General features: G+C 70.5%; 52 protein-coding genes and 4 pseudogenes (1 of these 56 running past the window's edge). 30 read left to right on the top strand and 26 right to left on the bottom strand.

What is annotated here, in order from left to right; genetic code table 11:
* Both htpG and AB5J87_RS00275 read right to left on the bottom strand, forming a co-directional pair.
* Positions 1 to 1190 carry the 5' portion of a molecular chaperone HtpG gene (gene htpG, locus AB5J87_RS00280; protein ID WP_369372554.1) on the bottom strand. Its footprint begins 730 nt before the window's first position, so 1190 of the gene's 1920 nt are visible here — the first part of the coding sequence; its start codon is at positions 1188 to 1190; its stop codon lies off the left edge, out of view.
* Positions 1191 to 1307: 117 nt separating this feature from the next.
* A complete protein-coding gene (locus AB5J87_RS00275) occupies positions 1308 to 1949 on the bottom strand; it encodes a type III effector protein (protein ID WP_369372552.1) in 642 nt (213 codons plus the stop codon).
* 127 nt (positions 1950 to 2076) lie between these two features.
* On the opposite strand from AB5J87_RS00275, the gene AB5J87_RS00270 reads away from it, so the two are divergent.
* The 3 genes from AB5J87_RS00270 (at position 2077) to AB5J87_RS00260 (ending at position 3505) form a co-directional block, all read left to right on the top strand.
* Positions 2077 to 2508: an Hsp20/alpha crystallin family protein gene (locus tag AB5J87_RS00270; protein ID WP_369372550.1), complete on the top strand. Its 432-nt coding sequence runs from the start codon at positions 2077 to 2079 to the stop codon at positions 2506 to 2508.
* 105 nt (positions 2509 to 2613) lie between these two features.
* Positions 2614 to 3006 (top strand): DUF2267 domain-containing protein, encoded by a 393-nt coding sequence (locus tag AB5J87_RS00265; protein WP_369372548.1) that lies wholly within the window; start codon positions 2614 to 2616, stop codon positions 3004 to 3006.
* A gap of 55 nt (positions 3007 to 3061) precedes the next feature.
* On the top strand, positions 3062 to 3505 hold the full coding sequence (locus tag AB5J87_RS00260; RefSeq protein ID WP_369372546.1) for a DUF2267 domain-containing protein: 444 nt from the start codon (positions 3062 to 3064) through the stop codon (positions 3503 to 3505).
* 417 nt (positions 3506 to 3922) lie between these two features.
* Here the strand turns inward: AB5J87_RS00260 and AB5J87_RS00255 are convergent, their stop codons facing one another.
* The 3 genes from AB5J87_RS00255 to AB5J87_RS00245 form a co-directional block, all read right to left on the bottom strand.
* Positions 3923 to 4207 (bottom strand): hypothetical protein, encoded by a 285-nt coding sequence (locus AB5J87_RS00255; RefSeq protein ID WP_369383313.1) that lies wholly within the window; start codon positions 4205 to 4207, stop codon positions 3923 to 3925.
* A 758-nt stretch (positions 4208 to 4965) separates the two neighbouring features.
* Positions 4966 to 6117, bottom strand: a complete 1152-nt coding sequence (locus tag AB5J87_RS00250; RefSeq protein WP_369383312.1) for a homoserine O-acetyltransferase — start codon at positions 6115 to 6117, stop codon at positions 4966 to 4968.
* Entirely contained in the window at positions 6114 to 7475 is a 1362-nt protein-coding gene (locus tag AB5J87_RS00245) for a bifunctional o-acetylhomoserine/o-acetylserine sulfhydrylase (RefSeq protein WP_369372544.1), read from the bottom strand. The genes AB5J87_RS00250 and AB5J87_RS00245 overlap by 4 nt, the downstream gene beginning before the upstream one ends.
* Before the next feature lie 543 nt (positions 7476 to 8018).
* Between AB5J87_RS00245 and AB5J87_RS00240 the strand changes: the two genes are divergently transcribed.
* Positions 8019 to 8297, top strand: coding sequence for a transposase domain-containing protein (locus tag AB5J87_RS00240; protein ID WP_369383311.1), 279 nt, complete (start codon positions 8019 to 8021; stop codon positions 8295 to 8297).
* Between the two features lie 327 nt (positions 8298 to 8624).
* Here the strand turns inward: AB5J87_RS00240 and AB5J87_RS00235 are convergent, their stop codons facing one another.
* Positions 8625 to 9230 (bottom strand): TetR/AcrR family transcriptional regulator, encoded by a 606-nt coding sequence (locus tag AB5J87_RS00235; protein ID WP_369372542.1) that lies wholly within the window; start codon positions 9228 to 9230, stop codon positions 8625 to 8627.
* 150 nt (positions 9231 to 9380) lie between these two features.
* On the opposite strand from AB5J87_RS00235, the gene AB5J87_RS00230 reads away from it, so the two are divergent.
* Both AB5J87_RS00230 and AB5J87_RS00225 read left to right on the top strand, forming a co-directional pair.
* Complete coding sequence (locus tag AB5J87_RS00230) at positions 9381 to 10928, top strand: MDR family MFS transporter (protein ID WP_369372540.1); 1548 nt, start codon at positions 9381 to 9383, stop codon at positions 10926 to 10928.
* Between the two features lie 213 nt (positions 10929 to 11141).
* Positions 11142 to 11387 carry a hypothetical protein gene (locus AB5J87_RS00225; RefSeq protein WP_369372538.1) on the top strand — a complete coding sequence of 82 codons (246 nt, stop codon included), beginning with the start codon at positions 11142 to 11144 and terminating at the stop codon, positions 11385 to 11387.
* Between the two features lie 117 nt (positions 11388 to 11504).
* Here the strand turns inward: AB5J87_RS00225 and AB5J87_RS00220 are convergent, their stop codons facing one another.
* From AB5J87_RS00220 to AB5J87_RS00165, 12 genes are all read right to left on the bottom strand, one after another.
* Positions 11505 to 11819 carry a hypothetical protein gene (locus tag AB5J87_RS00220; protein ID WP_369372536.1) on the bottom strand — a complete coding sequence of 105 codons (315 nt, stop codon included), beginning with the start codon at positions 11817 to 11819 and terminating at the stop codon, positions 11505 to 11507.
* Positions 11820 to 12269: 450 nt separating this feature from the next.
* Complete coding sequence (locus AB5J87_RS00215) at positions 12270 to 13046, bottom strand: hypothetical protein (RefSeq protein ID WP_369372534.1); 777 nt, start codon at positions 13044 to 13046, stop codon at positions 12270 to 12272.
* Positions 13047 to 13634: 588 nt separating this feature from the next.
* Entirely contained in the window at positions 13635 to 15458 is a 1824-nt protein-coding gene (locus AB5J87_RS00210) for a complex I subunit 5 family protein (RefSeq protein WP_369372532.1), read from the bottom strand.
* A 4-nt stretch (positions 15459 to 15462) separates the two neighbouring features.
* Positions 15463 to 15810 (bottom strand): sodium:proton antiporter, encoded by a 348-nt coding sequence (locus AB5J87_RS00205; protein ID WP_369372530.1) that lies wholly within the window; start codon positions 15808 to 15810, stop codon positions 15463 to 15465.
* Positions 15810 to 16565: an MnhB domain-containing protein gene (locus AB5J87_RS00200; protein ID WP_369372528.1), complete on the bottom strand. Its 756-nt coding sequence runs from the start codon at positions 16563 to 16565 to the stop codon at positions 15810 to 15812. Before AB5J87_RS00200 ends, AB5J87_RS00205 begins: the two co-directional genes overlap by 1 nt.
* Positions 16562 to 16852, bottom strand: a complete 291-nt coding sequence (locus AB5J87_RS00195; protein WP_369372526.1) for a Na(+)/H(+) antiporter subunit B — start codon at positions 16850 to 16852, stop codon at positions 16562 to 16564. The genes AB5J87_RS00200 and AB5J87_RS00195 overlap by 4 nt, the downstream gene beginning before the upstream one ends.
* Positions 16849 to 17151, bottom strand: a complete 303-nt coding sequence (locus AB5J87_RS00190) for a monovalent cation/H(+) antiporter subunit G (RefSeq protein WP_369372524.1) — start codon at positions 17149 to 17151, stop codon at positions 16849 to 16851. The genes AB5J87_RS00195 and AB5J87_RS00190 overlap by 4 nt, the downstream gene beginning before the upstream one ends.
* Positions 17148 to 17417: a monovalent cation/H+ antiporter complex subunit F gene (locus tag AB5J87_RS00185; RefSeq protein WP_369372522.1), complete on the bottom strand. Its 270-nt coding sequence runs from the start codon at positions 17415 to 17417 to the stop codon at positions 17148 to 17150. The genes AB5J87_RS00190 and AB5J87_RS00185 overlap by 4 nt, the downstream gene beginning before the upstream one ends.
* Complete coding sequence (locus AB5J87_RS00180) at positions 17414 to 17866, bottom strand: hypothetical protein (RefSeq protein WP_369372520.1); 453 nt, start codon at positions 17864 to 17866, stop codon at positions 17414 to 17416. Before AB5J87_RS00180 ends, AB5J87_RS00185 begins: the two co-directional genes overlap by 4 nt.
* Positions 17867 to 18148: 282 nt before the next feature.
* Positions 18149 to 18472 (bottom strand): plasmid stabilization protein, encoded by a 324-nt coding sequence (locus tag AB5J87_RS00175; protein WP_369372518.1) that lies wholly within the window; start codon positions 18470 to 18472, stop codon positions 18149 to 18151.
* Between the two features lie 2 nt (positions 18473 to 18474).
* On the bottom strand, positions 18475 to 19545 hold the full coding sequence (locus AB5J87_RS00170) for an SDR family oxidoreductase (RefSeq protein WP_369372516.1): 1071 nt from the start codon (positions 19543 to 19545) through the stop codon (positions 18475 to 18477).
* A 159-nt stretch (positions 19546 to 19704) separates the two neighbouring features.
* The gene (locus tag AB5J87_RS00165) at positions 19705 to 19944 is read right to left on the bottom strand and encodes a hypothetical protein (protein WP_369372514.1); all 240 of its coding nucleotides are present in this window, start codon (positions 19942 to 19944) and stop codon (positions 19705 to 19707) included.
* Positions 19945 to 20059: 115 nt separating this feature from the next.
* Between AB5J87_RS00165 and AB5J87_RS00160 the strand changes: the two genes are divergently transcribed.
* Positions 20060 to 20353, top strand: a complete 294-nt coding sequence (locus tag AB5J87_RS00160) for an HAD family hydrolase (protein ID WP_369372512.1) — start codon at positions 20060 to 20062, stop codon at positions 20351 to 20353.
* Entirely contained in the window at positions 20350 to 21078 is a 729-nt protein-coding gene (locus AB5J87_RS00155; RefSeq protein WP_369372510.1) for a class I SAM-dependent methyltransferase, read from the top strand. Before AB5J87_RS00160 ends, AB5J87_RS00155 begins: the two co-directional genes overlap by 4 nt.
* A gap of 387 nt (positions 21079 to 21465) precedes the next feature.
* On the opposite strand, the gene AB5J87_RS00150 is transcribed toward AB5J87_RS00155, so the two are convergent.
* The 4 genes from AB5J87_RS00150 to AB5J87_RS00135 form a co-directional block, all read right to left on the bottom strand.
* Complete coding sequence (locus AB5J87_RS00150; protein ID WP_369372508.1) at positions 21466 to 22575, bottom strand: enolase C-terminal domain-like protein; 1110 nt, start codon at positions 22573 to 22575, stop codon at positions 21466 to 21468.
* 331 nt (positions 22576 to 22906) lie between these two features.
* Positions 22907 to 25975, bottom strand: coding sequence for an FAD-binding and (Fe-S)-binding domain-containing protein (locus tag AB5J87_RS00145; protein WP_369372506.1), 3069 nt, complete (start codon positions 25973 to 25975; stop codon positions 22907 to 22909).
* A 2-nt stretch (positions 25976 to 25977) separates the two neighbouring features.
* Positions 25978 to 27765 (bottom strand): thiamine pyrophosphate-requiring protein, encoded by a 1788-nt coding sequence (locus AB5J87_RS00140; RefSeq protein WP_369372504.1) that lies wholly within the window; start codon positions 27763 to 27765, stop codon positions 25978 to 25980.
* 328 nt (positions 27766 to 28093) lie between these two features.
* Positions 28094 to 29797 (bottom strand): PP2C family protein-serine/threonine phosphatase, encoded by a 1704-nt coding sequence (locus tag AB5J87_RS00135; RefSeq protein ID WP_369372502.1) that lies wholly within the window; start codon positions 29795 to 29797, stop codon positions 28094 to 28096.
* A gap of 488 nt (positions 29798 to 30285) precedes the next feature.
* Here AB5J87_RS00135 and AB5J87_RS00130 point away from each other — a divergent pair, with 488 nt between their 5' ends.
* Entirely contained in the window at positions 30286 to 30696 is a 411-nt protein-coding gene (locus AB5J87_RS00130) for a RidA family protein (RefSeq protein WP_369372500.1), read from the top strand.
* 39 nt (positions 30697 to 30735) lie between these two features.
* On the opposite strand, the pseudogene AB5J87_RS00125 reads toward AB5J87_RS00130, so the two are convergent.
* Positions 30736 to 30846: pseudogene (locus tag AB5J87_RS00125) on the bottom strand (IS5/IS1182 family transposase); the annotation flags it as partial.
* Positions 30847 to 31411: 565 nt separating this feature from the next.
* Here AB5J87_RS00125 and AB5J87_RS00120 point away from each other — a divergent pair.
* The 6 genes from AB5J87_RS00120 to AB5J87_RS00095 all read left to right on the top strand — a co-directional run bounded on the left by AB5J87_RS00120 (position 31412) and on the right by AB5J87_RS00095 (position 38971).
* Entirely contained in the window at positions 31412 to 32590 is a 1179-nt protein-coding gene (locus AB5J87_RS00120) for a glutamate--cysteine ligase (protein WP_369372498.1), read from the top strand.
* A gap of 71 nt (positions 32591 to 32661) precedes the next feature.
* The gene (locus AB5J87_RS00115; protein ID WP_369372496.1) at positions 32662 to 34947 is read left to right on the top strand and encodes a catalase; all 2286 of its coding nucleotides are present in this window, start codon (positions 32662 to 32664) and stop codon (positions 34945 to 34947) included.
* Positions 34948 to 35123: 176 nt separating this feature from the next.
* On the top strand, positions 35124 to 36137 hold the full coding sequence (locus tag AB5J87_RS00110) for an iron-containing redox enzyme family protein (protein WP_369372494.1): 1014 nt from the start codon (positions 35124 to 35126) through the stop codon (positions 36135 to 36137).
* Positions 36138 to 36209: 72 nt separating this feature from the next.
* Positions 36210 to 36839 (top strand): HemK2/MTQ2 family protein methyltransferase, encoded by a 630-nt coding sequence (locus AB5J87_RS00105; RefSeq protein WP_369372492.1) that lies wholly within the window; start codon positions 36210 to 36212, stop codon positions 36837 to 36839.
* Complete coding sequence (locus AB5J87_RS00100; protein WP_369372490.1) at positions 36820 to 37023, top strand: CDGSH iron-sulfur domain-containing protein; 204 nt, start codon at positions 36820 to 36822, stop codon at positions 37021 to 37023. Before AB5J87_RS00105 ends, AB5J87_RS00100 begins: the two co-directional genes overlap by 20 nt.
* Positions 37024 to 38014: 991 nt before the next feature.
* Positions 38015 to 38971, top strand: a complete 957-nt coding sequence (locus AB5J87_RS00095) for an LLM class F420-dependent oxidoreductase (RefSeq protein ID WP_369372488.1) — start codon at positions 38015 to 38017, stop codon at positions 38969 to 38971.
* A gap of 34 nt (positions 38972 to 39005) precedes the next feature.
* Here AB5J87_RS00095 and AB5J87_RS00090 read toward each other — a convergent pair whose 3' ends face one another.
* The gene (locus AB5J87_RS00090) at positions 39006 to 39680 is read right to left on the bottom strand and encodes an HAD family hydrolase (RefSeq protein WP_369372486.1); all 675 of its coding nucleotides are present in this window, start codon (positions 39678 to 39680) and stop codon (positions 39006 to 39008) included.
* Between the two features lie 326 nt (positions 39681 to 40006).
* Here AB5J87_RS00090 and AB5J87_RS00085 point away from each other — a divergent pair, with 326 nt between their 5' ends.
* From AB5J87_RS00085 to AB5J87_RS00020, 14 genes and pseudogenes are all read left to right on the top strand, one after another.
* Positions 40007 to 40312, top strand: a complete 306-nt coding sequence (locus tag AB5J87_RS00085; protein ID WP_369372484.1) for a transposase — start codon at positions 40007 to 40009, stop codon at positions 40310 to 40312.
* 32 nt (positions 40313 to 40344) lie between these two features.
* Entirely contained in the window at positions 40345 to 40698 is a 354-nt protein-coding gene (locus tag AB5J87_RS00080) for a hypothetical protein (RefSeq protein ID WP_369372482.1), read from the top strand.
* Between the two features lie 660 nt (positions 40699 to 41358).
* Complete coding sequence (locus tag AB5J87_RS00075) at positions 41359 to 41661, top strand: transposase (protein WP_369383310.1); 303 nt, start codon at positions 41359 to 41361, stop codon at positions 41659 to 41661.
* Positions 41662 to 42235: 574 nt separating this feature from the next.
* On the top strand, positions 42236 to 47764 hold the full coding sequence (locus AB5J87_RS00070) for a PA14 domain-containing protein (protein ID WP_369372480.1): 5529 nt from the start codon (positions 42236 to 42238) through the stop codon (positions 47762 to 47764).
* Positions 47765 to 47804: 40 nt separating this feature from the next.
* Complete coding sequence (locus AB5J87_RS00065; RefSeq protein ID WP_369372478.1) at positions 47805 to 48323, top strand: hypothetical protein; 519 nt, start codon at positions 47805 to 47807, stop codon at positions 48321 to 48323.
* Between the two features lie 142 nt (positions 48324 to 48465).
* Positions 48466 to 49476 carry a ricin-type beta-trefoil lectin domain protein gene (locus AB5J87_RS00060; RefSeq protein WP_369372476.1) on the top strand — a complete coding sequence of 337 codons (1011 nt, stop codon included), beginning with the start codon at positions 48466 to 48468 and terminating at the stop codon, positions 49474 to 49476.
* Positions 49477 to 49972: 496 nt separating this feature from the next.
* Positions 49973 to 50193 (top strand): annotated as a pseudogene (locus AB5J87_RS00055) (transposase); the annotation flags it as partial.
* A gap of 685 nt (positions 50194 to 50878) precedes the next feature.
* Complete coding sequence (locus AB5J87_RS00050) at positions 50879 to 51145, top strand: GlsB/YeaQ/YmgE family stress response membrane protein (RefSeq protein ID WP_369372474.1); 267 nt, start codon at positions 50879 to 50881, stop codon at positions 51143 to 51145.
* Between the two features lie 140 nt (positions 51146 to 51285).
* Complete coding sequence (locus AB5J87_RS00045) at positions 51286 to 51948, top strand: hypothetical protein (RefSeq protein ID WP_369383309.1); 663 nt, start codon at positions 51286 to 51288, stop codon at positions 51946 to 51948.
* 30 nt (positions 51949 to 51978) lie between these two features.
* Positions 51979 to 52560 (top strand): hypothetical protein, encoded by a 582-nt coding sequence (locus tag AB5J87_RS00040; RefSeq protein WP_369372472.1) that lies wholly within the window; start codon positions 51979 to 51981, stop codon positions 52558 to 52560.
* Between the two features lie 77 nt (positions 52561 to 52637).
* Positions 52638 to 53159, top strand: coding sequence for a hypothetical protein (locus AB5J87_RS00035; protein WP_369372470.1), 522 nt, complete (start codon positions 52638 to 52640; stop codon positions 53157 to 53159).
* A 151-nt stretch (positions 53160 to 53310) separates the two neighbouring features.
* Positions 53311 to 53448 (top strand): annotated as a pseudogene (locus AB5J87_RS00030) (FAD-dependent monooxygenase); the annotation flags it as partial.
* A 169-nt stretch (positions 53449 to 53617) separates the two neighbouring features.
* Positions 53618 to 53932 (top strand): annotated as a pseudogene (locus tag AB5J87_RS00025) (NUDIX domain-containing protein); the annotation flags it as partial.
* 181 nt (positions 53933 to 54113) lie between these two features.
* Entirely contained in the window at positions 54114 to 54287 is a 174-nt protein-coding gene (locus tag AB5J87_RS00020) for a hypothetical protein (RefSeq protein ID WP_369372468.1), read from the top strand.
* A gap of 236 nt (positions 54288 to 54523) precedes the next feature.
* Here the strand turns inward: AB5J87_RS00020 and AB5J87_RS00015 are convergent, their stop codons facing one another.
* Positions 54524 to 55114 (bottom strand): hypothetical protein, encoded by a 591-nt coding sequence (locus AB5J87_RS00015; RefSeq protein ID WP_369372466.1) that lies wholly within the window; start codon positions 55112 to 55114, stop codon positions 54524 to 54526.
* Between the two features lie 465 nt (positions 55115 to 55579).
* On the opposite strand from AB5J87_RS00015, the gene AB5J87_RS00010 reads away from it, so the two are divergent.
* Positions 55580 to 56260, top strand: coding sequence for a hypothetical protein (locus AB5J87_RS00010; RefSeq protein ID WP_369372464.1), 681 nt, complete (start codon positions 55580 to 55582; stop codon positions 56258 to 56260).
* A gap of 541 nt (positions 56261 to 56801) precedes the next feature.
* Here the strand turns inward: AB5J87_RS00010 and AB5J87_RS00005 are convergent.
* Positions 56802 to 57023, bottom strand: coding sequence for a hypothetical protein (locus AB5J87_RS00005; RefSeq protein WP_369372462.1), 222 nt, complete (start codon positions 57021 to 57023; stop codon positions 56802 to 56804).
* Between the last annotated feature and the right edge of the window lie 648 nt (positions 57024 to 57671).

The raw sequence follows: 57671 nt of genomic DNA, 5'->3' as shown, positions 1-57671 counted from the left end.
TCCTCGATCAGGCCCTCCTTCAGCGCGCGGCCGAACTGCGCCCACACCTTCTCGTAGTGCTCGACGTCGTTGGACTGCATGTCCTTGAGGGCGCCGAGGACCTTCTTCACCAGGCGCCGGCGCACGCCGCGGATCTGGCGGTCGTGCTGGAGGATCTCGCGGGAGACGTTCAGTGACAGGTCGTGGGCGTCGACGACGCCCTTGACGAAGCGCAGGTAGTTGGGCATGAGCGCTTCGCAGTCGTCCATGATGAACACTCGCTTGACGTACAGCTGCACGCCGGGCTTGGTCTCGCGGGAGAACAGGTCGAAGGGTGCCTGTGAGGGGATGAACAGCAGCGCCTCGTACTCGAAGGTGCCTTCGGCGCGCATGTGGATCGTCTGGGCCGGGGGCATCCAGTCGTGGCTGATCTGCTGGTAGAACTCGTGGTATTCGTCCTCGGTCACCTCGCTGCGTGGCCGGGCCCACAGTGCCTTCATCGAGTTGAGGGTGTCGGTGTGGCGCGTGGTCTCGCCGTCAGTGCTGGTGCGTTCGGTGGCCATCCGGATCGGCCAGCGGACGAAGTCGGAGTACTGCTTGACGATCTGGCGGATCTTCGACTCGGACAGGTAGTCGGCGAGGCCGTCCTCGCTGTCGGCGGGCTTGAGATGCAGGATGACCGAGGTGCCCACGGGCAGGCCGTCGATTTCCTTGATGGTGTAGGCGCCCTCGCCGTCGGACTCCCACTGCGTGCCGGAGGAGGTTCCGGCCCGCCGGGTGCGCAGGGTGACCTTGTCGGCGACCATGAACGCCGAGTAGAAGCCGACGCCGAACTGCCCGATCAGGCTCTCGGCGGTGGCGGTGTCCCTGGACTCCTTGATCTTCTGCAGCAGCTCGGCAGTACCGGACTTGGCGATGGTGCCGATCAGCTGCACGACGTCGTCCCGGCTCATGCCGATCCCGTTGTCACGGACGGTCAGGGTGCGGGCTTCCTTGTCGGCTTCCAGCCAGATGTGGAGGTCGCTGGTGTCGGTCTCGCCGATGCTGGAGTCGGTGAGTGATTCCAGCCGCAGCTTGTCCAGTGCGTCGGAGGCGTTCGAGATCAGCTCGCGCAGGAAGATGTCCTTGTTCGAGTAGATCGAGTGAATCACCAGGCGGAGCAACTGGCGGGTCTCGGCCTGGAACTCCAGCGTCTCGACACTGCTGCTCATGTGGATCTCTTTCTGTGGATAGGGAACGGATCTGTATTCGGGCCGGGGACGAACCGCTGCCCGTCGGCGGGGTGTGCCGGAGCGCACCCGTGGAGTGTGACCCCTGCGGGAGGGGAGTCAGCCATCGTCGGCTGTCGGCGTGTGCCGGTCTTCGAGGGCCTCCAGGGACTGGACGAGGCCGGTGTGGCGGGCATCGAGGTAGGAACGCATGCCGGTCAGGGGCGCGATGAGCTCGGCGGCGTCGGCGGCGCCGAGAGCGGCATGCAGGGCCGCCTGGGCTGAGCGTGCTTCGGGCGCGAGGTGGGCGAGTGCGGTCATCTGTGCGGCGAGGCGGCGCAGGTCGGCGGCGTTGGCGCGGGCCCAGCTGGCGGTGGCGCGTTCGGCGGCCCGGGCCTGGCGGGTGGCCGTCACGCGCTGCTCGCCGGTGGTGCCCGAAGCGCCGGGGCGGCCGCGCAGGTAGCGGCGTTCGGCTGCCTGGCGGCTGGCGACGCCGAGGGGGTGGGCGAGGTCGGCCCAGCTGGCGCCCGCGTCGCGGGCGGTCTCGATCAGGCCGGTCTCCCATCCGGCGAGCTGCTCGCGGACCTGCCGCAGCAGCATCAGGGAGGCCAGTGCCTGCTCGGGACCGGGACCAGCGGCGTCGGGGCTCTCGTGCTGGGCATCGCGCAGGGCGTCGTCGATGGCGCCCAGGGCCGCTGTGGCGGCGAGAAAGGACGCGGGGCTGTGGGCGTCGGCCGTGGACGGCCGGTCGGCTGCAGTCACGGGAACCTCCCTCGAATCGTCATCGCGTCGACGACATCATGTTTGTCATCCATTGGATGACATGTTACAACGGTGTCAGTGAAGCGCATTGGCAGCAACTGCCTGAACCGCTGGAGGTGTTTCCCACATGTTGATGCGCACTGATCCCTTCCGTGAGCTGGACCGGCTGGCACAGCAGCTGATGGGCCCGGGGACCTGGTCGAAGCCGTCGGCTATGCCGATGGATGCCTACCGCGAGGGCGACGACTACGTGGTGGCCTTCGACCTTCCCGGCGTCACCGCCGACGCCATCGACATCGATGTCGAACGGAACATGCTCACCGTCAGGGCCGAGCGGCGGCCGGTGGCGAAGGCCGACGACGTGCAGATGGAACTGTCCGAGCGGCCGCTGGGCGTCTTCTCCCGCCAGATCGTCCTCGCCGACACCCTCGACACCGAGCACATCAAGGCCGACTACGACGGGGGCGTTCTCACCCTGCGCATCCCGATCGCCGAGCGCGCCAAGCCCCGCAAGATCTCCATCCGTGACGGCTCCGGCCGCAAGGAGATCTCCGGCTGACACCCGTGTGGACCGGTGCGGGGGACGGACACCGGGCCTCCCCCCTCCACTCCGCCCTCCGCACCACCGCAGGCAGCCCGACGATGCAAAGGGGTGGCGGCCGAGATGACACTTCGACGCGAAGCGTTCCTCGACCACGTCAAGGAACGCGGAGAATACGGCACCGCGCAGGAGGCCGAGCGCGCGGCCCGCGTGGTCCTGGCCCTGCTCGGCGCGCACCTGGTCGGCGACGTCCGCGCCCAGCTGGCGGCACGCCTGCCGGAGGCATTCGCCCTGATCCTGCTCAACCCGCTGCAGAGTGCCGAACCGCTGCCACCCGAGCGGTTCGTGAGGGCGGCCGCAGCCTGGATCGAGGGCGCCACCGAGCAGACCGCGACCTGGGACGTCAGCGCCGTACTGTCCACCGTCGCCGACACCGCCGACGACCTCCTGGGGGACATCCTGCTCCAGCTCCCCGCCGGCTACGACCTCCTCTTCGGCCGCCCCCAGCCCACCTGACCAACCCCCGGGTGCCCCACACGGCCCCACGACTTCGCGAAAGGCATGCACCGCAGTGATCACCGACGTGCGCGTACCCCTTCAGCACCCGCAGCCGTACTCCACGAGGTACGAGCAGATGCTGGAGAAGGTCCGCTACGAAGGCGCCTACCCCGACCGCGAGCGGGCAGACGAAGCCGTCCGCCTGGTCCTGGCAGGACTGGGACGCCAGCTGACCGGCGACGAACGCGTCGACCTGGCCGCCTGCCTGCCCCTGGAGGCCGCACGCTGCCTGACCGCCCAGATCCCCGACCCCAAGCCCCTGGGGGGCTGGGACTTCGTCAAGGACCTCGCCGCACGCTCCGGCGCCTCCCTGGCCACCACCCGCTGGGACACCGGCTCCGTCCTCGCCGCCGTCAACGCCCACGCCGGCCGCCACCTCATCACCCGCATCCTCCACCAGCTCCCCGCCGGCTGGGCGCTGCTCTTCGGCCAGGCCGAACTCACCCCCGCCGCATAGACGGCGCAACGGACGCCCGGGGCAGACACGGTGCCTCCTCCCGCGTGGCGTGGCTGACCGGGGCGCAGGAGTTGAGGACTGGCGGACTCCCGCGCTGGGGGAGGAGGGCGCCCTGGCCGGGCAGCTGCGGATGCGGCGCCCGGCCCGCCCTGGCGTACGGACGCGGACCGTGCGGCGTGTCCGTCATTGTCTGGTGATCGACCGGTGGGGGAGCGGCTCCACGCCCCGGTTGGCCCTGAAAGGGCGGTCGACAAGCCCGTGCGCCGCTGCCTTGCGGGCGGAGGCGGTGCGGCCCCGGCGGCTCGCTGTTCGGGAGATTGTGGCGACCGCCGGGGCTCGCCGTGTGCCGGGATGGCTGGATCGCTCAGCAGGAACCGGGCCCCGCGCGCATGCGGATTGCGCCCGCGCCAGATCTCCTCAGCGGGTGGCGGTGTTACGGGATACCTGGCGTGCCCGGAGCACCAGGGGAATCTGGAGCGGCACCCTGGCCTGGGCGGCACGCCTGAACGGCGTGGGCTTGTCGCGCCAGTCGAGGGCCATCTGCGCGTTGGCGGGTACGACCGCGACGAAGAACGCGGCGGCCGCAGAGGCTGTACGCGCCCGTGTGCGCGGCAATGCGATGCCGGCGGCGAGGGCGGGTTCCATCGCGCCGCTGACGTAGGTCCAGGCGCGCGCTGATCCTGGCAGGACCCGCGGCACCATCGCGTCGAAACCTCCACCCACAGGCGCTTCCTCAAGGCTGCGGACGGCCCACAACCATGAGGCCATGCCGCACACGACCGTCGTTGATCAGCCGTCCGCTAACTGACCAGACCGGCGCGCTGGCGCCCGGTCCGCCTCTCTCCGCGCCGTCGCGGCTGGTCGCCGCATGGCGTGGCGGGGGGACCTCACTGGAGTGCCGGCGCGCTGGTGGCGCTCACCCTCTCCTCGCTCGTCCCTTACCTCAGCTTTCCAGCGCTTTCCTGCTCCGCGCCGCAGCTACGGCAGCGTCAGCGGACGTCCTGGTCCGCGCCGCCCGATCCGCAGTCTCTCCAGCACCCGGCGGAGCATGGGGTTGTCACCCCGCTGGCCGGGCGAGGTGAGCCAGACCAGCGGGCGGGCCCGATCGTCCGCCAGCAGATCGACTTTGCAAGTCAGTTCACCCCGTGAGCGGCCCAACGCCTCCCGCCCATCGGCATCCACACGCGTCCCGCCCCTTCTCGCGGGAAATCGCGAGGTGGCCGGTGCCGGGCTCCGGGCGCGTGCTGATGCCCCCGACACGCAGTGGAGTCGGTGTTCACCGCCCACTCCGCCTGCTGGTCCCCGGACCGGGCTCGGGCCCCGTCCGGGTCGATTGCGTCGGCCTCGACCTGGAGCCCGGACCGGATCCATTGCCAGGTTGTCTCCGCCGACCAGCGGCGATGCCCCTCGTAGACGGTCTGCGCGGGCCCGTAGCGCTCAGGCAGGTCCTTCCGAACGGCCTAGCCGACGAGTTCGCTCACGAGTGCGGCGACTTGTTCCACCTCGATGAGGAAGCCGTCGTGACCGTACGGGGATTCGACCACCCGGACGCGATCCGCTGCAGGGATTCCGGCTGCCAACTCCGCTTGCTGGGACAGTGGATAGAGGCGGTCCGAGTCGACGCCCGCGACGAGGGTTCTGGCTGTCACACGGCTCAGGGCGGCGCGCGTACCGCCTCGGCCGCGACCGATGTCGTGACTGTTCATGGCCTCTGCGAGCGTGACGTAGCTGCCCGCGTCGAAGCGGCGCACGAGCTTGGCGGCGTGGTGGTCGAGATAGGACTCCACCTGGTACCGGCCGCTCGTCCACGGGTCCTCCGCCCCCTGCGGCGCGCGGCCGAAACGCACCTGGAGTTCCGGTTCGCTGCGGTAGGTGACGTGGGCGAGGCGACGGGCCAGGCCGAGCCCCGCGTGCGGGCCGAGCCCGGGGCCGGCGTCGTGGTAGTCGCCGCCGCGCCAGTGAGGGTCGCTGCGGATGGCATGGAGCTGGATGTGCGCCCAGGCGATCTGCTCCGCGCTCGCCGCGGCCGTTGTGGCAAGCAGCAGCAGCGCCCGCGTCCGTTCCGGATGCGACACGGCCCATTCCAGCGCCCGCATTCCGCCCATCGACCCGCCGACGACCAGTGCCCAGCGGTCGATGCCCAGCGTGTCGGTCAGGTTAGCCTCTGCCGCCACCTGGTCACGCTGTGTCAGGAAAGGAAAGCCGCCACCCCAGTGGCGTCCGTCCGGTGTGAAGGACGCCGGTCCAGTGCTGCCCTGGCAGCCGCCCAGCACATTGGGAGCGACGACGAACCAGCGGTCGGTATCCAGTGCCAGACCGGCCCCGATGAGCCCGTCCCACCAGCCGGGGGTGGGGTGTCCGGGTTCGGCCGGTCCCGCGACATGGCTGTCACCGGTGAGCGCGTGGAGCACCAGGACGGCATTGGAGCGGTCCGGAGCCAGTCGCCCCCAGGTCTCGAACGCGAGCCGCACACCGGGCAGTTCACCGCCGGCCTCCAGTGGCAGCGGTTTCTCCTGTACGTGCCATTGGCGGCGCCCCGGGGGGTCCCCCTCCCGCCAGGCCCCGGAGGCCGGGGGGAGGGGGGCCTCGGAGGTCGCCAGTACGGTGTTCAGGACGCGCTCTTCGCCGCGCGGAAGCCTGCCTCCAGGTCCGCCTTGAGGTCGGCGAGGTTTTCGATGCCGACCGACAGGCGGACCAGGCCGGGTGAGGCGCCGGTCGCCGCCAGCTGGGCCGCGTCAAGCTGGCTGTGGGTGGTGGACGCCGGATGGATGATGAGACTGCGCACGTCGCCGATGTTGGCAAGGTGGCTGAACAACTCGACAGCGTCGACGAACCGCTTGCCCGCTTCGGCGCCGTCCCTCAGCTCGAAGGCCAGGACCGCGCCGGCGCCGCGCGGCAGGTAGCGCTGCCCTGCCTCGTACCACCGGTTGGATTCCAGGCCGGGGTAGTGGACGGCGGCGACCTCGTCACGCTGTTCCAGCCATTCGGCCAGAGCCTGGGCGTTCGCGGAGTGCCGTTCGAGGCGCAGACTGAGCGTCTCCACGCCCTGCAGCAGCAGGAAGGCCGAGTGCGGAGAGAGGGCCGGCCCGATGTCGCGGAGCAGCTGCACGCGCAGTTTGACGGCGAAGGCACCCGGGCCGAGCGCGGGCCAGTACCGCAGGCCGTGGTAGCTGGGGTCAGGTTCGCTGAAGCCGGGGAACCGGTCGGTGTGGGCGCCGAAGTCGAAGGTCCCGCCGTCGACGACGATGCCGGCGATGGTGGTGCCGTGGCCGCCGAGGAACTTGGTCGCGGAGTGCACGACGATGTCGGCGCCGTGCTCGACGGGCCGAAGCAGGTACGGGGTGGGCACGGTGTTGTCCACGATCAGCGGGACGCCCGCCGCGTGCGCGACGTCGGCCACCGCCTGTACGTCGAGCACATTGCCGCGCGGATTGCCGAGTGTCTCGGCGAACAGGGCCTTCGTGTCCGGCCGGATCGCCGCTCGCCAGGCTTCGAGGTCGTCCGGGTCGTCGACGAAGGACACCTCGATGCCGAACCTGGGCAGGGTGTGGCGGAACAGGTTGTAGGTGCCGCCGTACAGGGACGTGCTGGAGACGATGTGGTCGCCCGCGCTCGCCAGTGTCAGGATGGCGAGGGTCTCCGCGGCCTGCCCGGAGGCCAGTGCCACCGCGGCAACCCCGCCTTCGAGGGCGGCGATCCGCTGTTCGAAGACGTCCTGGGTGGGGTTGTGGATACGGGTGTAGATGTTGCCCGGCTCGGCGAGTGAGAACAGGTCGGCGGCGTGCTGGGTGTCGCGGAAGACAAACGAGCTGGTCTGGTAGATCGGCACCGCCCGCGCCCCAGTCGTGGGATCCGGCGCGGCGCCGGCGTGGATCTGCTTGGTCTCGAACGACCAGGCCGAGGCGTCGGGGCCGGCTGGTTCGTCCTTGGGGATGTGGCCGGCGGTGACGGAGTCGATCGGCTGGCTCATGGTTCTCCCTTGTGCGATGCGTGCGGGGTGCCTGAAGAGACCGTGCGGCTGCCGTCCGGGCCTGAAGAGGGCAGGCCCGGAGGAAGGTGCGGCACGATGGTGCAGAGAGCGCGCGAGGTGGAGAGGCGCGAGGTGAAGAAAAGGGGGATCAGATGCCGGAGCGCGCGGCGTCAGCTCACGGCGGAACAACCCGTGGTGGTGACACGCACGTAGTCAACGTGGCGGCGGGTCACGAGCACGGTCATGGGCTCAGGTAACCACAGATGGTGACGGCGCACCAGCACGACTTGGAAAACGGAGCGATGCCTCGTCGATGAGCCCCGTTCGTACCGTCTGCGACGCAGGACAGAAGAGGGAACTGACCGGCGAACTGGTCCATTCCGAGGGGGCGGCCCCGCAGAGGACGCCGCTGTCAACCGCGTGGTTGACGGGCTCGGCGCGTCCACCATTCAGTCTCCCGTGCAGCTCTGTCAGCGCCGGGTGGTGTTTCCCTCTGTTCGTCGTGCACGTGCTCGCCCCCTTACCTTCTTGATCAGCCCCGTAATGGGGCCCCCGGCCTCCGGGACGGCACGTCTGCTCTCCCTGTTGATCATGACAATGGCGTTGCTTTTGGGGCGCCAGGGCAATGGGTCGTTCGTGTTGGTGTCGCGTCTGGAGCGGCTGGGGTTGGGGATCTTGACCCGTTCGTGTCCGCCTGATCTGGTGGACCGGGTCGTAGGTGAGGCGGGATCCGGGGAGAAGCGCCGGCGCTTGCTGTCGGCTCGCTTTACGGTGTACTTCGTCCTGGGGCTGTGTCTGTTCCCGCGGGTCGACTATCCTTAAGTTCTGCGGCTGTTGAAGGCGGCGAACTGGGCTTGCGGCCGTGGTCGGGAGTGAATAAATCCTCCCTGACGAGGGCCGGGCAGAGAAGCGGCTGGACGGTGATGCGAGACCTGTTCCACGCGATGACGCGCCCTCTGGGACAGGGCCCCGGAATCCTTCTACGGCCTGCGCGTCCTGGCCGTTGACGGAATTCTGTTGGCGGCGTCCGACTCGGAGGGCAACCGGGAGGTTTTCGGCAAATGCGGTTCTCGGCGCAGCCCCACGGGCTATCCGATGGCACGGATGGTCGCCGTGGCGGAAAAGCCTGCGACATGCGGCGGCGGGAGGTCATCCGGCGGGGGCGAGGGCCTGCCAGCCGTTCTCAAGGAGATCGAAGGCGAGGGTGATCGCTTGGCGGGGGTCCTCGTGTCCGCGGGCCGCGCGGGGTGCTTCGAGGGCGAAGTGGGCCAGGGCGGTGCACCGGGGGTCGTCGGCAGGTCGGCCGCTTTCCTCGGCGATGGCCTGGGCCAGGGCGGCGGTGTGGCGCAGCCACATGGCCTGTGAGTAGTCGCGCAGGGCCGGTGTGCTGTTCACGAGGTCGAGGTAGGCGGTGAACGGGGCGTCGCTGCCTGTTGTGGCCATGCGAGAGCGCAGCGCGTGCTCGCGCAGTGCCGCGGGGATCGACTGGCCTTTGGGGCGTTCACGCACGGTGGCGAGCAGGTGCGCCTCCCGGTCCGCGTCCTCGTCGAAGACGAGAGCTTCCTTGACCGGGAAGTGTTTGAACAGCGTGGTGGTGGAGACATCGGCGGCTTCGGCGATCTCGCGGATGCCGACGTCGTCGTAGCCGCGCTCCAGGAACAGCCGTAGCGCGGCGTCGGCGATGGCCTGGCGGGTGGCGGCCTTCTTGCGCTCGCGGCGCCCCACCGGTGCGGAGCCGCTGTCGGTGTCGCTCATGCCCAGACTCTACCTCGTCGGGTTGACCGGATGCAAAAGTTGAGCCGTTGCACTTATTGAACCGTTGTGCTCTTCTGGAGTGGTCGCCGTGGGGCCTCAGCCCGCGGGCCTCTCCCTTGCATTCCTCGTCTCCGAAAGGAGTGATCAGGCATGTCCACGTCCGATTCCCTCCCCGTTTCCGGCCCCTCGGCCGTCCCCAAGAACGTGCGCTGGGTGCTGCTCGGCGTCATGCTCGCGATGCTCCTGTCCATGCTCGACAACATGGTGGTGAGCACCGCGATGCCGACGATCGTCGCCGACCTGGGCGGGCTGGAGCGCATCTCCTGGGTGGTCACCGCGTACACGCTGGTGACCGCCGCCACGACGCCGATCTGGGGAAAGTTCGGCGACCTGTTCGGCCGCAAGCCCGTGTTTCTGGCGTCGATCGCCGTGTTCATCGTCGGATCCGCGCTCTGCGGAGCCGCCCACTCAATGACCGGGCTGATCGCCTTCCGCGTCGTACAGGGCATCGGCGCCGGCGGGATCGGCGCGGGCGCCTTCGCTCTGATCGGTGCGCTCGTACCACCGCGCGAGAGGGGCAAGTACCAGGGCATGACCGCCTCGGTGATGGCGATCGGTACCATCGGCGGCCCGCTCCTCGGCGGATTCGTCACCGGCCGCTTCGACTGGCGCTGGGCCTTCTTCGTCAACCTGCCCCTCGGCCTGATCGCCCTGGTGTGGCTGTGGCTGAAGCTGCACATGCCGGCCCAGCGCATCAAGGCGAAGATCGACTGGGCGGGCATCGGCCTGCTGACCGGCTCGATCACCGCGATCGTGCTGGCCGCGACCTGGGCGGGCACCACTTACGCCTGGGACTCCTGGCAGATCCTCGCCCTCGGTGCGGCTGCCGTGATCGCACTGGCCGCGTTCCTCGCCGTGGAGAACCGGGCCAGTGAGCCATTGCTGCCGCTGAGCGTGTTCACCAACCACCGCAACTACCCGCTCGCGATGGTGATGATCCTCGCCGCCGGTGTGGTCATGTTCGGCGTCGGCCTGTACCTTCCGCTGTTCCAGCAGTCCGTGCAGGGCGCCTCTGCCACCAACTCGGGACTGCTGATGCTGCCCATGATGATCCCCGTCGTGATCGCCTCGACCGTCGCGGGCAAGGTCATGTCAGCCACCGGCAAGTACAAGATCTTCCCCGTCCTCGGCACCCTGTTCCTCGCGGCCGGCCTCGGGCTCCTGGCCACCATGAGCACCGACACCTCACAGCTGCTGACCGGCCTGTACATGGCCCTCGTCGGCATCGGCCTGGGATTTACCATGCAGATGTCGGGCACCATCGCGCAGAACAGCGTGCCCCTGCGCGACATGGGCGCCGCGATGAGCTCCGTCAACCTCTTCCGGACCCTGGGCGGCTCCCTCGGCGTCGCGGTCTTCGGTTCGCTGTTCACCCGCGCAGTCCAGCCCTCGCTGCCCGCCGGCGCCGCAACAGACCCGGCCGCCCTGCACCACTTGCCCGCCGGCGCCAACGACGCCTACCTCCAGGCGGTCACCACCGGCACCAGCCACATCTTCCTGACCGCCGCAATCCTCTGCCTCCTCGGCTTCTTCGCCGCGTCCTTCGTCATCGAAGTCCCTCTGAAGAAGGCCGGCCCGCCCGCACCCTCGGCCGACCGGGCCCAGACCACCCCCGCCCCCGCCCCCGCCGCCAACTGACACGCCATACGCCAACACAGCACAGGCAACACGAACAAGGCACCGCCATTGAGCTCCACCCCGTCCCACGTTTTCGACCAGCACGCGGACAACCGCCGGACCGCCCGCGGGAAGCGGGACTACTGGACGACTTCCACCGCATCTCGCGCCGAGATGGCAGCGGAGGGCAGTGCCTTCCTGAACCGTCTTCCACCACGTCCCGGAAGAAGACGGATGCTTCAAACGAAGATCGACCGCGTACTGCGCGACGTCCCTCTGAAGTCGCTCGACGCCGGCACCTTGAGCTGGGGCCACATACGGTGCTCCGTCGGCGAGCCCACGACGGAGCACCGTCAACTCCACTTCGCCGACGGCTCCGTCATCGAGGCCGGCCTCGATGACGGAGTTGGCGTACGACACCTGCACCGGCCCGCCGGCACAGCTGACGGCAGGCGCGTCGGCCGGATCCGCCCAGCATGATCTTCCACACTCGGGTGACCACCTGGAGGTTGAGCCTCTATTCGACGTTCGCCTCGTGCAGCGCGCGAGCACGCGGCCTGTCGTCAGCGACCAGGACTACGTGCTCGGAGCGTCGGGTCAGCAGCGAACGCATGCCGGTGGCGGAGGCCGCCCGGCCCACGGTCTGGGCGAACGAGTCGTCCGCGGGCCGGTTCGACCACTCCAGACGACGACGTGATGGCTGCGGTGGAGGTCGTGTCCCACTGCCTCGGACCGGGCGTAGGCGTTCGCGGGGTCCGTCGCTGTCAGGAGGTCGTCGACCAGCTCGCGGCGCAGCCGCAGCTCCACTTCGGCCACGCCGCGCAGGTGCGCCAGCTCCAGGGCGAGCGACGTGGCGGCGTGTTCGAGCGCGAACACGGTGTGTTCGTCGGCCTCGTCCAAGGCATCGGCCACTGCCAGCACCCCAGGATCTCGCCATGCGGGCGTACCAGAGCGGTCAGCCGGTCCTTCATCCGTACGCGACCCGCCGCGCGGGCGACGGTGTGCAGACTGTCGTTCTGGCGTACGGGGTCCGGTTCCGGGTAGGGGTCGGGTCGGCCGGGGCCTGACCCGGAAATCAGCCGGCCGAAGCGGTCTTCGGCCGGCGCGGGAAGTCCGGTGAGCTCGTGCAGTGCGCGGGTGGCGGTCTCCTCGCCGCTGTCCAGGGCGGCGATGCTGGCAGTGAGCGTGTGACCGGCCGGCTGGTGGCCCAGCTCAGCGACCACGGATCGCCGCATGTGGCCGCGCGTGCTTGCCGCAGGGGATGCCTGTTCCCCGGCCATTGAGTCGTGGGCCGTGGTCGCGAGCTTCCCCTCCTGGTTGCCGGCGCTTTCCTGTGGCCGGACGACGGCCAGGACGGTGGTGTTACGCAAATCCCAATGTGCCTACTGCCCGCATGCGTTGCAGGGCGAGCTCGAACGCGGTGGGCTTGATACTCAGCGGGCCGCTGAACGGGTAGTTGAACTCATAGACGATAAGCAACATGACCCCCACGGTCAGGGTCAGCGCGCAGACCGCGCCGGCCTGGACGCGGAGGCTGCCGACCTCGAAGAGATACACGAACCCCACGGTCATCAGCGCGCCCACCAGCAGTGCGGCCCACAGCAGAGGTGGGACCCCGGCGGTGGCGGCCTCGTTCACGCGCTCGCGCCGCGCGTCACCGAGCTGCCCGACCGCCTCCAGAGCGCCCTGGTAACGGGCTTGATCAGCTCCGCTCTGAGGCTGGCGGGTGTTGACGAAGTCGCGCAGGGCGGTGAAGAGGGTCCACGCAGCCGCGCTGTCCTTCCCCTGGCCCAGCAGCGGCCACTCCTGACCGATGACGGTGGAAGTGTAGGACTCGGTGAGCCGGGTCAACGTCGCGCGGTCCGGCTGCGGCAGGGAGCGGGCGTACCAGGAAATCTGAAGCAGGGCGTTGGTCTCGGTATAGGTGTTTGCGTGCTCGCGGGAGTGTGTGTCCCAGACGCCTACTACGATCATCGCCAGAACGACGGCATAGATGACGCCGATCTCCGCGTACACGAACCCGAGGACGTCGTTGTGTCGTTTGCGCGATGAGACGGGGATGAATCGGGCAGTAAGAAATACGGAAGCGGTGGCTGCCGCAGTGAGGCCGATCAGCAGCACGAATCCGAGCACAGGCATAGCAACTCCGCTTCGCAGTCAGCCAGGTGGCACTGACGTCCACGCCGTCGTTGCCAGACTTCCCGCTGCCTCCCGCACGCGGGCGGGACAGCACGGGCGCACTGTTGGATTCGGCGGGGCGCGGGGAAGCAGAGAGCAGCTTCAAAACGGACGATAAAATAAGGCTTTTTATGTAAGACCCATTGGTGAAGTATCGAGGGCTCGCGCTCCTGGCATGACGCGCACGGTCCGTAGCCAGGGTCCCGGCGCTGCACCGTTCCGACCGGTCAGAGGCACAAGGGAATGGGCGGAGAGGGGGCACTGAATCAGCCGCCGTTCGTCCTGTGAAGACTCTGGCGCACCCCAGGCCAACTGCCGTGTGCCTTTGCTGGGTTGCACCGTAACCGATCTTCGGCCACTTCCCCCGTCGGGCCGTAGGGGTCATCTCTCTGATCCGCTCACACCCTTTGGGAGAGTCATGCGTAAGTTCAGAGTGTGGCACGCCGGGATCACGGGCGCCCTCTTCGACCAAGTCCAGCCATCCTGACTGCCGAGCGCGAGAGCACCAGCACCGACAGCTCGCCACGGCTTCACGGGGAGGGCTGAGGTTCAGGTCTGGGCGGCGAGAGCGATACACAGGGCGGCGACGCCGACGGTGAGCCAGGCGAGGTAGTCGCCCAGGTGCCCGGAGTGCAGGCGGCGCAGGGTCCGCACGGCCCGGGCCGCCGGGTGGTGCGCGGACAGCTCGGGTGTCCGCTGGTGGACGGCGGCAGTGGCCAGGGCGACTGCGAGGGCGGTGGACAGCAGGCCGAGGAGTACGCCGGGCATGGTCCAGTCGGCTGCCGGCGGCGGGTTGCCCTCACCGGCCGGCTGGGGGAGGGCGAGGACGGTGGCGGTGTAGCGGGCGGGGTCGGTGAAGACGGCTGCTCCTTTCGCGAGGGCGGTCGCGGCGGCGGGCAGGACGCCGATGCAGGCGGCCAGCGCGAGCAGGACGGCCGGGACGACGGTCATGGTGGGCGGCGCGGTGCGCTGGGGTGAGCGGATCTCCGGTTCCTCGCCCTGCCCGGTGGTCTCCTCCTGGTCGGGCCGCCTGCGCGGGGCGGGGCCGGCGCCGAAGAAGATGCGCAGTCCCGCGCGCAGTACGGCGGCGCCGGTGAGGGCGGAGGCGGTGACGAACACGGCGGGCAGCCAGGGCTGCCAGCGGGCGGCGTCCTCCTCGGCCAGGGCCTTGCCGAGGCCGGTGCCGAGCGGAGGCAGCCCGGCCAGCGCCAGCGCGCCGGCCACGAACAGCACGCCCACCAGGCGCAGGTTGCGGGCTCTGCCGTGCAGACCGTGTTCGTCGACGGAGCCGTAGCGGTCCAGGAGCACCCCGGCGAGGGCGAACAGGGCGGCCTTCACCAGGCCGTGCGCGGCGACGTAAAGGGCCGTGCCGGCCACGCCGTCGGGGGTGAGCAGGGCGACACCGATCAGGAACAGCCCGACGTGGCTGACGGTGGAGAACGCGAGCAGGCGCTTGAGATGGCGCTGCTGCCAGCACATCAGCGCGCCCAGGAGTGCGGTCAGCACGCCGAGGGCGGTGAAGGTGGTGCGGAACGCCGCGTGGGGGATGCCGCCGGGGCCGGAGAAAACGGTCCAGTAGACGCGGGCGATTCCGTAGACGCCGAGTTCGACCATGACGCCGGACATCAGCATGCACACCGGGGTGGGGGCGACGGCGTGGGCGTCGGGCAGCCAGAAGTGGAACGGCACGGCGGCGGCCTTGACCAGCAGCGCCGTGCAGATGAGGACGAAGGCGACCACGGTGAGCATGTCGGTGTGGTGGCCGGCGAGCTGCTGGCCCAGGCGGGCGAGGTTGAGTTCGCCGGTGCGGGCGTAGAGGAAGCCGATGCCGAGCAGGGAGCAGTAGGCGGCGAAGGAGGTGACGATGCCGAAGGTGAGGGCGCCGTGCAGGGGGCGGGGGTCCTCGATGTGGTAGCCGGTCAGGGCGTAGGCGGCGGCGCCCATGAGTTCGAAGAAGACGAAGGCGTTGAACAGGTCGCCGGTGAGCGCGAAGCCGGCCATCCCGGCCTCGAAGAGCAGGATCAGCGCGGGGAAGGCACCGGCGTGCTCACCGGTCGGTTCGTCGAAGTAGCGCCAGGAATACACGATCACGGCGAGGATCAGGACCGCGACGAGGAGCGCGAGGCCCGCGCCGATCGGGTCGGCGGCGAGCACGATGCCCAGGCGGGCGGGCCATCCGCCCAGGTCGGCGGTGGCGAGGTGGCCGTCGGTGCGGGTCCAGAGCAGGGCGAGGCAGGCCGTTTCGGCGCTGGCGCAGGTGGTGGCCAGGATGTCGCAGCCCAGCCGCGGCAAGGCCCGGCCGGCGACGGCGAGCAGGGCCGCGCCGAGCAGGGGCAGGGCCACCGCGAGCGGCAGCAGCGTGGCTTCGGTCACGGTGTCAGCCCTTGAGGCCGGTGAGGGACTGCGGGTCGACGGTGTGGTGGCGCTTGTGCAGCTGGATGGTCAGGGCGAGCAGCAGCGCGGTGACGGTCGCGCCGACCACCACGTCGGTCAGGGCCAGGGCTTGCACGACGGGGTCGACGACCGGGCGGGTACCGGGGGTGAGGTCGGAGTAGACCGGTGCGGTGGCGCCGCGCCGGTAGCCGACGGCGAGGAGCAGGAGGTAGGTGGAGGACTGGGCGACGGTCAGGCAGCCGATGGCGTGGATGAGGTTGCGGCTGGTGACCAGGCCGAACAGAGCGGTCAGCAGCACCCATCCGGCGGCCAGGAAGACCCACGTCCCCATCACCTGTCTCCTGTCTTCTCGTACTGGTCGGGGCCGGTGAATTCGACGGCCTGGTCGAGAAAGTGCGCGAGCAGGCAGATGAGGCCGCAGGCGACCTCGACGCCGACCGTGGCGTTCAGTACCGGCACCGTCCCCCCGGAGGTGATGGTGTTGAACGTCCCCAGCGGCAGCACGTTCTGCAGGAATGCTCCGCCGGTGATCAGACCGGCGAGTCCCACCAGGGTGTAGGACGCGGCAGCGAGCGAGTCCGCGACGTCCAGGACCACCAGCGGCCGCACCTTCTGCAGGGCCCGGTAGTCGGCGGCGACGTAGGCCAGATGCAGGGCGGTGGCCAGCACGACGCCGCCCTGGAAGCCGCCGCCGGGCGAGAGCTGGCCGTGCGCGACGGTGTACACGCCCACGGCCAGGGTGACCGGCAGCAGCAGCGTGGCGAACAGCCGGGTGGTGGGCATCACGCGCTCGGCCACGGGGCGGCGGTGGCGCTCGTCGCGGGCCCGGCGCAGCAGCAGGGTCGCGCCGAGGACGGTGCCGAAGAGGATGGACTCCTCGCCCAGGGTGTCGAAGGCGCGGATGTCGAAGTTGACGGCGGACACGACGTTCGCGGTACGCCGTTCCAGGGCAGCCGCCACGGCCCGCTCCCCGTACGGATGGTCCGGGGTTGCGAACGGCGGCAGATGGGCGCACGCGGCGCTGAAGAACGCGGCGACCACTGCGGCCGCGAGCAGGAACATGACGAGCCTGGCGCGCGTACTCACCGCTGGTCCCGCTTGCGTGACCGGTCGTGTTCGCCGCCGCTCTCGCGGGTGGGGCGGTGGGTGACCTTGCGGACGGTGAGCAGGATCAGCAGCGGGGTCAGCGCGGTGCCCACGGCCAGCTGGGACAGCGCCACGTCGGGGGCCTGCAGCACCGCGAACATCACCGCAAGGCCCAGGCCCAACACGGCCAGGACGACGGCCTGGCGGGCCGGGTCCCGGGTGAGGACCGCGGTTGTGGCGGCCAGGACGACGAAGACGACCGCGGCACCGATCAGCCAGGCGTTCACCCCTCGTCCCTCCCTTCTGCCTCGCCTTGGCGGGCGGCGCGCCCGACGGCGATCGCGGTGACGGTGCCGCCGAGAGCGAAGAGCAGCCCGATGAACAGGGTTTTGACGGCCGCCCGGCCCAGGCCCTGGCCGACCGCCACGGCCGCGGCGATCAGCGGCACTCCCGCCACCGACGCGGGGGCCAGGGCGTGCAGCCGCATCAGGGTGCCCTGCAGCCGCAGAAGGGCGGCCGCGGACAGGAGCATGCACCCCACACCGGCCCACAGCAGCACCATCACGACCACGTGATGCGGCGTCAACGCGTCCTCCCGTCGTGGCGGGTGGTGACCAGGCGGGTGAAGACGAGGGTTCCGGCCGGAGCCAGCACGCCGAGCATCAGCGCGAGGTCCTGATAGGAGGACCGGTCGTAGGCACGGGGCAGCAGCAGGAAGACCGCACCGGCCACGCTGGACAACAGCGACGCTCCGACGAGGCGGCCCACCGCGGTGCCGCGGGCAGCCACCCACAGGCACGCCGGCGCCGGAAAGGCGAGCAGGACCAGGGCCGCGGCCGTCCACGCGTTCACCGTTCACCGTCCTTGTCCGCCACGGCCATTTCCACCGCTCCGGCCTTTGGACGCAGTGCGTGCACGACGACCTCGTCATCGGCGGGAACGTCGATCACGCAGGTGTCCGGGGAGACGGCGAGCAGCGTGCCGGCCCACCCTGCCCCGGCCCCGGGCCGCAGCCGCACCTGGCGCACGGTCGCGCCCGCCGGGCCGGCGCCCAGGGCGGGGCCCAGCGCGACCAGACCGCGCAGCACCGATCCCGGCAGCGCACGAAGCGCCCCCGGCGCCCCCCGGCCCCCGCGCAGGTGACCGCCCGCGGCCCGGCGCATCCGGTGGGCCGTGAACGCGCCGCCCAGCGCGGAGGCGACGGCCACCAGCAGTTCTACCGGCGACACGGAGCTGATGAGCACCACCGTCAGGCCCGTCAGCACCGCCCACCACACCAGTACCTCCACTAGCACGCGCACCCCGACCTCCCGTCCTCTTGAGCATGGTCCGTGCTGCCGGGCCGGGCGCGGCGGACGGCACGCGCAGGGGCCACCCGCCCGGCCCGGCGCCCGGCGGGCGCCCGGTTCAGTGCGGGGGTAGTGCACGGCGGGGCCGGCCGGTCTCCGGCTCGACCGGCTCCGGCGGGTCCGGTGGTTCGACGGGCCGCAGCGGGCCCGGAGGCCGCGGGGGCCCGTGGGGTGGCAGGGGGGTGGTGTGGGGGGCTGGGCGGCACGGGGACGGTGCCCATGATCGTGGAACTCCTATCGGCCGAGGGCGTGTTCGAGTTCCTTTTTGGTCATCCTCGAACGGCCGCGGATGTGGCGCTTCTTCGCCTCGTTGTACAGCTGTTCCTTGGTCGGGCCCTTGGTGCCGCTGTGGGAGTGCTGCCCGCCCCGCTTGGACGGGGACGTGTCCTTGACCGAGCTGCGGCTGGCCGTCTTCGACTCCCCGTGCTGGGCGCGCTCCTTGTTCACGGTGCGGGCGGCGATCTCCTCGGCCCGCTTCTGGCTCGTCCCCCGCTCCCGTTCGCTGTCCTTGATGTGCTCGTACTGCCGCTCTCGCTTGGGGCTCGATCCGCGAGGCATGGTCACACCTTCCTGTCCGACGGCCGCGGGGCGTGTGTTCTCCGCATCCGTGAGAGGAACCCGCTTTCGGCACCGGGCAAACCCGCCCCTACCCGTCCGGCCGCTCGCTGCGCCCCGGCGGCGAGCGCGCCGAGCATGTGCGCGGCCCGCTGCTGGCGGCTGTGCCGGCGGGCCCGTTCGTCGAAGCGGCCGTGTGCCCCGAAGTCCCGTGTGCTGTCGACCGGTTCGAACAGGTTGTCCGGGTCCCCGGCGCGCCGTCGGCGGTTCTCCTGCTGGGAGCCGTAGCCCGTTCGGGCCAGGTAGCGGTCCAGCAGGCCGGGGGCGACCGCGTTGGCCAGCAGCGTGGCCGCGGTGCTGGCGCCGACCCAGTACTCGCGCCGCCGGGGGTGGGCGGCGGCGAACAGGACGGCGCGGGCTGCCACCTGGGGCTGGTAGATCGGTGCGACGGGCTGAGCCTGGTTGGGCAGGCGGGAGCGCACCCAGTCGAACTGCGGGGTGTTCACGGCCGGCATCTGTACCATCGTCGTGCACACCCGCGTCCCCGAGGCCAGGAGTTCGCAGCGCAGCGCCTCGTTGAAGCCCTGGATGGCATGCTTGGCGCCGCTGTAGGCGCTCTGCAGCGGGATCCCGCGGTAGGCGATCGCGGAGCCGACCTGCACGATCACCCCGGCGTTGCGGGGCAGCATCCGGTCCAGAGCCGCCCGGGTGGCGTACACATAGCCGAGGTAGGTGACCTCGGTGACCCGCCGGAACTCCTGCGGGGTGATCTCGGTGAACGGGGCGAACACGGAGGCGAACGCGTCGTTGACCCACACGTCGATCGGCCCGAGTTCCGCCTCGGCCCGGGCGGCCGCGGCCTCAACCGCGCCGGCGTCGGAGACATCCGCCGCGATGGCGATGACCTGGGCGGCACCCGCCTCTTGGGCCTCACGCACCGCTGCATCGAGGCCGGCCCGGCCACGGGCGATCAGCGCGAGCCGGTCCCCGCAGGCGGCGAATGCCACGGCGCAGGCGCGTCCGATGCCGGCACTGGCCCCGGTGATCACCACGGTACGAGGTTCCTCATCGTCCATGCTGCACCGGCTTTCCCCGATCCGGCACGGCAAACGGCGCGGCGGCCGCGCGTGTCGCGCCGCCGGCCCGTAGCGTCGAACGGGCCGATCCCGAAGGAGGGAGCCCCGGATGCAGGCCGCCGCGCTGTTCGACATCGATGGCACCCTGCTGGGCACCAGCTACTGGCACACGACCGCAGGGTCCGGGGCACGCGCGCAGTTCGGCCCCATTGCGGCGATGGCCCGCATCCACGGGGCGATGGCAAGGGCGGCCACCCGCTCCTGGACCACCGGCTCGGCGGGGAAGGCGACCACGGCGAGGACGCGGCGGTCAGCGCGGCCCGCGAGGCCCTGTTTGCCCGGCTCTGGCCGCGTCGGCGGGCCTTCGGCGGCGCCGCCGGCCTGCTGCGGGAGCTGCATCGGCGCGGCTGGACGGTCACTCTCGCCTCCTCCGCCTCTTCTCGGGTCCTGGCGGCTGTGCGCCGCGTGCTGGACGCGGACGACGCGCTCGACCACTCTCACCCGCGCCGAGGCCGTGGACGCCGGCGTATCCGCCGCCCCTGACCCGGTCCACGCCGCCCTCACCGAATCCGGCGCCGCACCGGCGCAGGCCCTGCTCATCGGCGACGCCCTCTGGGATGTGCAGGCCGCCCAGGCCAAGGTGGCGTGCGTGGCGGTGCTGACGGGCGGGTTCGGCGAGCGGGCCCTGCGCGCGGCAGGTGTCCTCGAGGGCCATGCCGGCGTCGGTGAGCTCCTCGCGCACATCGAGGACAGCGCCTTCGCGGACCCGGTCCGCCGCACCGGCCGGTCCGGCTGGTGCACGCGGTGAGCGACACCGGCGGCTACGCGGTCTCGGCGGAGTTCTACGACCTCCTGCAGGCGGAGACGGACCGCCGTGTGGCCGAGCGGCGCTTCGCCGAGGCCGCTGTGCGCGCCCGCCGGGCGATCCTGGACGTCGGCGCGGGTACCGGCATCGTCACCGAGGTCCTGCTGGAGGCCTCCGGCGTGCCCGTGCACACGGTCGAGCCGGCCCCGGCCATGCGTGCCGCACTGGCCTCGCGCCTGGCCCGTCTGGGCGCCGACCGGCGTGCCCGCGTTGCCCTGCACCCCGAACCCCTCGAAGCCGCGGGCCTGAGTGAGGTCGCGGACCTGGCGGTGGCCTCCAACGTGATCGCCTGCCTGGACCCCGCCGCCCGCCGTGCCGTCTGGAAGGCGGTCGCGGCAGCCCTGGTGCCCGGCGGTCTGCTGCTCTTCGATCCTCCGCCCGATCACCTGCCCGACGGGCCCGGGCCGGCGATCCGGCTCGGGCCGGTCCGGGTCGGCCCCGACCAGTACAGCGCGCACGTGACCCGCCGGCCCCACCAGGGAGCCCTGCGGGCCGTCTTCGCCTACCGCGTGGAACGGGACGGGGAGGTGGTGCGTGAAGAGTTGGAGACGTTCGATCTGTGGCCTGCCCCGGCCGCGCTCCTGTCCCGGGAGCTCCGGTCCGTCGGCCTGCATACCGTCCAGGCTCCCCGCTCCGACCTCATGGCCGCGTACCGGCCTGCCTGCTAGCGCCGGACACCGCTGCCCGTGCAGCCCCGAGCCGCACACAGCGTGGCCGCGCCCGCCGCTCGCAGTGCGCCACGGCATCGAGGGCGCCTCCTGGTGATCGCCGGGCGAACGGTCAGCCGGGCCCAGGCCCGATCGCTGTCTGCTCAGGAATTCCCCCCGCGTGCGCGGCAGTGTCGGTGCCGGCGGTGTCCTTGTGGGCGTGCCGGGTGCGTAGGGTGTCGCCGCGCGGCTCGCCTGGCGCGTCGCGCTCGTCCTCGGCGAGCACCGCGCAGGAGTCCTGCGGGGCGGGTGCGGGCGGTGGCCCCCGCTGGGCGCCCCGGTCGGCTCCTTGCGCCGCCCACCCCGCGGGGCCCGGGTGCTGGGTTGCCTGCCCTGGGCGGGGCGGCTTCAGGGGCGGACGTGGTGCTGCTCCGCCACCTCGGGCCGGATCGTCAGGCCGAGCCCGGGCTCACCGCCCTGCCCCGGGCGCAGGGTGCCGTCGGCGGGGTCGAGGGTGCCGTCGAAGAGGAGGTTCTCGATGCGGACGTGGTCGTGGAACCACTCCAGGTGGCGCAGGTTCGGCACGGTGGCCGCGGCGTGGGCGTGGGCGTGCGGGGCGCAGTGCCCCGACAGCTGCAGGCCGTGGCCGTGGGCGAGGGCCGCCGCGCGCAGCCACACCGTGATGCCGCCGCAGCGGGTGGCATCCGCCTGCAGGCAGTCGACGGCCTGGATCATGCGGGCGAAGTACGGCAGGTCGTAGCCGTACTCGCCGGCGGCGATGTCGGCGGTGAGGGTGTCACGGATGTGGGCGAGGCCGGTGAGGTCGTCGGAGGAGACCGGCTCCTCGAACCACGACACGCCCAGCCCGGCCAGCGTCCGGCCCACTCGCACAGCCTGTTTGCGGGTGTAGGCGCCGTTCGCGTCCACGTACAGCTCCGCGTCATCGCCGATCAGGGCGCGGGCTTGCTCGGCGCGTTCCAGGTCACGGCGCTCGCAGGCGCCCCACCTCTCCCCGATCTTGATCTTGAAGCGGGTGAAGCCCTGCCCGGCCCATCCCTCGACCTGCTCGGCGAGCCGCCGGTGCTCATAGGTGGTGAAGCCGCCACTGCCGTAGAGGGGCACGTCGGCGCGGGCCCGGCCGAGCAGGTCCGTCAGCGGCAGCCCCAGGACGCGGGCCTTCAGGTCCCACAGGGCGATGTCGACGGCGGAGACCGCGCCGGAGACCAAGCCGGGCCGGCCGGCGTTGCGCACCGCACGGCTCATTGCCTCGTTCGCGGCCGGCACGTCGAACACCGAACGGCCGACGACCACATCGTGGAGCAGGCCGGTGACCACCTGGGCGGCTGCCGGGTCGCCGTAGGTGTAGCCGAGACCGGTGGCGCCACCGCCGCAGGCTTGGACCAGGACCATGGTGGTGCGGTCCCAGGCGAGGGTTCCGTCCGCCTCCGGCGCGTCGGTCGGGAACTGCAGGACCTGCACGTCCAGGCGCTCGAGGGCCGGTGCACCGGTGGTGTTCACGGCGCCTCTCCAACAGCGCGGGGGGCTGCTGCACCGACGGATGGCAGGTCGGCCGGGCCCCAGGTGCCCTCAGCGCGGGTGAACGGCGCACGCGGCGGGCCAGTGGCCGGGCCCTTGCGACGCAGGCGGGACAGCCGGTGGGCTGTCGGCGCGGCAAGGACGCCCCCTGGGCCCGGGCGGGGGAGTTCGCGGCGCGGCGCGTCGGCGGCTGCGGTGATGCCGCCCACCGTGTCGGTGCAGGGGGTCATGAGGCCGGTGCAGGCGGACAGCGGCTGGTCGGTGTCGCCCTTGACGGCACGGGCCTCGCGGTGCGGCTGTCGGCACAGGGGCATCATCGTGCCCGATCCTTCCGGGTCTGGTCTCGGACGGCGAGCACAGCGCCCGCCACCATGCTTGCTGCGGTGCCGGCCAGAGCGGCGCTCCGCAGGCGGGTCGGCGCCGGAGCCAGCTGCGGCCTCGCGGCCGCCTTCTTGGGGTGGTCAGCGGGCGCCGGCCCGTCCAGGGCCATCGCGAGGACTTCGGCCAGGTGCAGGGCCCGGCGGCCGGTGCCGGCCTGACTGATCTGAGTGCGGCAGCTGAACCCGTCGGCCAGCACGAAGGTGCTGGGCGCCGCGTCGCGCACGGCGGGCAGCACGCCCCGCTCGGCGATGGTCATCGACAGGTCGTAGTGCCCCTGCTCGAAGCCGAAGTTCCCGGCCAGGCCGCAGCAGCCCTCGTCCAGCACCTGCGCCTGGAGGCCGGCGCGGCGCATCAGCTCCCGGTCGGGATCGGCACCGAGCACGGCGTGCTGGTGGCAGTGCGTCTGCACCGTCGCTGCCCGGCTGATCCGTGGGGGTCGCCAGCCGTCGGGGGAGTGGTTGACGAGCTGCTCGGCGAACGTCCGCGTCTGCGAGGCGAGACGGACGATGTCCTGGTCCCCGGCCAGCAGATCGGGCGCGTCGGCGCGGAACACCGCGGTGCAGGAGGGTTCGAGGCCGATGACCGGTGTGCCGGCCTCCAGCCACGGCCGCAGCACCGTCGTGGTGCGCTTCAGGACGCGGCGGGCGGTGGCGAGCTGCCCGGTGGAGATCCAGGTGAGGCCGCAGCACACCGGCCCGTCCGGCACGGCCACCTGGAACCCGGCGCTCTCCAGCACACGCACGGCCGCGTCGGCGATGCGCGGGTGGAAGTGGTTGGTGAAGGTGTCCGGCCACAGCACCACGGTGCGCGGATCGGCCGGGTCAGGCTGGGGACGCTCCCTGCGGCGCCAGGATTTTTGGAACGACTCGGCGGCGAACAGTGGCGCCGCGCGGCGCGGGTCGATGCCGGCCAGCCGCTTTCCCAGCCGTGCCAGGCCGGGGGCGTGCAGGGCGGCATTGGCCAGGCCCGGTGCGACGCGGGCCATCTGCGTCCACAGCGGGAGCCAGCCCATCGAGTAGTGCGCGGCCGGGCGCAGCCGGCCCTGGTAGTGGTGGGCGAGGAACTCGGCCTTGTAGGTGGCCATGTCGACGCCGACCGGGCAGTCGGACGTGCAGCCCTTGCACGCCAGGCACAGGTCGAGCGCGTCGCGGACCTCGGTGGAGCGCCACCCTGCGGTGACCGGCGAGTCGCCGTGGCCGCCGAGCATCTCGAACAGCAGCCGCGCCCGGCCCCGGGTGGAGTGCTCCTCCTCCAGGGTGGCCCGGTAGGACGGGCACATCACGCCGCCCTGGTGGGTCCGGCAGTTGCCGATCCCCACGCAGCGCAGCACCGCTTGGCCGAAGTCGCCTCCGTCGTCCGCGAAGGCGAAGTGCGTCTGCTGCGGCTCCGGTCGCCAGGTGGCGCCCAGGCGCAGGTTGGCGTCCACGCGGTGGGGATGGATGACCTTGCCCGGGTTCATCCGGTTACCCGGGTCGAACAGCGCCTTGACCTGTTCCATCGCCGCCATCAGCGCGGGGCTGAACATCCGCGGCAGCAGTTCGCCACGTGCCTGCCCGTCACCGTGCTCGCCCGAGAGGGATCCGCCGTAGGAGGCCACCAGGTCGGCAGCGTCGGACAGGAACGCCCGGAACGCCCCGATGCCCTTGCCCTCGCGCAGCTCGAACGGGATCCGGGTGTGCACACAGCCCTGCCCGAAGTGCCCGTACAGCGATGCCTGCTGGTAGCCGTACCGGTCGAACAGCCTCTCCAAGTCCCGCAGGTAGGCGCCCAGTTTCTCCGGCGCCACCGCAGAATCCTCCCAGCCCTCCCACGTCTCGGAGTCATCGGGCGGGCGGGCCGTCACACCCAGACCCGCCTCGCGGGCCTTGAGCATCTCCTTCTCCCGGGGCGGATCATCCGAGAGCGCCACCTGCGGGTCGTCTGCACCGCGGCCCAGTGACCGCAGCAGTTCCAGTGCCTGCGCGTCCGCCTGCTCCTTCGTGTCACCGGTGAACTGCATGAGCAGCCAGCTGTCGCCCTCGGGCAGGGAGTCCAGTGAGTCCAAGTAGGCGTGCTCCTCGCGCATCAGCTGCGCCATGCGCCCGTCGATCGCCTCCAACTGGGTGGGGCGGCTGTGCTGGAGCAGTTCGGGGACGGCGTCGGCGGCGGCGTAGATGTCGTCGAATCCAAGGACCAGGAGCGCCTCGGCCGCCGGTACCGCGACCAGTTCCAGTTCGGCGCGCAGGACGGTCACCAGTGTGCCCTCGCTGCCCACCAGCGCCCGGGCGACGTCGAAGCCGTTCTCCGGCAGCAGGGAATCCAGGTTGTAGCCCGACACCCGGCGCGGGATCGTCGGATAGCCCGTGCGGATCTCCGCCAGGTACCGGCCGACGACGTCCCTCAGTTCCTGGTACAGCCGGGCCCGGCCGCCGCCCTTGGCCATGATCTGCTCGAATTGCGCCTGCTCGGTCGGGCCGGCCCAGAACCGGATGCCGCCGTAGGTGAGGACCTCCAGGCGGCGGACGTTGTCGACGGTCTTGCCGTATGCCTGGGCGGACGCACCGCAGCTGTTGTTGCCGATCATCCCGCCCAGCGCGCAGTGGCTGTGCGTGGACGGCTGCGGACCGAACTTCAGCCTGTGCGGGGCGAGCTGACGGTTGAGTTCGTCCAGGACGATGCCCGGCTCCACCACACAGGTCCGCGCCTGGGGATCCACCGAGAGGAGGCGGTGGCAGTGCTTGGTCCAGTCGATGACCACCGCCTCGTTGGTGCACTGCCCGCCGAGGCTGGTGCCGCCGCCGCGGGACAGCACCGGCGCGTCGAACCGGGCACACACCGCGACCGCCGCCGCACCCGCCTCCACCGTGCGGGGCACCACCACGCCGATCGGTACTTGCCGGTAGTTCGAGCCGTCGGTCGCGTACGCGCTGCGGCTGCCGGCGTCGAAGCGGACCTCACCGTCCACCTCCGCCCGCAGCGCTTCCTCGAGTCCCTCGTGCTCCGTTCCTTGGCCGACGGGCATCGTCAGTTCCCTTTGCTGCCGGGCAGGAACTCCTGGACCTTGGCCTTCAGCCCCTGCCGCACCACCGAGCCCCGGTCGCTGTCGCCCTTCAGCACCGACAGCGCAGCGGACTTGATCTGGTCCCAGCTGGCATGCGGCGGGATCGGCGGCACCGCCGGATCGGTGCGGAAGTCGATGACGAACGGCTGGTCAGCCGCCAGCGCCTGACGCCAGGCCGCCTCCACGTCCTCCGCCCGCTCCACCCGCACCCCGCCCAGCCCGAACGACTGCGCGATGTCGGCGTACCGCACGTCCGGCAGGCTCTGCGACGGCTCGAACTGGGGGGCGCCCTGCATCGCCCGCATCTCCCAGGTCACCTGGTTGAGGTCGTGGTTGTTCAGCACGGCCACGACCAGGCGCGGGTCCGACCACTCCCGGTAGTACTTCGCGGCGGTGATCAGCTCCGCCAAGCCGTTCATCTGCATCGCGCCGTCACCGACGACCGCGATCGCGGGCCGGTCCGGGTGGGCGAACTTCGCACCGATCACGTACGGCACCCCCGGCCCCATCGTCGCCAGCGTGCCCGACAGCGAGCCGCGCATGTCACCGCGCATCCGCAGGTGCCGGGCGTACCAGTTCGCGGACGACCCGGAGTCGGCGGCGAGCATCGCGTCGTCGGGCAGCAGCGCGTCGAGGGCATGGACGACGTACTCGGGGTTGACCGGGTCCGCCGCCACCTCCGCGCGCCGCTGCATCACCTCCCACCAGCGCGCCGCGTTGCCCTCGATGGTCTTGCGCCACGCTCCGTGCGCCTTGCGCTCCAGCAACGGGAGCAGCCGACGCAGCGTCTGGCCGGCGTCGCCGACCAGGTTGACTTCGAAGGGGTAGCGCAGGCCCACCATCGACGGGTCGAGGTCGATCTGCACGGCACGGGCCTGGTCGAACTCGGGCAGGAACTGCGTGTAGGGGAAGCTGGAGCCGACCACGAGGAGGGTGTCGCAGTCCCGCATCATCTCGTAGGACGGACGGGTGCCGAGCAGCCCGATCGAGCCGGTCACGTACGGCAGCGTGTCCGGGAGGGCGTCCTTGCCCAGCAGCGCCTTCGCCACGCCTGCGCCCAGCACATTGGCGACCTGCTCGACCTCGGGCCTGGCGTGCCGGGCGCCCTGCCCGATCAGCATCGCCACCTTCTCGCCCGCGTTGAGGACCTCGGCCGCCCGCGCCAGATCGTCGTCAGCGGGGACGGGGGCGTAGCGGGGGACACCGAGGCTGGAGGGCACCTGCTTGAACGCGTGCGCCGGCGGCTCGTAGTCGAGCTCCTGCACGTCGGCCGGGATGATCACCGTGGTGACGGTGCGCCGGCCGGCGGCGATGCGCAGGGCGCGGTCCAGCACATTCGGCAGCTGGGCGGGGACGGTGACCATCTCGCAGAACTCCGAGGCCACGTCTTTGAAGAGGGAGAGGAGGTCGACCTCCTGCTGGTAGGAGCCGCCCATCGCGCTGCGGTCGGTCTGGCCGACGATCGCCACCACCGGCACGTGGTCGAGTTTCGCGTCGTACAACCCGTTCAGCAGGTGGATCGCGCCCGGCCCGGAGGTCGCCGCGCACACCCCGGTGCGCCCGGAGAACTTCGCATAGCCGACCGCCTCGAAGGCGGCCATCTCCTCGTGCCGCGCCTGCACGAACTGCGGCTTGTTCTCGGCCCGGCCCCACGCGGCCAGCAGGCCGTTGATCCCGCCCCCGGGGAAGGCGAACACATGTTCCACCTCCCACTCGCGCAGCCGCTCCAGCACGTAGTCGGAAACCTTCATCACCGAACTCCTTCACACCGCCGATGGGGCTGTCGGGCACGGGTGAACCCGCGTCTTCGGCTAACCGCTGAGGCCGCAATGAAACGCTTCCGGGTACCGGCCGGCGCTGCCGGCGCTATCGGGTCGCGACGGGCTGACGGCGCGGAGCCGTGCCGGGCCCTCTGCTGGGAGTACCCCGGGCGGGTACGGCAGCCAGGAACTCACATTCCCGAGAAGGCCGACAGCCAGGCCGTCGGCCTGCGCGAAGGCCCACGCGTCGGACGGCCACTGTGTTCGTCCCCGCCAGCTCCGCGTCACCGAGTCGCCCCCGTCGCGTCCTGCGAGGCGATCAGTTGTCCGTGGGGATGCGGACGGCGAAGAGGACGGTGTCGTCCTGGGCCTCCCGCGGGCCGACGGTGTCCAGAAGAGACTGGAGCAGCGCGGGCAGCCGCACCCCGGGCGAGGCGGTGGCGAGCAGGTGGGCGAGCCGGTCGATGCTCGCTTCGATGTCCTGGCCGGGTTCCTCGACGAGTCCGTCGGTGTAGAGCAGCAGGGTGCTGCCCGGAGCCAGGGAGCGGACGGCGCAGGTGCGGGCTCTGGGCGGCAGGGCGTGGTGCAGGAGGATGTCGTGCTGCGTCAGGCTTTCCACGGTGCCGCCTGCGGTGGCCAGCAGCGGGGCGGGGTGTCCGGCGTTGCTCCACTTCAGGTGCCAGTAGCCGTCGGATGCCGGATGGAGGTGGGCGTGGACGGCGGTGCCGCTGGCGGGCAGGTCGAGTCGGCGGCAGGCGTGTTCGAGTGCGGTGAGGGCCTGGTCGGGGCCTTTGCCGGGGTGGTCGTGGTCGGCCTGGCGGAGCATGCTGCGGACCTGCCCCATCAGGGCGGCGGCTTGCATGTCGTGTCCGGTGATGTCGCCGACGGTCAGGGCCAGTCCTCCCGGTGCGCCGTCGTGCGCGCCCGTGGGCAGGGGGTAGGCGTCGTACCAGTCTCCGCCGACCATGTCGTCGCGCAGGGCCGGCCGGTACAGGGCGGCCAGCTCCAGGCCGGGGGTGTCGGGGAGCTCGGTGAGCATGGCCCGCTGGAGCTGGCGGGCGGCCGTGACCCGTTCGTCCAGGTGCAGGGCGCGTTCCACCGCCTGAGCGGTGTAGCCGGCGATCGTGGTCAGCACCGCACGCTCCTCCACCCCGATCGGGTAGAGGGTGTCCCACCCCAGCACCAGGGTCCCCAGGATGCGGTGTGTTCCGCGCAGCGGCAGGCAGACGGCGGTCGCCAGGTCCTGGTCGGCGAAGGCCGGGCTTGCCAGGCCAACGCCCGGATCGGCGGCCTTGGGCGGTGCGTCGACCACGATCATCCGGTTCTCACGCACCGCCTGTGCGGCCGGCCACGGGGACCCGACGTCGAACGACTCGGGAACAGCGGGCCCTTCACCGGCGAGGGGAGCGCGGACGTGGTGGAGGGCGCCGTGGTGCAGGAGGGCCAGGTCGATACAGACCGGCTTGAGGTCCCCGCTGACCAGGTCCCCGACACGCTGACGCACCTCTTCCAGCCCGCTGGTGTCGGCCAGGTCCTCCGAGGCCCGCAGCAGCAGCTCGGAACGGATCAGCCGCTCCTGCGCACGGTGGGCCACCCCCTGGGCCGCCTGCGCCGCATCCTCAGCGGCTACGCGGGCCTGACGCCGGTTCTCGGAGCGCGTGCGCATCCGCATCTGCGCGCTGCAGGCCGCCGCCAGGTCCGACAGGTCCGTGACGTCGCCCTCACTCCACTTCCGGGGCGCGGGGTCGATGACGGCAAGGACGCCCAGGACCTCGCCGGAACCTCCGATGAGAGGCACGCCGGCGAAAGCGAAGGCCGCGGCACCGTCCCCGGTACGTGCGAGAAACTGGGGGCGTCCGCTCTGTGCGACCCGCCTGCAGCACTCCAGCACGTCCCGGGAGGGCTCCGTCTCGGGCGGCCAGCACTCGGAAAGCGCCCCTGCTGCTTCACCGGCGGCCTCCAGCCACAGGAGCCCGAGCGGGGCGCCGACGACACGGGTGGCGAGCCGGGCGAACCGATTCACGCGCTGCCCTCCAACAATCCGGCGCCGAACAGGGCAAAAAGATCATGGCGCGACCTGGGCTCTGGCCTCTTCCCTCGGGACCCCATTTTAGGACGCGCCGCAGGGCGAGACCCCTATGACCCGGTACACCTGCAGGTGTTCGACCGGCGTCGTGTCGCGCCGACGAGCCCCTTCGACCAGGAGCCGGCAGACCTGTCTTCGTTCCGTCGAGGGCGTCGAGCTTGTCGGTGTTCAGCTTCACCCGCCTGTTGTCCTGCACCCCGATGGAGACCTTCGCCGCCAGCCCCGCTTCCCCTGCGGCCTGTCCTGCGGATCATGCAGGGGATGCGGCCATGCTCGCGTAGGCGGGCGGCTGTCACCTGAACTGTGCCGAGGCGGACTTGCAGGCCCTCGGGAATGAATCTCAGGATCTTGCAGCTGTCGGTCAAGCCGGGGGCGATCACAGCTGTCCGGCTCCGCCTGTGCAGTTTTGAGGGAGTGTCAGCACTATGTCCGTTACACAGCCTGCCGCCGAGCGCGTCCGCGTCTCCGCGGAACCCGACTGGTACGAGTCGGCCGGTATCTCGCTCGGCGTCCGGGTCGGAAACCTGGTCTTCACCTCGGGGCAGGCTCCCATCGATGCCCAGGGCGCCACGGTCGGCGCCGGGGACTTCGAGACGCAAGCCCGTCAGGCGCTCTCGAATCTTTCGACGGTCCTCACCAACGCAGGCTCTAGCCTCGCCGACGTAGTCAAAGCGACCGTGTTCGTCACGGACGTCAGGCAGCAGGACATCTATGCCAAGTTGCGCACGGAACACTTCCCGGACAAGCCGCACCTCGCGGAGTCGTTCGTCGAGGTCTCCTCACTGGCCGATCCTGCCTGGATGATCGAGATCGAGGCCATCGGACTCGTCCGGTGACGCCGGGTGCGCACCGGCTCTTGGGCGCGTTGAAGAGGCAAGCCACCGGTGGACTGCCGCGACGGTCACGGTGCCGTGAAAGTTGCAGGCCCACTTGTCGAACCTCGTGGCCACCGCCCGGGAGTTCTTCAACGCGTTGATCGTCCGCTCGCCGCCGGTCTCGGAAGGCTGCGCGTCCAGGCGCTCCAGGATCCGCTGCGCGAGGCTGGAGGGATGGCCGAGCCAGATCGGGGTGGCGCGCACCAGGATGTCCGCCCCGAGCACCTCGGCCCGGATCCTGGGCCGGGCGTCGCCGTCCCCCGGGTCCGTCTGCACGCCGGGCTTCACGTCGTGGTTGGCGGTCAGACTGGTGTTGCCGGTGATGTCGTGCTCCGCGGGGGCGGCCCTTGACTGTGCGGCGAGCGGCTGTGAGCTGGACTGGGCGGGGGGGCGAGAGGGGGCGCACCAGAGCGACAGCGTGCGGCGGGGGCGAATCGGTGATGGTCGTGCTGTCCGGCTACCCGCCCCTCGCCCCATATGCTCCGAATAAGTTGTTGCTGTTCAGTCAGGCATCTCCCGGCACTTGCCCGCCAGGCCGACCGTGGGCGCGGGATCTCGGGGCGTAGCCATTCGGCGCGCCCGCTCCCGCCGGTCCGCCGAAACATGGTGGCCGCCGACATGGATCACCCCGGGGACGGGCACCCGGGGGACCCACGGGCCGGCGGACGGAGGCGGTATGCGGAGCTTCGGCATGGAGGAGGAGCTGCTGGTCGATGCCCGCAGCGGCCTGCCGCGGGCGGTAGCCGGGGCGGTCCTTGCCGCGGCCGACCGCCACGACTGGCAGCCCGGCAGGCACGAGCGCGGCCATCGGATGGAGAAGGAACTCCAGAGGGAGAAACTGGAGTGCGCAACCCGGCCGGTGACCCGGACGGGCGAGCTCCAGGAGGCGATCAGGCACTGGTGCCGTGAGGCCGCCCGGCACGCGGAGACCGCCGGTGCCATGGTGGCGGCCATCGCGGCCGCGCCCCTGCCCGTACGGCCGCTGCTGAACGCCGGCCGACGGTATGCGTGGATGGGCGAACAGTTCGGGCTGACCGCGCAGGAGCAGCTCACCCGCGGCTGCCACGTCCATGTGGCCGTGGAGTCGGACGAGGAGGCCGTGGCGTTCCTGGGCCGGATCCGCCCCTGGCTGTCCGTGCCCACCGCCATCAGCGCCAACTCGCCCTACTGGCAGGGCGAGAACCGCGGATACGCGAGCTACCGCAGCCGGGTGTGGAACGGGTGGCCCTGCGCCGGGCCCGTGGACGTGTTCGGCTCGGCCGACCACTGCCACGAGCAGGTCGCGGCGATGGTCGGCCCCGGCGTGCTGCGCGACCGGGGCATGATCTACTTCGATGCCCGGCCGGCGGCCGTCCACCCCACGGTCGAGATCAGGGTCACCGACCCCTGCCCGGACTCCACCGCGCCGGTCCTGCCGGCCGCACTCACCCCTGGCCTCGTCGAGACGGCCGCACGTGCCTGGCGCGACGGCCGGCCACCGGACCGGGTCGGCACCAGTCTGCTGCGGCCCGCCTCCTGGCGCGCCGGCCGCTCTGGCCTGGACGGCCCGCCGCCGCATCCCCGGACCATGCGGGAGACCTCTCCCCGGCAGGCGGTGGGCGCCCTCCACCGGCACGTACGCGAAGCACGCGTCGATCACGGCGCCGACGATCCGGTCCGGGAGGGCATCGCCTCCCTGGAGCGGCACGCGAACGGGGCCTCCACCCGGCGCCGTCTGCTGCGCGACGAGGGCGGCCCGGCCCGCATGGTGACGCCGTGCGCGGAGCTGACCACCGATGGCGAGAACACCAGCGGCCAGGCGAAGACACCCCTACCGGGTGACGACACCCACGACCGGGCGGAGCGAACCGTATGACCAGGAGCCCACCCCCCGGGGCCCGCCCCTTCACCGGCATGCCCGATCGAGCATCGAAGCAGGGAGAAGCAATGACCGACAAGCAGCGTCCCCTCCAAGCTGCCGCGCACCAGAGCGCCGACCTCCCGCGGGACGGCAGGCGGGAGGGCGCGGGACCGCAGGACGGTGTGCCGGGCAAGCCCGGACCCGTCTCCCCCGAGGTGCCCGAGCGGACCGGCCCCACCGGGCCGCTGCCGCCCAAGGCGGACCAGACGGGCCCCGAAGCGGTCAGCGCGACGGGCCAGCCCACCGGCGCGGAACCCACCCGGGCCGCGCAGAGCGGCGCGTATCTGACCAACGCGCAGGGCACCCGCCTGTACGACACGGACCACTCGCTGAAGGCCGGTCCGCGCGGGCCGGTGCTGCTGCAGGACCACCATCTGCGCGAGAAGGTCATGCACTTCGACCACGAGCGGATCCCCGAGCGGGTGGTCCACGCCCGCGGCGCCGCCGCACACGGCGTCTTCCAGGCGTACGGGGGCGCCACCGGGGTGACCAAGGCCGCCTTCCTCGCGCCGGGTGTGGAGACCCCGGTCTTCGTACGGTTCTCCACGGTCCTCGGCTCGCGCGGGTCCGCCGACACCGTGCGCGACACCCGCGGCTTCGCCACCAAGTTCTACACCGACGAGGGCGTCTTCGACCTGGTCGGCAACAACATGCCGGTCTTCTTCATCCAGGACGCCGTCAAGTTCCCCGACATCATCCACGCGGGCAAACCGCACCCGGACCGGGAGATCCCGCAGGCGCAGAGCGCCCACGACACCTTCTGGGACTTCGTCTCCCTGCACACCGAGGCAACCCACCACACACTGTGGAACATGTCCGACCGAGGCATTCCGCGCTCCTACCGCATGATGGAGGGCTTCGGCGTCCACACCTTCCGGCTGGTCAACGCCGAGGGCGCCACGACATTGGTGAAGTTCCACTGGAAGCCCAAGCTCGGTGTGCACTCCCTGGTCTGGGAGGAGGCGCAGCTGCTCAACGGGATCGATCCGGACTTCCACCGCCGCGACCTGGCGGACGCCATCGAGGCGGGCGCCTTCCCCCAGTGGGAGCTGGGCGTGCAGACCTTCCCCGACACCGAGGAGCAGCTGTACGAGGGGATCGACCTGCTCGATCCCACCAAGCTGGTCCCGGAGGAACTGGCCCCCGTCCAGCCGATCGGCCTGCTCACGCTCAACGCCAACCCTTCCAACTTCTTCGCCGAGACCGAGCAGGTCGCCTTCCACGTCGGCCATCTCGTGCCGGGCATCGACATCACCGACGACCCGCTGCTGGCCGGGCGGATGTTCTCCTATCTCGACACCCAGATCACCCGCCTCGGCGGCCCCAACTTCCCCCAGCTGCCCATCAACCGCTCCCACGCGCCCGTCAACGACATGCTCCGGGACGGGATGCACCAGAGCGCGGTGCACCGGGGCGTCGCCCCGTACCACCCCAACAGCCTGGACGGCGGCTGCCCGTTCTTCGCGGGCGCCGACACCGGCGCGTTCGTCGAGGTGCCCCGCGACCTGCCGGCCGCGCGCAAGGTCCGGGAGGCGCCCGCCTCCTTCGCCGACCACTTCAGCCAGGCCCGGCTGTTCTGGCTCAGCATGAGTGCGATCGAACGCGAACACATCATCGCGGCCTACACCTTCGAGCTCTCCCGCTGTTACGAGCAGCCCGTGCGCGAGCGGATGCTGACCGTCCTCGCCGACGTGGACACCGAACTGTGCGCGGAGGTCGCCGCCGGGCTCGGTCTGCCCGCGCCGTCCGCCACGCGGCCCCTCGCCCAGCCCGCTCCCAGCCCCGCGCTCTCCCAGATGGGCGGCTCCTGGCCGGTGGAGGGCCGCACCGTGGGCATCGTCACCGACCTCGACGGCGATCTGGCGGGCGTGGCGCGGGTGCGCCAGGCCGTTCTGGACGCGGACATGGTGCCTCTCGTCGTCGCTCCGGTCGCCGGTGTCCTGGGCGACGGGAAGGCCACGGTCACCGTTCAGCGGACGTTCGCCGGGGCGCGGTCCGTGGAGTTCGACGCGCTGGTGTGCGCGGGAGTGCCGGCGCCGGGCGCGGACGCACATGGCGCCCGTGACGCAAAGGCGGGGCTGGCCGGGCCCGGCTCCGTCGATCCCCGGGTGCGGGCCCTGCTCCTGGAGGCGTACCGGCACGGCAAACCCCTCGGCGGCTGGGACGGCGCCGACCGGCTCTTCGAGGCCCTCGGCCTGACGGACACCGCGCCCGGCCTCGTCCTCGGCGACGACCCGGGCGAGGTGGTGGCGGAGGTGACCACGCTGCTGTGCGGACACCGGGTCTGGGAACGCTTCCCCGCCGCCGGCTGAGCCCGCCCGCCGAGCCCCTGGTCCGGCTGGCGCCTCCTCTCGTCGTGGACCGGCACGCTCGGGGGCGCCCGAGCCCTGCCGAAACCGACGGTCGGTGACCTGGCTGCCGGCCATGTCCTCGGGCTGATCGGACAGGGCCGGCCGTTGCGTCCGCCCCGTACCGGGTAGTCGTAGGCATGGTCACCCAAGAACGAGGCCCTGCCCTGCCGGAGCCCCGCGGCGAGCTCTCCGCGAGGCTGATCGGTCATCTGCGTGACGGTCGCGGTCTCCCTGACGGCGAGGCCACCGCCGGTGCGGAGCCGTACGGCGACGATCTGCAGCTCGCCCTGTACGTCTGCTACGAGTTGCACTACCGCGGTTTCGCGGGCGTCGACGACGCGTATGAGTGGGATCCGGCGCTCCTCGGGGTGCGCCGGGGTCTTGAAGACCGGTTCCTGGCCGCGCTTCGCCGGGACGCGACACGCGAGCACGACGTGGCGGAAGCCTTCGACGAGCTGCTGGTGGAGCCGGTCCACGGCACCGGGGTGTCGCACTTCCTCCAGCGCGAGGGCATGCTGTGGCAGCTGCGCGAGTACGCGGCGCAGCGGTCGCTGTACCACCTCAAGGAAGCCGATCCGCACGCCTGGGTACTGCCCCGGCTGTGGGGGCGGGCCAAGGCGGGCATGGCCGCGGTGGAGTTCGACGAGTACGGTGGCGGCAGGCCCGAGCGGGTGCACGCCCGTCTCTTCGCCGACCTGATGCGCGACCTCGGGCTGGACCCGGCCTACGGCCGCTATCTGGACGCCGGTTGCGCGCCCATGCTGGCCGTCGTGAACCTGATGTCGCTGTTCGGGCTGCGCCGGGCGCTGCGCGGCGCGCTGGTGGGGCACTTCGCCACCGTGGAGGTGACCTCCTCACCGGGGTCCCGCCGCCTGGCGTCCGCGATGCGACGGGCGGGCGCCGGCCCGGCGGCGGAGTTCTTCTACACCGAGCACGTGGAGGCCGACGCCGTCCATGAGCAGGTCGTACGGCACGAAGTGGTCGGCGGCCTGCTGGAGGTGGAGCCGGAGCTGGCGTCGGACGTGGTGTTCGGCGTCGACGCCACCGCGTTCCTGGAGGACCGGCTCGGCGAGCATCTGCTCGCCTGCTGGCGCGCCGGGGACACCTCACTGAGGTCTCCGCTCCCAGAACCGCATCCCATCAGACAATAAACATGGATTTGAAAGGGTCTATCCCCTATTGCGGGGCACTCGCGCGGGGTGACTCCCTTCACCCTTCCCGGCGTGTACGGCCCACAGGCGGACACCGCCCTGCTGGCCGAGGCGCTCCGTGACGAACCGGTGCCCCGGGGCGCCACCGTCCTCGACCTCGGCACCGGCACCGGCGCACTCGCCTTCGCGGCGGCGCGCCGGGGCGCCCGGGTCACCGCGGTCGACGTCTCCTGGCGGGCGGTCCTCTGCACGCGCCTCAACGCCCGGCTCGCCGGGCTGCCCGTCCATGTCCTGCGCGGCAACCTGCTCGCCCCGACGGGCGGACGCACCTACGACCTGATCCTGAGCAACCCGCCCTATGTCCCGGTGAGTTCGCCCGTGGCCCCCAGGCGGGGCGCCGCCCGGGCCTGGGACGCCGGGCGCGACGGTCGGCTGCTGCTGCGCCGCATCTGCCGCCAGGCACCCTGGCGGCTGCGGCCCGGCGGTGTGCTCCTGCTGGTCCACTCCGGTCTCAGCGACTCCGATTCCACCCTCGCCCAACTGCGGCGCGAAGGTCTCAAGGCGGCGGTCGTGGCGCGCCGGTACGTCCCCTTCGGGCCGGTCCTGCGCTCGCGGCGCGCCTCGCTGGCGGGGCAGGGCCTGATCACGGCCGACCAAACGATGGAGGAGCTGGTGGTGATCCGTGCCGAACGACCGGTCTGACCGAGCCAGGCGCGTTCAACTGCGCCGCGACGGCCCCCTTCTCGTCGAGGGCCCTGTCGACGTCGTCCTCGAAGACGGCACCACGGCGTTCTCCGACCGCTGCCTTGTCGCCCTGTGCACCTGCCGGCGCAGCCGCCGGTACCCGTGGTGCGACACGAGCCACCGGAGCCGGAGCCGGGGCTGAGTCCCACCCCACAGCTGCCCCGCGCCACACCGGCACATCCAGGCGACCGGCACTGACGACGCGGGACGCCGTCAGTATCCCTGCCACCCCCGGTCCCGGCAGCAGCGCGAGGACGCCAAGCCCGAGCAGGTCCTGGAAGCGGCCCCGCACTGCCCGCGCTGCGCGAGCGCATCACCAAAGACCTGGGCGCCCGCGGGAGCTGGCCTGCGCGGCGCGCCTGCTCGACCTCGGCTTCGCGGCGCGCTCCCGGGGCGGCCCGTACCCGTACCGTCACCCGCGCGGTACGGGAAGTGGCCGGCTATCCGAGCAACACCCCTGCCGTGTGCCGTGCCTCCTCCATCAACCACCGGGCCGTCGAGCTCTTCGAGGAGGGCCGCACCATCGGCGCGGCCCCGGACCGCTTGGGGGAGAGGGTGCGTACCGGTGAACCAGCTACTCGGGGGCCCGCCGAGGATGCGGTTCTGCCACTGCTGTCGGTCATCCTCCCCCTCTCTGGCAGGCAAACGTTTGACGATGGAATCCAAGGGAAACCGCTCCTCATAGCATCACCATGCCAGCGCCCTCCGGCGCAGTGCCCTTCGCTTGCGTCCGGCGTCGGCCATCCCATAGCCAGAGAGAAGTTGAGCGCCGTGATCGCGCGCACCTCCGAAAGCAATGCGTCCGATGTCCTGCACGTGGCGAGGACCGGCTGGACGAAGGCCCGGGACATCCATGGCAAGGGCATACGCACCTGTGTCTCCCCTGTCCGGGAGAGCGATGCACCGCCTGCCGCGGAGACCACTACGAACTGCAACATCGTCCGGGGCGAGGACTGAGCGGAGCCCGCACGGGAACCCGCGCCGGTTCTCCACGGACGGAGACGCCCCAGGCCGAGAAGTGGCCGAGAAGTGGAGGTCACGCGGACCTTCCCCCCCCCCGTTACGGCCCCCGCCTGCCGGGTACTCGGCAGTGCGTCAAAGCACCCTGCAGGATCCTCTTCCCGGGAGGCACGATGACTGGCTTCGGATACTTCCTGTCGTGCGAGGAACACGGCCCGGCGGAACTCGTCGAGCAGGCCAGGATGGCCGAGCAGGCGGGCTTCGACTGTCTGTGGATCTCCGACCACTACCACCCGTGGAACGATGAGCAGGGGCAGAGCCCCTTCGTGTGGTCGGTGGTCGGCGCCCTGTCGCAGGCCGTCTCACTGCCCGTGGAAACGGCCGTCACCTGCCCTCTGGTGCGTACGCACCCGGCAGTGATCGCCCAGGCCGCCGCCACCAGCGCGGTGCAACTGGGCGGCCGGTTCCGGCTCGGCGTCGGCAGCGGAGAGGCCCTCAACGAGCACATCCTGGGCAGCGGCTGGCCGGAGGCGTCGGTACGGCTGGAGATGCTGGAGGAAGCCCTCCAGATCATCCGGAAGCTCTTCACCGGCGAGCAGATCAGCCATCGCGGCAAGCACTACACCGTGGAGAACGCCCGCCTCTACACCGTGCCCGACGAGCCGGTGCCCATCGACGTGTCGGCCTTCGGCCCCGAGGCCGCCCAGCTCGCCGCACGCACCGGGGACGGGCTGATCACGATGATGCCCGACACCTCCCTGGTCCAGCGGTTCCGGCGGGCGGGCGGCGGCCAGAAGCCCGTGTACGGCGGGCTCAAGGTGTGCTGGGGAACCGACCGCCAGGAGGCGGAACGCACGGCGCACCGCCTGTGGGCCAACGAGCAACTGCCCGGTGAACTCGCCCAGATACTGCCGACGCCCCGGCACTTCGAGCAGGCCAATGAACTGGTCACCCAGGAGCGGGTGGCGGACGCCCTGCCCTGCGGCGACGATCCCGACCAGCACATCGCGGCCGTCTCCGCGTTCGTCGAGGCGGGCTTCGACACCGTGTACGTCGGGCAGATCGGCGAGGACCAGCAGGGTTTCTTCGACTTCTACCGCACCAAGGTCCTGCCGGAGCTGCGGGACTGACCGTGACCGTACGGAACGGTACGAAGGCGGGGGATCAGGCATACCGCTCCACCTTGGCGAACGGGCTGTCGCCGAGGTGGGCCAGCAGGTCTGCCGGGGTGTCGTACACGGCCACCGCGCCCGCCGACTCCAGGTCGCGGCGCGGGATGCCGCCCGCCAGCACCCCCACGGGACACACCTTGGCGGCGGCCCCCGCCTTCATGTCCCAGACGGAGTCGCCGACGAACACCGACGCCGCGGACTCCGCCCCCACCAGGTCCAGCGCACGGTGTACGGGGTCGGGCGCCGGTTTGCCGGATTCGACGTCGTCGGCACTGGCCACGCCTGCGATCACGTCGTCAGCGCCGATGGCTCCGCGCAGAGCGCCCAGTTCGTCACCACCGGCCGAGGTGGCGAGCACCACACGCCAGCCGTGGGCATCCAGCATCCGCAGCAGCTCCCCGGCACCTTCTACCGGCGCCAGACGCTCGAAATAGGCCGCGTAGAGCGTGCTGTGCGCGTCGCTCAGTGCCGAGTCCCGCTCGGCGTCCCGGCCGTCCCCGAGCAGGCGCGCCACCAAGTCGTCCGAGGGCAGCCCGATCGCCCGGTGGACGGCGTGCATGCCCACCTGGTGACCGGCCTGCCGGAACGCCTCCCACCAGCACACGACGTGCAGATGGTTGGTGTCCACCAGAGTGCCGTCGATGTCGAATACCGCCGCGCGCGTCATGGTCTGCCGCCTTTCCGCCCTACCTGGCACCGGTGCGGCCCGCGCACCGCGCCGGACGCTTGCCCCGAGTACCCCCGGGCGGCAAACTGACACCGTGACAGAGCGTAATGGAGTACCGCGATTCCGATCGCGGAGCCGTCCCGATCGGGAAGGCAACCTCTGCAAGCTCTCGCATGCGGGGCCGCCTGCGTTGCCGGTGGTTTGTTGGCATGGGGCTGGGCACGCGGTGGCCCGATAGGCAGGAGCAGTTGGGGCTGTTCGGGGGATGGCCGTGATGGTGACGGCGCGGTGTCCGTGTCCGTCGGCGCCGGGCGCGTTGGAGGCGTATGCGGCCCGGTTGGATGATCTGTGGGGTTCGCTGGCCCAGCGGCGCGGGTTTCGTGAGTCTCCGACCAGACTACTGGGACCGTTCGGCGCATGTGATGACTCGGCCGTGGATCGTGAGCGATCACTTAAGGGCGCTGATCGAACCGCTGCTGCCACCCTGGCCGACGCGGTCGCCGGGGCCGAAACCAGTCGATGATCGGCTTTGTCTGCAGGGCATCCGGTATGTCCTGCACCAGGGCATGGCCCGGCAACTCCTCCCGCCGGAGCTGGGATTCGGATCCGGGCAGACCTGCTGGGGCGCCTGAACTGCTGGCAGCGGGCCGGAGTCTTCGAGCGATTGCACCGCACCCTGCTCGCCGAGCTCGATGCGGCCGGCGAGATCGACTGGCCCTGCGCGTGCGAGGACGGCTTCCATGTGCGCGCGAAAAAGGAGGAAGCCGCGACCGTTCCGTCACCGGTCGACCGGCGGCAGACAGGCAGCAATTATCACCTCATCTGTGACGGCAAGGGTATGCCGCCGTATGTCATCACGACCGCCGCCAACGCCATGTCCGGCCGCAGCCCGGTGGGCCAGGCTGGCGCAGAGGCCCCTGACGCGGTCCAGGATCTGCGCGGTCTCGTCCGGCACGGTGGCTGGCACGGGCGCGCTCGTTGCCGCAGTCTCCAATGGTGGAACCGATCCAGCAGATGAGGTCGATGGCGTGCTGTGCGGTACGCGAGTCCTCGTTGCTGGTGGCGTACTTGGCGTACTTGGCGCCCTGGGCCAGGCCCACCAGTGGGCGGCCGGTGACAACGCGGTCGGTGGGCACAGTGTGGTTGTCCAGGCGGAAGGGCCGGATGCGGTGGGCCCCTTCGGAGCCGTCGGTGGACTCAGCATCGGCCCAGTCGGCGGGAGTGCAGGTCGAAGACGGTGGCGAGGGGGGAGCTTGCTCTCGTCGGTGACGATCTCTGTCATTTCGCCGCACCATGCGACATTGGGAGCCGGGGCGGTGAACTTCCTCTGCACCAGGTCCGGGGCGACGGGCGGTATGCCTTGCCGCGACAGCGAACACCGGCGCTTCCCGGCGCGGTCGGCCAGGCCGAGTTCGGCCATCATCTTGGCGATCATGTTCTTCGACACCCGTCCGCCCTTCGCCTTCTCCTCCGCTCGGTATGGACGCGCAGGAAGCCGTAGAGCCCCCGAGGCGCCGAAGAATCCTGGATGGCCAGCACCGGATCGGCACGACGCCCACCGTGTGCGGTGGCCCTCGGTCGAGCCACTTGTAGAACCAGGACTCGGAGACCTCAAGAGCTCGGCACGAGACCGTATGAGAGACGGGTCGTTGGCCCGTGGAGGCGATGAAATCCGCAACTGTCACCAGACATCGGAAGAAGATTCCAGTGCACCAACCCGCTGAAGAGGGTCAACCGCGAGATCAAGCGCCGCGTCGATGTCGTCCGGAGCTTCCTTCGCTCGCCCACCCTCGAAGGCCTCGCCACCGCCGTCCTCATTGAGTTGCACGACGAATGGATCGCCTTCCCCCGTAGCTACCTCCCTAATGGCGGCATGGACTCGATCTCCCTCACCCAGAAGATCAATCCGACACCGTTACACCACTGCAGGGGGCATGACCGGCGAACCAGGCTGTCTCCACCCATTGAGGATGGGGGCTGAATCTCGATGGCAGGTGGCGCAACGGCTGTGCGGTTCCAGCCAAGTGGGGATGTGGGCGGCGGTTGGTGTGCGGCTCCGCTTTCAGGCACCAGAGTGCGCAATCGTGGGCATGCCCCTGACAGGTGAGGCTCGCTGGTGAGCAGGAGAGGGTTCCGCAGGGAGTCCGAGGACTTGACAGTTCCGGCCAAGGTGTGGGGCGCCTGTTCCTCATGACCCCCTGATACCGCAAGATCTCAGTCATTGCCTGCGCGGACTGTCCGTCGGGCGTGGAACGGGGAGGGGCGCGCGGCTTGTCAGGCCGCGGGCTCCGGTGGACGTCGGCGGCGTTGGAGGGGGCTTGTTCGGGGGTGGCGGCAGAGCGCGGTTATTCGCGTGGTCGTGGGCGCGGGTGATCGTGTCCGCGCTGGCGATGGTGTTGGTGGTGTCACTGGTACAGGCAGCGGCCCTGCCGTCGACGACGGCGTCGGCCAAGTCGAGGGAGGTGCCGCGGAACCTGCCGATCCTGTCGGTTCCGACAGCGGCCAAGCAGAACCCGCGGTCCGAGCCGAAGCGGCCGAAGGCTGACTTTGCGCCCTTGGCTGTCGGTGAGCACGCCCGGTTCGACGCGCGCAGATCCGTGCGCGCCGCGGATCCTGCGGCGCCGCAGACCAGTCTGGTCGGTCCGGTCGATGGCGCGGTGGTGGGCACGGAGACGCCGCTGCTGCAGGTGGCCGCAGTGGGGGACGGTGTCCTGTACTGCTTCAAGATCTCGACGGGGTTCGACGGTCGTTCGGGCAGCGTGGTGGACTCCGGATGCCTTGACCAGCCGCAGTGGACGGTGCCCAAGCATGTGCTGCATGACGGGGGCCGTTATACGTGGACGACGGCGACCGCGATGTCGGGCGCGACGACGGCGACGGCGCCGCAGTGGGTCGGGCACTTCACGGTCAACCAGCGGGTGGGCGATCCGGGACCGGCACCCACCGACCACCTGGGTCCGGTGACGGTGAACCTGTTCAACGGCAACGCCCATGTGGAGGCTGCCGGGCCGGCGTTCCAGGCGGTGGGCGGTTCGGCCGGGGTGAGCCTGGCCTACAACTCCCGGCAGGGCGCCCCGCATGGGGTGCGCGCCTCGTACTTCAACGACTCGCGGCATGCGGGCAGCCCGGACGCGATCCCGGTGATGGTGCGCGGTGAGCCGCAGGTCAACCTGGACTGGGGCATCCCGTGGACCGGTAACCCGGACAACCGGCCGTGGCGGGACAACCCGATGCCGCCCGCGCTGGACAAGAACTGGTTCGTGGTGCGCTGGGAGGGCCAGTTCAAGCCCGCGGTCACCGGGGACTTCCGGTTCGCCGGCGGCCACACCGACGGCGCGCGGATCTGGGTGGGCGACAAGCTGGTCTACGACAACCCTGGCCCCGCCGATCCCGGGGACGACTTCCTGCTGCCCAGCCCGCACCGGGACAACGAAGTCGCTTTGAAGGCGGGCCAGTTGGTGCCGATCCGTGTCGAGCTTTACCACCACTCCGACCAGCGTCCTCGTATGGTGCTGTGGGCCAAGAGCAGCATCGGCAGCGATGACCAGCGCAGCCACAACCTCGATCCCCGGATCGTGCCGACGGAATGGCTGATGGCCGGAGACACCCAGTCGTTGCCGGCCGGGTGGACGCTGTCGGCCCAGTCCAGCGGCTACAGCCAGGCGGAGATGCTGGACGGCTCGGTGGTGCTCACCGATTCCGCCGGCGGCAAGCACACCTGGGCCAAGGCGTCCGCGGGCGGCTACACACCGCCGGTGGGTGAGGACGGCGTGCTCGCCTTCGACAACAAGGGCCGGATCACGGTCACCGAGGGCGAGACGGTGTCGGTGTTCAACGCGGACGGCACGCTGGCTGCGGTGGAATCGGTCCTGGACGGCAAGAAGCCCGCCGCTCTGCAGTACCTCTACAGCGGGACGCCGCCGCGGCTGACCCAGATCAAGGACCCGGTCTCCGGCCGGTCGCACCAGTTGTTCTACAACACCGATGGCAGCGACAGCTGCTACGGCGGAGTCTCGCGTCCGCCGGGGTCGGATGCGGCCCCGGCGCAGATGCTGTGCCGGATCCGCTACTGGGACGGCACCGAGACCCGGCTGTGGTACCAGATGGGCACGCTTGCCCGGATCGAGAACCCCGGCGCGGCCATGCAGGACTTCGACTACGTCGGCCGGGCCTCAGCCAAGGACCGCTACGACCAGGCGGGAGACAACGAGGAGGAGAAGCAGAAGGCGCTGGACAGCATCGGGCCGCTGGCCACGCTGCGCGGCAGCCTGGCCTATGACTGGGTGGCCCAGCAGGCCCCGTCCGCGGAGAACGGGTGCACCAATACCGGTGATACTGCTGCCGCCTGCACGGTAATCGGCTACGACACGGTGATCGAACAGCCCCAGGAACCACCGTCCCTGCGTGCGGTCCAGGTGCTGGCCCCTGCCCCGGACGGCCGCTCCAGCGACAAGCGTGCCGAGCACTTCTACCAGTACTACCTGGAGCGCAAGCAGGCCACCGTAGCCCTGGCCGGAGTGTACGACGCTACCCGCTCGCGCACGGTCACCTACGACGACGCCGGGCGTGCCCTGGTTACCACCGACTTCACCGGCGCGAGCATCAGTGCGGAGTGGAACGCCAAGGACCAGGCCACGGCTGCGGTCGACAGCGCGGGCCGACGCTCCACCACGGTCTACGACCACGCCGACCGACCGGTCGACAAGTATGGGCCGGCGCCGAAGTCCTGTTTCAGCGGCCTGACCCCGACGGCCGCGTGTGCGGCCAAGATGCCGCACATCCACACCAGCTATGACGAGGGTCTGGTGGGGCTGTCGGCCGCGTTCTACGACAACCCGGAACTGTCGGGTGTTCCCCAGGTGTTCGCCACCGGTGTCGGTGCCACGGATGGGTCTCTGTCACGGTCGTGGGGTGCGAATGCGCCGGTGGCGAACGCCGGTGGCTGGTCGGGCCGGTTCACCGGCGAGATCGAGTTCCCTGCTACCGGGGACTACGGCCTCGCCTTGACCGCGGTGGACGGCGTGCGCCTGTGGGTGGACGACGTGCTGACCGTTGACAGCTGGAGCGACAAACCCTCCACCACGGTCACCGGCAAGTACACCAACACCACGGCCGGCAGCCGGCACCGCGTACGCGTCGACTACTACAACCGCTCCGGCACGACCGGTGCCCTCGCCTTCACCTGGACTCCGCCCGGCACCGGTGTTCCGGTGTCCGTGCCGGGGGCGAGCCTCGCGCCCCGGTACGGCTGGGCGACCAGCTCCACCACCGATGACACCTCCGGCGGCTCCCGGGAGCGGGCGCCGTCTAGGCGCAACGCCAGCAACTACTCCGACCCGGCCGCGGGCATCGACCCGGTGTACGGACTCACCACGTCCACGACGGCTGATCCCGGCGGTCTGGGCCTGACCGCCCGTACCACCTACGAGCGGCCGGGCGAAGGGTACCTGCGCAAGCTGGCCGCATCCATGCCTGCCGGGGACATCACCAACCCCGACAAGCGTGCAGCCACCAGCTACTACGGAGACTCCGAGACCCGGACCAACCCCTGCGGCCCGAACGCTCCGGCCGCCAACCAGGGCGGCATGGCCAAGACCACCACTGCAGCCAAACCGGGCAGTGGTCCGGCTCTCGCCGGTGAGACGGTGTACGACCAGGCCGGGCGGGTCGTGGCCCAGCGCGTCAACGACGAGCCATGGGCCTGCACCAGCTACGACGTACGCGGACGGGTGGTCAAGAAGACGGCTCCGGCATACGGGGACAAGCCCGGACGCACTGTCGTTGCGGACTGGGCGGTCGGCGGTGATCCGCTGATCTCGAAGATGACCGACGAGAACGGTTCGATCACCACCAGGATCGACCTGCTCGGCCAGGAGATCAGCTACACCGACGCCAATGGCGTCACCTCCACGGCCACCTACGATCAGGTCGGGCGGCTGATCAACGACACCACCACGGTCAAGGGCGTGACCAGCACCGTGGCGTATGTCTGGAACGACGCCAACCAGTTGACCAACGTCAAGGTGGACGGGGCGACCGTCGCCACCCCCTCCTATGACGCGGCCACCGAGCTGGCCGGTGTCGTCTACGGCAATGGATCCCGCCTCGACTCGTTGGCACGCAACGATTCCGGCAAGCCCACGGCGTTGACGTGGAAGACTGCGGCGTCCACCGTGGTCGACACAGTGACCCGCTCCCGCGACAACCGCGTCACCGACGACGCGGTGACCGAAGGCGGGAAGCCCGCCGCGAGCTACTCCTACACCTACGACACGGTGGGCCGGCTCGTCGCGGCGACCGTCCCGCACCACCAACTCACCTACCGGTTCGATCCGACCGACGGCTGCGGGACAGCGAAGGCGGCCGGGCTGAACACCAACCGCACCACGTCCACCGACAGCCTCAACGGCGCCCCGCCGGTCACCACCAGCTACTGCTACGACGGCGCCGACCGGCTCACCTCCACCAGCGGCGGCCTCGCGCTGGCCGCCACATACGACTCGCACGGGGACACGGTCACGCTCGGGGGCGACACCCTGGGCTACGACTCCACCCGGCGCCACATCCAGACCAAGACCGCGTCCGGAACCGCAATCTCGTACACCAGGGACCCGGCCGACCGGCTGACCGCCCGCACGGTCACCGGCGCCAGCGACGCGTCGAAGAACGGCAGCACCCGCTACTCCTACAGCTCCAAACACGACGATGCCGACCTCATCCTGGACAAGGACGGCGGCCTGCTGCAGCGGATCGTGCCGCTGCCCGGCGGGGTACTGCTGACGAAGAACTACAACCAGGCTGCCACCACCAGCTGGGCCTACCCCAACATCCACGGCGACGTGCTGTTCACCGCCGACGGCACCGCCGCCCGCACCGGAGACATCCACCTCTACGACCCGTTCGGCCAGAACATCGACCCCACCACCGGCGCGTTCACCGACATCCCGATCCCCGCCACCGCCGTGGGCGGCCTGGACTTCGGCTGGCTGGGCCAGCACGAGCGCCCGGTCGAGCACCTGGCCGGACAGCAGGCCATCGAGATGGGCGCCCGAGTCTACCTGCCGGCCCTGGGCCGATTCCTGCAAGTCGACCCGGTTGCGGGCGGATCGGCCAACGACTACGACTACGTCAACGCCGACCCGATCAACGGCCTTGACCTCGCCGGGACCTTCAGCTGGAAATCGGCAGTGCGCGTCGCCACCACCGCGGCCGAAGTAGTGTCCTTCGTGCCGGGGCCGGTCGGCACGGTCGCCTCCGGGGTGGCCGTGGCAGGCCAGCTTGCACAGGGCAACAAACAGGCCGCCGCCATGGACGCACTCGGCATGATCCCCGGCGGCAAGCTCGCCGGCACCGTGGCCAAGGCGGCCGGCAAGGAAGCCTCGACCGTCGAGAAGGCCGCCGAGGCAGTCGAGAAGACCTGTGGCCCCAACTCCTTCGCCCCCGACACCCAAGTGGTGATGGCAGACGGCACAACCAAGCCGATCAGCGAGGTCCACGAGGGCGACCGGGTTCGGGCCACCGACCCCGCCACCGGTCACAGCGCGGCCGAACCCGTCGCGGACGTCATCACCGGTCACGGGACCAAGCACCTGATCGACATCGGCCTCGAAGGTCCGCAACCGACGACGTTCACCGCCACCGCCGGACACCCCATCTGGATCCAGGGCCGCGGCTGGGTGGACGCCGGGGACATCAAGACCGGTGACCTCGTCCGCAGCGGTCCCGGCTCGGCAGCCGTGCGGGTCACCGAAGTCCACGACCGCGGCGAGGTCAACGGCCAAACCGTCTACAACCTCACCATCGGCCAGATCCACACCTACTACGTGGCGGCCGGGTCCAGCCCGCTCCTGGTCCACAACTGCGCCCGCAGAGCCCCCAGTGGCAACGACGACGGATACCATACCCCCCGGGGAAACCAGAGGCAGAACAAGTCATTCGACGATGCGATCCGGCAGGCCGAGCGCGAGATCGGAAGGACACTGTCGAAGGACGAGCGCCGACAGGTTCACGACTCCATCACCGGCCAGGGATACGACTACCACGACATCGTCGACGAGACGAAGTCCATGTTCGGCAAGCACTAGCCATCCCCGGACACCGAGGCGAACGGTCATTGAGGACGGAATGAGCGAGATGACCCAGGACGCTGTCCTCACTGCCCTGCACCGGCTCGTGGGATCGCCGTTGCGCGACGTGGGAAGGGCCTCTGACCTGGCGTGGTTCTCCTTCGGCGAGCCACGCCACGTCGCAGGACCCGACGGGTCGACCCGCATCGTCCACGAACACGCACTGCACCTGCAATGTCCCTTCCGCCTCAGCGACAACACCGCGGTGCTGATGGGCTCCCAGGACGTCTACTACCCGGCCGACCGCCCCAGTTCCAGCGACGACCCCTTCGACTGGGACCGCCAGGACGCGAACCTCCTCGACCACCGCATCGAGGAGGTCCGCGCACGGATCGAGCGGGACAACCCGGTGGTCGAGCACGCGCAAGCCGATCCCTTCGGCGGGTTCCGCCTGGCCATGTCAGGCGGCCTGAACCTGCAGGTGCTCCCCGTGACGTCATTCAGGCGCGAGCACTGGCGCTACCTCAGACCGTATGCGGACGAGGAACACTTCGTGGTGTTCGAGTCGGATTACTGATCCAAGGAATGAACAGTCATTCCTCTGGCATGCGCACTACGAAAGGATCTCACTGGTGACAACTGAACCATCGAGACACAGACGGGCCTTCTGGAGGAGAGCAACCGTCATCGCGGCGGTATTCGGCGCAGCATTAGGGGCCATGACGTCCCCCGCTGCCGCACGCGAGGAGGGCGGCCCGTCGGCCACGGCGCTCATCCAGCTGACGTTCACCAACGTCAGCAACGGAAAGCTGCTGGACGTCCAGGGCGGCAGCTACGACGACAACGCTGCGATCTCCGTCAACCCGGCACCGGGATCTGCCACTGGGTGGCGCATCAACACGGGCACCAGCCTCGGCTCGGGGTTCGCCATCGTCAACACCACCACCGGCAAGTGCATGGACCTGACCACCACTGGCTACCAACTGAGGCAACAGCCCTGTGACGGGCGCGCGACCGAGAAATGGTACTTCCAGCCCATTTCCGGGTCGGCAAAAAAGGCGTTCAGGCTCCGTCAGGTCGGCGACAACTCCTGCCTGACCGTCCAGATCCCCCCCAACACCGACAACTTCGCATACACCTACCGCTGCGACAGCACGCCCTACCAGCAGTGGACAGTGCCCGCTGAGGTCTACCAGACGGCATGGAACACCGCCGTGGACTACGCGGCCGCCAGGTGCGCCAAGGACACCTCGAACTGCTCGTGGTCCACGACCACCCAGACACCGCCGTTCACCCTGCCGGAGACGTGTGTCTCCCCGATCTGGTTCAACGACACCTCGACCACGATCCCGTGGGAGTTCTCGCTGAACACCTCCACAGGGTGGACCAACACCATCGGCTTCAAACTGGGCGGAAGCCTGACCGTCGGCAGCGACCTCATCGGCCTCAAACTCGATGTCACCGCCGAGGTCAACGGCGCAACCACCGTGGACCTCAAGCAGGAAATGGGCAACAAGCTCACCGTGAGCGTGCCCCCGCGCCAGTACGGCTGGGTCACGCTGTCGGAGCTGGCGACGAAGGCCACCGGCACCTGGACCTTCGACACCCAGGGCTTCCCGTGGACCGCCGACGACACCATCACGGTACCCCTCAAGTACGACGCCAACGGCGGAGCAAGCATCTACAGCGCCCGCACCAAGGCGACCTTCACCAACTGCGCCGGAGCCTGATAGCGACCCCCCGACGCGCCCTGGGCGCGCCCCCCGTCAGGACCGGGGGCGCGCCCATGCACGTCGGCAGCCCGTCAGGGGCAACACGTGAGACACATGCGCCAGCGTCGGAGGGATTGCTGGAGATCATGGTCTTCATGCAGCCGATCCGCTCGATGACGTGCGCTGCCCAGGGGCGCGGTAAAACGAGAGAACGATGGCACGGAGTTCGACAACGTACGGACACGACGCCACTCCGGGCTGGCCGAGAGTCCGCCCGGCGATCAGGGGCATGAGGCGCGCGCTGTCGCGGGAGGGGCGCCGCGGTCACTGTCAGTGGCGCCGTGGACGATCGGGCGCATGACACAGGATCTGGCCGAGCGGCGCGTTTTGAGCGGGCGAGGTTCACCTGGCGGTGCAGCTGATGACTACGGTACCTCCCGCTTGGGGAGTCCAGTACACGCTGAGCCTGCCGAGTGAGGGCGCTGCCCTGGCCGCCGCGGCCGAGCTGCCGGGGATGGGGTACCGTCTGACGGCCGTGCGCGTGCACGGTCACTTCCCATTTGTTCCGTCGAGGTGGATCGTGCCGGACGGGCTGTGGGAGATCGCGAAGCCGCTGATCCCGCCCTCGAAGGTGCGGCCGCAGGGTGGCGGAACACCGGACACGCCGGAGGAGACGCTGTTCGCCGCGATCATCTAGGGACTGTTTCCGGCTGTGCATGGCGGGCGTTACCTCCCCTGCTTCGTCTGAGCGGCGACCTGGGTCAGCTCGCCGTCGAGTTTCACCCAGTTGTCAAAACGGCTGTTGGGAGTTGTCTGTCAGCGGTCCCCTACACCCTCAGTGTGATCGGTGCCGAACAGCTCCAGCCGGCCGTCCGCGTTACGGGCCACGGCGACCGAGGTGAGCGCGCCGTCGAACTGCGCCCAGCCGGGCCAAGAGCCGCCGGGGCTCCTGGATGACGACCTCCGGCGAGATCCTCAACTCCCTCGCTGGCTACTTCACGAGGATCGCACTGCCCAGCGCCTCAACGCTTCTGGCGCGGAGTTCTGCGCGCGTGGCTCAGATCGCCCGGCGACCAGTGCACCTGCGGGTTCGGACGGGCGGGCCATGACCGTGCTGTCCGCCGCGGGCGGGAGCGGGAGCCGATGCCGGCTCATCCAAGGCTTTGGGGCTTCTCCGAACCTGTACCAATAGTCAGCCAGGGTGGGGCAGTCGCCGAACCCGCCATGGGATGGATGGGCCTCGGGAGGGTGCTGGGGGAGGTGTGGGCCAGCCGAAGGAAAGGGGACCTTAGTCCCGTGTGGACTGCTGCCGAGCGGATATCCGTATGTCGCCGGTTGTCCGCGTGGAGCTTCCGGCGCAGAGCCCGCGGAACCACCGTGAGGCCCTCCACCGCACCACCTATAGCAGAGGACGCATACCGTGGGCATCATCGCCTGGATTCTCATCGGCCTCATCGCGGGCGCCATCGCCAAGGCACTCACGCCCGGCAAGGACCCGGGCGGCTGCCTCGTGACGATGCTGATCGGCATCGTCGGCGGTCTGCTCGGCGGCTGGCTCGGCAAGGTGATCTTCGGTGTGCACTCCATCAACGGCTTCTTCCACCTCTCGACGTGGATCGCCGCGATCGTCGGCTCGGTGATCGTGCTCCTGATCTACCGCCTCGTCACCGGGCAGCGCTCACGCTGACCGCGACCGGCGAGCCGTGTCCGGCCACAGCCGGACGGCCCGCCCGGGCCCTCGTCGAGGTGGCGCCGGCCGAAAGGCGGCCCGAGGCCGTGACACTGCGCGTTCCGTGGGCCTGCTCGGCGGTCACGGTCGCCGTCGGACTGGCCGCTGACTGCGTGGCCGGGGCGGAGGCTGGCGGCCCCCGGTTCGCACCGGGCGAGACGCTGGAGAGGTTCATCCACCGCATCAACGACGAATGGGTCCAGGCCCACCGCGGGGTGAGCCCGGCCGCGCTCACCGACATGGTCGACCTGATCGGTGCCCAGACGGCCCGCTTCTACGAGACGACGGACCCCGCCACGCCCTCACTGGGAGTGTCTTGGGCCGGCGCCGATCCGGCGCCACGATGGCTCGACACGGCACGCGACCTCACTGAGTTCTGGACCCACCGTCAACAGATCCGCCACGCCGTCGGCCTGACCACCGACCCCGACCCCCGAACCCTGTCCGTGGTCCTGACCACCTTCATGCGCGCCCTGCCCCACACCCTGCGGGGCATCGACGCCGACCCCGGGACCCAGATCCACGTGCACGTCACCGGGCCGGCCGGAGGAACCTGGACCGACACCGCGACCAACACCGGCTGGTCCCTCGCCCCGAAACCCGACTCCTCCCCGGCCGCCAGGGTAGAGCTCGACCCCGAAACCGCCTGGCGCCTGTGCACCAGGGGCATCACGCCCGCGACCGCGGTCGCCTCCGCCCGCGTCGAAGGCGACCGCCACCTCGCCGAAGCCACCTGCCGCATCGTCTCCGTCATCCGCTAACCACCACCCCACACCCGGAGAAACACCACCGTGCCCTCCACCGACCGTCCCCATCCGCGCCCACGCTCCTACGCGCCCGAGCCCAGCGCCCTGCTGATCACCGGCACGGTCGGCGTCGGCAAGACCACGGCCGCCGAACTCGTCGGCGACCTCCTGGCCGACGCCGGCATCCCCCACGCCGTCCTCGATCTCGACGGACTGTGCAGGGCCTGGCCCGCGCCCGAGGACGACCCCTTCCAGCAGCGTCTGCTCCTGGCCAACCTCCGAGCCGTGGCGGTCAACCACCGGGCAGCGGGCGCCCGACACCTCGTGCTGGCAGGCGTCGCGGAAAACGCCGGGGAACGCAACGCCCTCCAAGAAGCCCTGAGCCTGCCCCTGCGGGTGTGCAGGCTGACGGCGGCCCTCGACACCGTGCACACTCGACTGCGGCACCGCCACGAAGGCGACCACGATCCCGCGTCCCTTCCCTGGCACCTGGACCGCGCAGGTCAACTCGACCTCGTCCTCGACCAGGCGGCCTTCGCGGACGACACCCTCGACACCACGCAGCTCACCCCTGAGGCCGTCGCCGCCACCGTCGCGGAGACCACCGGATGGCTCCACCACCGTTGAACGACAGCCGGAAGCAAGACAGCCGGCGAGTCCCGCGCCTCTCCCCACACCCCCCTGCCCCACCACCTTGGAGGAGCATGCCCCTCACCGATCAACCCCGCAGCCCGCAGCTCTACGTGATCACGGGTGCGCCCGGGGCGGGTAAATCAACCCTGCGCTCCCAAGCTGCGGGGCACGCGTTCGCCGTGGTCGATTTCGACGAGCTGCCCGACCAGGACGGCACCCTGCTGGGCATCGACATCACGTCCTCGCCAGCGGGCGCGGTGTGGCCGCACTACAACAGACTGTGGGCGCGAGTGGTCTCTTTGCTGCTGCGCGCAGGCAGCCCGGTCCTCCTGCTGTGTCCTCTGACGCCCGCGGAGTGGGCCGAGGCCGCTGCCGGTGTTGAGGGTCTCACAGAGCCTGTCTGGGCCCGGTTGGACTGTGCCGATGCCGACCGCACCGCGCGTCTCACCGCTCGGGGCTGGGCACTCCGGGACATCGAGGAGGCTCACGCTGACGCTGCGGAACTGCGGACGCTGCTGCCCCTGGAGTTCTCCACGAGCGGCCGGAGCCCGGAGGAGACCGCCACCGCGGTCGCCGCCTGGATCACCCGCTGACTGACGCCGCCGTCAGCGGTCGTTCGAAGACGTCCCGGCAGAGGTAGAGGCGGGCGGCGGCTGGGCGGAGTTCCGCCTCGTGCTCGACAACTCCGACGAAGGGCTGAAGGAGAGTGACTGGTACGAGTTGAAACTCGGCATCTACCCTGCAGCAGCCCGCGCCTTCGAAGAACAGATGTGGGCACGGGCCGACAGGTGGTCGAAGATCACGACGGCTGGTCTGGAACGCCTTGTGAGCCCGGACCCCGCTGAAGCCCTCGCCCTCTTCGACCAAGTCCAGCCATCCTGACTGCCAAGCGCGAGAGCGCCAGCACCGACAGCTCGCCACGGCTTCACGGGACAGTAGGACACTGCCGCAGTCCCTTCTGGGAAAACCACCACCCGTAACCCGGGGGCCAGTGAGACAGGAAGCGAGCTGAGACACGCGAACTGTTCCTAACGGCAGCCATCTTGAGCCGCCCGACACCACGCTGATGGCTGCGGCGGTGCGGGAGCTCTGCGAGGGAACCGGCCTCGATGCCGCAGCCGTGGTCCCGGCCGGCCCGGATGCCGCGTACGTCGAGTACGGCCGCGTTCCGGCGCGCCCGCGCAAGGGAGAGCTGGCGCATTACCACCTCGACTTCGGATTCGCTTTCACGACGGAGTGTGCGGAGGTGGGCGAGATCCAGGAGGCGGAGGTGACTGGTGCGGCCTGGTATCCGCTCGCGGATGCCGAGCGGCTGGTCGGCCGTCGCATCGCGCGGGCCGCGAGCCGGACGGCTCCTGCGGGCTGAACCCGCGAAGCCGCCGGGTGGGGGCTGAACGCTGCACTGGATCATGTCGTGCGCCGACCCGCTGGGCGACGGGCGCGGCCCGGCACCGTCCGGTGCCAACTGTCATACCGTCAGCTCCGTATTGCTCGCGATCACCCCCTCGATGTGAGGGACGGGCTCGGCGCGGCGCTGCAGCAGAGGGGTGTGCCCCAGCCCGGGGGAGCAGGTCGCTGTCATCGTCCAGTGCGCCGGGGCCGAGGAGTGGTACGTCCTGACCGGCAGCCCGGGAGCGGTTGCCGAGGGCGGCTTGGAGGACTACCACGACCGGGTCCTGTCCGCCGTCGAGCAGGGCAACGAAGCCGTCGCCCCCACATAGCCTCACGGGCAGCGGCGCCCGCCCGCGCGCTCTGCGCAGGTCGTCGTTGCGAGCCCTGGCGTGCCGTCATCACCCACGTCCGGGGACTGCGCCTGAAGGTGGACGATGTGGCCGGCCGGCTGCGCTCCATGCGTCCCGGGGCTCTTTGCGCGGTCGTGGTGTTGCAGCGGTACGGGTGGCTGGGCCTACCGGATCTTCGGCCGCCGCTCGCTGGCTCTGTCGGGTTCAGCTGCCCGTCAGGCTCTGGGGGGCGGGTGCGCTTCCGGCCGTTCCGAGGGGACGGGGATGCCGGATCCGACGCCGAGGTCCTTGCGCATGATGGCCTGCATCTGGGTGATGTCGTCCCACAGGTGCAGCAGGAACGCCCGCAGCTCCTCACCCGCGGCAGCGGCGTCGGCGGCCGGTGCGTCGCCGAGTTGCCTGAATTGTTTGTGGGCGTCGGCCAGGGCGACCCGTACGCGGTTGGCGGCATCCAGGACGCCGTCGGGGACGAGCATCTGTGCCTGCGCGAAGTCGTTCTGGAAGGAGAGCCGGGCCTCCTCCGTCTGCGGGGACGGCCCCCCTGGGTGGGGGTGGCGGTTCAGGTCCTCCATCAGGTGTATCCGCCACAGACGGGCGCTGGTGTTGAGGGCGATGTAGGTCGCCCGCCGACGCTCCAGGTCGGCTGCCGCCGCCTCGTGGCGCCGCACGTCGTCATCGGCCAGCCGCCGCAATACGGCCTCCTGCGACCGCGACCGCGCCCCCACCCACGCTGTGGCCAACGGCGCCAGCAGCGTACCCAGCACCCCGATACCGGCCACCAGCACCGCAACCGTGCCCGCCCCCATAACCCCTCCCCGTCATCGGCCCGCCCACCACCACGTTCCCGGACAAGCCCCGGCTCACCCACGGCAACAGGGAGCCAGCCGCGGACGGTTCACCCGACGCTTCCCACTCGACTTCCCGACCGGTGGCCGGGGGAGACCTGAGTAACGGACGGGCGGGGTGGTGAGGACCCGGGCTTTGGTTCTGGCCGCGATTTCATGAAAGGCCAGTTCACCGGGACGCGTGCCGGATCTGCGATGCGGTCATGGCGTCGTGCGCCGCCTCTGGCGGAGCTCCGCGAGGGGACGGTCGAGGCGGTCCGGGGGATCCCGGTGCCCGATTCTCGGCGCGGGAGCTGACGGTGGACGCCGGACAAGCAGTTGCCGACGCGTGGTGAGTCGCCGAATCATCACGCGTGACAGACCGTCGATCAGTAGGCTGGCCAACCGGCCATCAGGTCATGGTGCGGTGACGAGGGCGGGGGCTCCGTGTCGGATGCAGTGCTGAATGTCGTGATCGGGCTGATCACGAGCGTCGTCAGCGGCGGATCCGTCTGGGCCTGGAAGCGTGTCAGCACCGCTCGCGCCCTGCACCAGAAGCAGGCCCTGCTTGGTCTGCGCCCCGGCCTACCGTGCGTCATCATCCTGAACAGCCACTGGCAGATGCCCGCCGTCACCGAGCACAGTGACGTCTACGCGATCATCGAACTGGCCATGCTCGCGGAGGAGGCAGGGTGCGCGTTCTCTCTCGTTGCCGCAGACGCACCGGAGCTGAACGGGGACCGCACCGAACTCAGCATCGGTGGCCTGGGATCGAACCGACGCAACGTCGAGTACCTGGCCAGGCACCTGCCCGGTGTGAAGGTCAATCCACGTGGCGACTTCAGCGTCGGTGCTGAGTGCTTCCCCCACACCTACGGTCGAACAGACCATGCGCTGGTCGCAAAGTTCACCCCACGACAGTCCGCACAGCCGGTCCTCATGATCATGGGACAGTCGGCGATCGCCAACCGCGCGGCAGTACACCTGCTCAAACACGACTACAAGCGCCTCGTCAGGGAAATCCAGTCCCTCGACCGATTCTGTCTCATGCTGCGCGTCGACGCGGCGGACACCTACGGCTACCAGGCTGTGGAGGTCGCCACCGACCTGTCGGCCGTTGCGTTCTAACCCAGCCACGCTTCCTCAAGCGACCGGACTGCGGCAGGGGCCGGCCTCTACTTCCCGGAACTGCGGCCAGAGCCAGATTCAAAGATCTCTATCAGGGAAGCGGCTGGCGCGTCCCGGGCACCGAGCCGGCCGTGCGCCGCTGACGCAACCCACGGTCCGCGAGACCGAAGACGCCCTCATCGGTGCCTACACCACCCCCGCCAGGCACCCCGCCCCCCGCTCCTGGCCCGGTAGGACGCCAGCGGTCGCCCGCGAGATGCCCCTGATCATCCAAGTCGGCCAGAACCATGTGCCGCGCGCCGTTCAGGACTCCTGCGCACGCCGCCCGGACCCCCCTTCGTCGGGTGGGCGGGTCTTGCCGCGTCGAGTTGGCGCCGGTAGGTCCATGCGATGGCCTCGCGGGTGGGGCGGTGACCGGCTCACTGCCGCCCGCGGACCGGATCGGCGCTTGCAGCGCCTCGGTCCGGTCCCGCTAGCACGTCAGTGATCACGCATCGGACCGGTGTATCCGATCAAGATCGGCCCGTGAAAGAGGGGCGGTTTAGGGCCAGTTGGAGTTTCCGCCAGCGTTGGGCGTGGCCGGGGCCGGCGGTAGAGCGGTGAGCCCGTACTCGATGGCCGTGGCATCCGGTGTCACGACTCCGACCTGGGTGGTAGCCGTGGGCGGTTGGGGGCTCTGGGCGTGGGCGTGGACGCCGGGCAGTACGGATATGGCTGCTGCCAGGACGATGGCCTTCACGGCTCCGCCGGTCATCTCAGGCATGATGTATTCCTCCCGTAGTCGGCTTCCGGGCCCCCTGCCGCCCGGACGGTTACTCCACCATCGCCCCCTCGGCACCCTGGCGGCCATGCCTTTGCAGCAGAACGAAAGTGCCATGACCGGCACCCGCCGGGGACCTCAGACCTGAGCCGTGGAGGGTGAGCCCGCGCGGCAAGCCCCCACCACTGGCGATGGTCTCATCCGGTGGGCGGCGCAGGGGGAGGGTGTCGGTGGACGGCGGCCGGGAGAATGGCAGCGGATGGGGAAAAGAGTGGCCGGGGATGTTACTCAGTTGGTCTTCTTCCACGTGGCCCACAAGACCTCCCGGAAGGGAGTACCGGGAGACCCTGGCCTCACTCGCTCTCTTGCGCGAGTTCGATGTTCTTCAATGCAGGGTGCGGGAATCCGTAAAGTGAACCCGGTGCCAGAGAAACAGAAATGACGGTGTATAAGAAAACTTTCGGAAAGCCGAAGCGCAGAGCATCCCTAACCCCGTAGCCAGACCGAGGAATTCGCGGAGCGAATTCCGCCAGGCCGAATCGCGAAGCGATTCGTGCCCCTGCCAACGGAGTTGGCAGGAATTCCGGCGGAGCCGGAATTTAGCTGCGCGGAGCGCAGCATATTTCCGCCGCGTAGCGGCGGCGCGTCGTG

The sequence above is a fragment of the Streptomyces sp. cg36 genome, assembly GCF_041080675.1.
Taxonomy (GTDB): domain Bacteria; phylum Actinomycetota; class Actinomycetes; order Streptomycetales; family Streptomycetaceae; genus Streptomyces.
Note: the sequence above shows the minus strand (reverse complement) of the source record. Positions and strands in the feature narration are given on the sequence as shown.

Bases quoted from the DNA above. Each gene is read 5' to 3' on its own strand.
- AB5J87_RS00270 (WP_369372550.1), top strand. From the start codon at position 2,077: ATGTTGATGCGCACTGATCCCTTCCGTGAGCTGGACCGGCTGGCACAG.
- AB5J87_RS00265 (WP_369372548.1), top strand. From the start codon at position 2,614: ATGACACTTCGACGCGAAGCGTTCCTCGACCACGTCAAGGAACGCGGA.
- AB5J87_RS00255 (WP_369383313.1), bottom strand. From the start codon at position 4,207: ATGGTGCCGCGGGTCCTGCCAGGATCAGCGCGCGCCTGGACCTACGTC.
- AB5J87_RS00245 (WP_369372544.1), bottom strand. From the start codon at position 7,475: ATGAGCCAGCCGATCGACTCCGTCACCGCCGGCCACATCCCCAAGGAC.
- AB5J87_RS00240 (WP_369383311.1), top strand. From the start codon at position 8,019: ATGGGGCCCCCGGCCTCCGGGACGGCACGTCTGCTCTCCCTGTTGATC.
- AB5J87_RS00235 (WP_369372542.1), bottom strand. From the start codon at position 9,230: ATGAGCGACACCGACAGCGGCTCCGCACCGGTGGGGCGCCGCGAGCGC.
- AB5J87_RS00230 (WP_369372540.1), top strand. From the start codon at position 9,381: ATGTCCACGTCCGATTCCCTCCCCGTTTCCGGCCCCTCGGCCGTCCCC.
- AB5J87_RS00225 (WP_369372538.1), top strand. From the start codon at position 11,142: ATGCTTCAAACGAAGATCGACCGCGTACTGCGCGACGTCCCTCTGAAG.
- AB5J87_RS00215 (WP_369372534.1), bottom strand. From the start codon at position 13,046: ATGCCTGTGCTCGGATTCGTGCTGCTGATCGGCCTCACTGCGGCAGCC.
- AB5J87_RS00205 (WP_369372530.1), bottom strand. From the start codon at position 15,810: ATGGGGACGTGGGTCTTCCTGGCCGCCGGATGGGTGCTGCTGACCGCT.
- AB5J87_RS00175 (WP_369372518.1), bottom strand. From the start codon at position 18,472: ATGCCTCGCGGATCGAGCCCCAAGCGAGAGCGGCAGTACGAGCACATC.
- AB5J87_RS00170 (WP_369372516.1), bottom strand. From the start codon at position 19,545: ATGGACGATGAGGAACCTCGTACCGTGGTGATCACCGGGGCCAGTGCC.
- AB5J87_RS00165 (WP_369372514.1), bottom strand. From the start codon at position 19,944: ATGCAGCTCCCGCAGCAGGCCGGCGGCGCCGCCGAAGGCCCGCCGACG.
- AB5J87_RS00145 (WP_369372506.1), bottom strand. From the start codon at position 25,975: ATGCCCGTCGGCCAAGGAACGGAGCACGAGGGACTCGAGGAAGCGCTG.
- AB5J87_RS00140 (WP_369372504.1), bottom strand. From the start codon at position 27,765: ATGAAGGTTTCCGACTACGTGCTGGAGCGGCTGCGCGAGTGGGAGGTG.
- AB5J87_RS00130 (WP_369372500.1), top strand. From the start codon at position 30,286: ATGTCCGTTACACAGCCTGCCGCCGAGCGCGTCCGCGTCTCCGCGGAA.
- AB5J87_RS00120 (WP_369372498.1), top strand. From the start codon at position 31,412: ATGCGGAGCTTCGGCATGGAGGAGGAGCTGCTGGTCGATGCCCGCAGC.
- AB5J87_RS00115 (WP_369372496.1), top strand. From the start codon at position 32,662: ATGACCGACAAGCAGCGTCCCCTCCAAGCTGCCGCGCACCAGAGCGCC.
- AB5J87_RS00110 (WP_369372494.1), top strand. From the start codon at position 35,124: ATGGTCACCCAAGAACGAGGCCCTGCCCTGCCGGAGCCCCGCGGCGAG.
- AB5J87_RS00095 (WP_369372488.1), top strand. From the start codon at position 38,015: ATGACTGGCTTCGGATACTTCCTGTCGTGCGAGGAACACGGCCCGGCG.
- AB5J87_RS00090 (WP_369372486.1), bottom strand. From the start codon at position 39,680: ATGACGCGCGCGGCGGTATTCGACATCGACGGCACTCTGGTGGACACC.
- AB5J87_RS00085 (WP_369372484.1), top strand. From the start codon at position 40,007: ATGCGGCCCGGTTGGATGATCTGTGGGGTTCGCTGGCCCAGCGGCGCG.
- AB5J87_RS00065 (WP_369372478.1), top strand. From the start codon at position 47,805: ATGAGCGAGATGACCCAGGACGCTGTCCTCACTGCCCTGCACCGGCTC.
- AB5J87_RS00060 (WP_369372476.1), top strand. From the start codon at position 48,466: ATGACGTCCCCCGCTGCCGCACGCGAGGAGGGCGGCCCGTCGGCCACG.
- AB5J87_RS00035 (WP_369372470.1), top strand. From the start codon at position 52,638: ATGCCCCTCACCGATCAACCCCGCAGCCCGCAGCTCTACGTGATCACG.
- AB5J87_RS00015 (WP_369372466.1), bottom strand. From the start codon at position 55,114: ATGGGGGCGGGCACGGTTGCGGTGCTGGTGGCCGGTATCGGGGTGCTG.
- AB5J87_RS00005 (WP_369372462.1), bottom strand. From the start codon at position 57,023: ATGCCTGAGATGACCGGCGGAGCCGTGAAGGCCATCGTCCTGGCAGCA.